Here is a 57,307-nt window from a genome sequence, read left to right on the forward strand (position 1 = left end):
CCCAGGCGGGGCCAGCCACCCGAGGACGAGACAACCCCCGGAGGGCGGGCCAGCCACCGGACGCGGAGACAGCCACCCCAGGCGGGGCCAGCCACCCGAGGACGAGACAACCCCCGGAGGGCGGGCCAGCCACCGGACGCGGAGACAGCCACCCCAGGCGGGGCCAGCCACCCGAGGACGGGACAACCCCCGGAGGGCGGGTCAGCCGCCGGAGGCGTCGAGTTCCGCTTCCTCGCCGACACCCGCGCAGTCGTACCGGTCCTTCAGCCAGCCGTCCGGGAGCACCACCCGGTTGTTCCCGGACGTACGGCCGCGGGGGCCGTCCGCGCCGGTGGGCCAGGGCTGGTCCAGGTCCAGTTCGTCGAGCCCGGCCCGCAGCTCCTCCAGGGACGAGGTGATCGCGAGCCGCCGCCGCATCTCGGAGCCGACGGCGAAGCCCTTCAGGTACCAGGCGACGTGCTTACGGAAGTCGATCACCCCGCGGGACTCGTCACCGATCCACTCGCCGAGCAGGGTGGCGTGCCGGACCATGACGTCGGCCACCTCGCGCAGCGCGGGCCGGACGAAGGCGTCGGTACGCCCCTCGAAGGCCGCGACCAGGTCCGCGAACAGCCAGGGCCGACCGAGGCAGCCCCGGCCCACGACCACTCCGTCACAGCCCGTCTCGCGCACCATCCGCAGCGCGTCCCCGGCCGACCAGATGTCGCCGTTGCCGAGCACCGGGATCTCCGGGACGTGCTCCTTCAGCCGGGCGATGGCGTCCCAGTCGGCGGTGCCGCCGTAGTGCTGGGCGGCGGTACGGCCGTGCAGCGCGATGGCGGTCACACCCTCCTCGACGGCGATCCGGCCGGCGTCCAGGTACGTCAGGTGGTCGTCGTCGATGCCCTTGCGCATCTTCATCGTCACCGGCAGCTCACCGGCGCCGCCGACCGCCTCACGCAGGATGGACCGCAGCAGGTTCCGCTTGTACGGGAGGGCCGAACCGCCGCCCTTGCGGGTCACCTTGGGCACCGGACAGCCGAAGTTGAGGTCGATGTGGTCGGCGAGGTCCTCCTCCGCGATCATGCGGACGGCCTTGCCGACGGTCGCCGGGTCGACGCCGTACAGCTGGATGGAACGCGGCTGCTCGGTCGCGTCGAACCGGATCAGCTGCATGGTCTTCTCGTTGCGCTCGACCAGCGCCCTGGTCGTGATCATCTCGCTGACGAACAGGCCCTTGCCACCGCTGGCTCCGTCCTTTGATTCGCCTCCGGCGAAGGAACGGCACAACGTACGGAACGGCGCGTTGGTGATCCCGGCCATGGGCGCGAGCACAACGGGCGGCCGGACGGCGTACGGGCCGATGGGAAGGACGGTGTTCACCGCGTTCGGGGTCGTGTTCATGGTCGGCGAGGGCATGGGCATTCCCTCATTGTCCCGCATGCCGCGCGGCACTCGGCACGCGTGTCCTCCCGGTGCTGCCCCCGGCACGAACCCCACCGACCCGTACCCATTGATGTCGCTCTTGCTGCACACTCCTTGTCGTCCCCGAACCGGGGCACAAGAACGGCACCACCCACACGCGGACCGCCGGAGGCACCATGCCGCAGATCGACACCAGCAAGGTCAGCCGCTGGGACCTGCACGGTCGGGAGCACACCGTCCGCGTCCTGCGCACCGGGGTACAGCGCACGCTGCGGTGCGGCACCTGCGGCTGGCGCAGAGGCGCCCAGTTCCTGCCGTGGCTCAAGGCGCAGGAGCACCTGGCGGAGGCGCACCAGGCGACGGTGGACCCGACGATGACATGAGCCCACCCACCGGCCGGTCGGCCGGTGGGTGGGCTCGGGCGAGGGTCCAGGGGCAGCGCCCCCGGCAGGGTCCCGGCAGGGTCCCGGCAGGGTCCCGGCAGGGTCCCGGCAGGGTCCCGGCAGGGTCCCGGCAGGGTCCCGGCAGGGTCCCGGCAGCCGGAGGCTAGGCGCCGATCAGCCGCGAGGCCAGGTACCCCTCGATCTGGTCGAGGGACACCCGCTCCTGCTTCATGGTGTCGCGCTCGCGCACCGTCACCGCGTTGTCGTCCAGGGTGTCGAAGTCGACCGTGACGCAGAACGGCGTACCGATCTCGTCCTGGCGGCGGTAGCGGCGGCCGATCGCACCGGCGTCGTCGAACTCGATGTTCCAGTTCTGCCGCAGCGTCTGCGCGAGCCCCTTCGCCTTCGGCGACAGCTCCGGGTTGCGGGACAGCGGGAGCACGGCCACCTTCACCGGGGCGAGGCGGTGGTCGAGCCGCAGCACGGTCCGCTTCTCCATCTTGCCCTTGGCGTTGGGCGCCTCGTCCTCGACGTAGGCGTCGAGCAGGAAGGCGAGCATCGCCCGGCCGACACCGGCCGCCGGCTCGATGACGTACGGCGTCCAGCGCTCGCCGGCCTCCTGGTCGAAGAAGGACAGGTCCTGGCCGGAGGCCTTGGAGTGGGCGCCGAGGTCGTAGTCGGTGCGGTTGGCGACACCCTCCAGCTCACCCCACTCGCTGCCGCCGAAGTGGAAGCGGTACTCGATGTCGGCGGTGCGCTTGGAGTAGTGGGAGAGCTTCTCCTTCGGGTGCTCGTACCACCGCATGTTCTCCTCGCGCAGGCCGAGACCGGTGTACCAGTTCCAGCGCTGCTCCATCCAGTACTCCTGCCACTGCTCGTCCTCGCCCGGCTTGACGAAGAACTCCATCTCCATCTGCTCGAACTCGCGGGTGCGGAAGATGAAGTTGCCGGGCGTGATCTCGTTGCGGAAGGACTTGCCCATCTGGGCGATGCCGAACGGCGGCTTGCGGCGCGAAGTGGTCTGCACCTGGGCGAAGTTGGTGAAGATGCCCTGGGCGGTCTCGGGGCGCAGGTAGGCGACGGAGCCGGAGTCCTGGGTCGGGCCGAGGTGGGTGGAGAGCAGACCCGAGAACTGCTTGGGCTCGGTGAAGGTGCCCTTGTTGCCGCAGTTGGGGCAGTTGAGATCGGTCAGGCCGTTCTCCGGGGCGTGGCCCTTCTTCTCCTCGTACGCCTCCTCCAGGTGGTCCGCGCGGAACCGCTTGTGGCAAGAGGTGCACTCGGTCAGCGGGTCCGTGAAGGTCGCGACGTGACCGGAGGCGACCCACACCTCGGGGGCCAGGATCACGGACGAGTCGATACCGACCACGTCCTCGCGGGAGGTGACCATGTAGCGCCACCACTGGCGCTTCAGGTTCTCCTTGAGCTCGACACCCAGCGGTCCGTAGTCCCAGGCGGCCCTCGTGCCACCGTAGATCTCACTACTGGGGAAAACGAAGCCACGGCGCTTGCTCAGGCTGACGATGGTGTCGATCTTGTCGGCGGCCACGGTGCTCTCTTCATTACGACGACGGGCGACGGAGCGAGATTGCTTCCAGCGAAGCTCTCAGGCTACCGGCGCGGCCTGCCCCGCCACCAATTCGGTGCCCCTTACATGCCCTCACGTGCATTGTTGACAACGGTTTCCATATTAGTTGAAAATGAGTGTCATGAACGTACGACGACACCACATATCCGCGGCCGCCCTGGCCGCGGTCACCGCCCTCGGCCTCGGCACCCTCACCGCCTGCTCCTCCGACAGCGCGGCCGCGGGCGGCACCGGCACGTTCGACGTCGTCGCGTCGTTCTACCCGATGGCCTTCCTCGCCGAGCAGATCGGCGGCGAGCACGTCCAGGTCACCAGTCTCACCGAGCCCGGCCAGGAGCCGCACGACCTGGAGATCAGCGCCAAGCAGACCGCGCAGCTCCAGGAGTCCGACGCGGCCCTCTATCTCAAGGGCCTCCAGCCCACCGTCGACGAGGCCATCGGCCAGTCCGGGGTCGAGACGAAGATCGACGCGGCCACCCTGACGTCCCTGGAGTCCCACGGCACCGAGGCCGACGGCCACGAGGACGAGCACGCGGATGAGCCCAAGGACGAGCACGCCGACGAGCACGCCGGCGAAGACACCCACGAGGACGAAGAGCACGGCCACGAACACGAGGACGGCCAGGACCCCCACATCTGGCTCGACCCGGTCAAGTACGCCGAGGTCGCCGAGGGAGTCGGCAAGGCCTTCGAGAAGGCGGACCCCGACCACGCCGCCGACTACAAGAAGAACACCGCGGCCCTGGTCGGCAAGCTGAACACCCTGGACGAGAAGTTCGAGACCGGCCTCGCCGGCCGGAAGACCGACGTCTTCATCACCACGCACGCCGCCTTCGGCCACCTCGCGGAGCGCTACGGCCTGACCGAGGAGGCCATCAGCGGCCTCAGCCCCGAGTCCGAGCCCAGCGGCGCCCGCGTGAAGGAACTCCAGCAGACCGCGAAGGCCGACGGCGTCACCACCGTCTTCTACGAGACGCTCGTCAGCGACAAGACCGCCAAGACCCTCGCCGCCGACGCCGGACTCGGCACGGACGTCCTGGACCCCCTCGAAGGCATCACGGACGACTCCCGCGGCGACGACTACTTCCAGGTCATGGAAGCCAACCTGAAGGCCCTGCAGACGGCCCTGGGCGCCAAGTGACCGCCCCCTCGGAGGTGGGCAGCATGACCGAGCACGTCATCTCCCTGCGCGGCGTCCGCGCCGAGCTGGGCTCCCGGCCCGTCCTGCGCGGCGTCGACCTCACCGTGCGCCGCGGTGAGGTGGTCGCCCTGCTCGGCGCCAACGGCTCCGGCAAGTCGACGGCCGTGCGCGGGATCATCGGCCAGGTACCGCTCACCGCCGGTGAGATCGAACTGTTCGGCACCCCGCGGCACCGGTTCCGCGACTGGGCACGCGTGGGCTACGTGCCGCAGCGCACCACGGCCGCCGGCGGCGTGCCCGCCACGGTCACCGAGGTCGTCTCCTCCGGCCGCCTCGCCCGCACCCGCTTCGGCCTCTTCCGCAGGGCCGACCGCGAGGCCGTACGCCACGCCCTGGACCTCGTCGGCATGGCGGACCGCGCCAGGGACTCCGTCGACGCGCTCTCCGGCGGCCAGCACCAGCGCGTCCTCATCGCCCGCGCGCTCGCCGCCGCCCCGGAACTGCTGATCATGGACGAGCCGATGGCGGGCGTGGACCTGGCCAGCCAGGAAGTCCTCGCCGAGACCCTGAGGCACCAGGTCGCCGAGGGCGCCACCGTCCTCCTCGTCCTGCACGAACTGGGCCCGCTGGAGCCCCTGATCGACCGGGCGGTCGTCCTGCGTGACGGCTGCGTCGTGCACGACGGCCCGCCCCCGAAGGCCGTCGGCCAGCACGCCCTGCCCGGCCACGACCACGTCCACCCCCACGCCCCCGCGGGCGCCGAACCGATCCGCACAGGACTGCTGAGCTGATGGAGATCCTCGACTACGCCTTCATGCAGCGGGCGCTGCTCGCCGCCGTCCTGGTCGGCATCACCGCCCCCGCCGTCGGCATCTACCTGGTCCAGCGCCGCCAGGCCCTCATGGGCGACGGCATCGGCCATGTCGCCATGACCGGCGTCGGCCTCGGCTTCCTGCTCAGCTGGTCCCCGGTCTGGATGGCGGCCCTGGTCTCCGTCCTCGGCGCCGTCCTCATGGAACTGGTCCGCTGGCACGCCAAGGCCCGCGGCGACATCGCCCTCGCGATGCTCTTCTACGGGGGCATGGCCGGCGGCGTGATGCTCATCAACCTCGCCCCCGGCGGCTCCACCGGCAACCTCTCCTCGTTCCTCTTCGGCTCCCTGTCCACGGTCTCCGAGTCCGACGTCACCGCGATCTGCGTGCTCGCCGCCTTCGTGGTCCTCGTCACCGTCGGCCTGCGCAAGCAGCTCTTCGCGGTCAGCCAGGACGAGGAGTTCGCGCGGGTCACCGGCCTGCCGGTGCGGTTCCTGAACCTGCTCACGGCGGTCACGGCCGCGGTGACGGTCTCCGTCGCGATGCGCGTGGTCGGCCTGCTGCTGGTGAGCGCGCTCATGGTGGTCCCGGTGGCCGCGGCCCAGCAGCTCAGCCGGAGCTTCGCCGCGACCTTCGCCATCGCCGTCGCGATCGGCGTGAGCGTGGCCATCGGCGGCACGGTCACCTCGTACTACCAGGACGTGCCGCCCGGCGCGACGATCGTGCTGCTGACCATCGCCGCGTTCATCGCGCTGACCGCGCTGGCCACCCCGCTCACCCGCCGCCGCGCCCGGGCCCTGGCCGCGGCACAACCCGGCGACGATCCCACGGAGTGCGTGATCCCGGCTGGCCGCACGGCCGGCGACGGGGTCGGCGCCTGACCGTCCTCAGCCCGGGCTGGCACAATGGCCCGGGCAGACGCCGGACGCAAGGAGGCAAACCCGTGACGACCGCAGGACCGCCCGTGAAGGGCCGGGCCACCCGGCAGCGTGCAGCGGTGGCGGCTTGCCTCCAGGAGGTCGACGAGTTCCGCAGCGCGCAGGAACTGCACGACATGCTGAAGCACAAGGGCGACTCGGTCGGCCTCACCACGGTCTACCGCACGCTCCAGTCCCTCGCCGACGCCGGCGAGGTCGACGTCCTGCGCACGGCCGACGGCGAGTCCGTCTACCGCCGCTGCTCCACCGGCGACCACCATCACCACCTGGTCTGCCGCAGCTGCGGCAAGGCGGTCGAGGTGGAGGGCCCGGCGGTGGAGAAGTGGGCCGAGGCCATCGCGGCAGAACACGGCTATGTCAACGTGGCCCACACGGTAGAGATCTTCGGCACCTGCGCGGAGTGCGCCACGGGTTGAGCCGAGCGCGACACCGCCGTGGGGCCGGGGCGCGCCGGCGGCGTCAGATGCGTAGTGGCGGGTCGCGCAGTTCCCCGCGCCCCTGGGGCGCTCCCACCAGCCGCGTGTCAGCCCCCCTGCCCGCAAGCTAGCTGCGGGCAGTCGTGCCTCCCCCAGTGCCCTGAAGGCCTGGGAGGTGCCCCCAGGGCGGCACGGGTGGGCGCTGGGGGTACTCCCTCTGGGGGAGGCACCCCGCACGCGCGGGTGAGCGAAGCCCACCCCCGCCCGGCCCCCACACCGGGCACCGCCTCAGCCCCGCTGCTCCGCCTCCGTGGGCCGCCCCTCCATCGCCAGCAGCTCCTCGTTCGGGATCGCCCCGCCGAACCGCCGGTCCCGCGAGGCGAACTCCAGGCAGGCCCGCCACAGATCGCGCCGGTCGAAGTCCGGCCACAGCACGTCCTGGAAGACCATCTCCGCGTAGGCGCTCTGCCACAGCAGGTAGTTGGACGTGCGCTGCTCGCCGCTCGGCCGCAGGAACAGGTCCACGTCCGGCATGTCCGGGTAGTACATGTACCGCTGCAGCGTCTTCTCGTTCACCTTCGACGGGTCGAGCCGCCCCGCCCTCACATCCTCCGCCAGCGCCTGCGCGGCGTCGGCGATCTCCGCCCGCCCGCCGTAGTTCATGCAGAAGTACAGGGTCAGCCGGTCGTTGTCCTTGGTCTGCTCCTGGGCGATCTGCAGCTCCTTGGCCACCGACTTCCACAGCTTGGGCATCCGCCCGACCCACCGCACGCGGATCCCCAGCTCGTCCAGCTGGTCACGCGTCTTGCGGATGAAGTCCCGGTTGAAGTTCATCAGGAAGCGCACCTCGTCGGGCGACCGCTTCCAGTTCTCGGTGGAGAAGGCGTACAGCGAGATGGCGCCCACACCCATCTCGACCCCGCCCTGGAGCACGTCCAGCACCCGCTCGGCGCCGACCTTGTGCCCCTCCGTACGCGGCAGACCGCGCTCCTTCGCCCAGCGCCCGTTGCCGTCCATGACGATCGCCACATGCTTCGGGACCAGTTCCCCGGGGATCTTCGGGGGCCGCGCGCCGGACGGGTGCGGTTCCGGCGTCCTGTACTCCCGGCGCTGCCGCCCCAGGAACCCGCGTACGGCCATGTGTCTCTCGTCTCCTCGTGCCTACTTCTCGACGTACCTCAGCGAGCGCAGCCCGCGCTCCAGATGCCAGTGCAGGTACGCGGACACCAGCCCGCTCCCCTCCCGGACGTACCGTGCCTCGCACGCGTCCGCGGTCCCCCAGTCTCCCGTAAGCAGCGCTCCGAGGAGTTCCAGGGCCTGCGGCGAGGGTACGACGCTGCCGGGCACCCGGCAGTCGGCACAGATGGAACCGCCCGACGCGACCGAGAAGAACCGGTTCGGCCCGGGCATCCCGCACTTCGCGCAGTCGGTGAAACTGGGCGCGTACCCGTTGACGGCGAGGGAGCGCAGCAGGAACGCGTCCAGCACGAGATGCGGCGCGTGCTCGCCCCGTGCCAGGGTCCGCAGCGCGCCCACCAGCAGCAGGTACTGCTGCACCGCCGGCTCGCCCTCGTGGTCGGTGAAGCGCTCGGCTGTCTCCAGCATGGCCGTCCCGGCGGTGTAGCGCGCGTAGTCCGTCACGATCCCGCTGCCGTACGGTGCGATCGTCTCGCTCTGCGTGCACAGCGGCAGGCCGCGCCCGATCAGCTCGCTGTTCTTGGAGAAGAACTGCACGTCCACGTGCGAGAACGGTTCGAGGCGCGCGCCGAACTTCGACTTCGTCCGGCGCACCCCCCTCGCCACGGCGCGTACCCGTCCGTGACTCCGTGTGAGCAAGGTGATGATCCGGTCCGCCTCACCCAGCTTCTGGGTGCGCAGCACGATGCCGTCGTCGCGGAACAGACTCATGGCATCCATTGTCGCCCACGTTCACGGCACCTCCCCCCGGCTGCGGGCGTTGGCGTACGCCGTCGCCGCACGCAGCCGCTCGGCGGGGGTCGCGTGCCGCAGGACACCGGGATCGGCGTCCCACTCCCGGCCGCCGCCGTACGGTCTCAGCTGGACGTAGGGCCCCTCATGCCCCATGACGATGCCGATCCGCTCGGTCCCGGTGTCCACGACGTACGCGCCGACGGGCGGTTTCACCGCGGCACCGCCGCGATGATCCGCCGCGCGGTCTCCACCGAGCACCGCCCCAGTTCGACCAGCGGACAGGGTGCCTCCCGCGCGAGACTCACCGGGTCCAGCCCCAGTGACGGCAATGAGATTCCTGCCTTCGCGAGTGCCGCCCGCAATTCCCTCACCACTTCCTCCGCTTCCTCGACGCAGTACGCCGCATGCCGTGCCGTCACCCTGATTCCCTTCACCTTCGACTTTCACTCTTCGTATCCCAAGAGTGACGCTGAGTGCCTACACTCGGAAGGGGTTTGCGCTCTACAACTGCGGCGCTGCACAAAGGGGTTAACAATGGCCAACGGTTCGCGCCAGGCGGCATGGGAGTTCTTCGGAGCGGAGCTGAAGCGACGCCGGGAGGACGCGGGGTTCACGCAGGTGGAACTGGGGACGCGGGTCTTCGTCTCGGGCGGCTACATCGGCCAGTTCGAACAGGCCATTCGCAAGCCGCAATTGGACGTGGCCCAGCGGATCGACGAGGCGCTGCAATCCGACGGTATTTTCGAGCGGCTGTGCAGAAAGCTGATCGACGACCGGCGGTACGCGGATTACTTCGCGAAGGCAGCGGAGTTGGAGACGCTGGCGATCAGTATCTGCGAGTTCGCGCACGCGTTGGTGCCGGGCCTCTTGCAGACGCCGGCCTATGCGAGGGCGGTCACCCTGGCTATGAATCCCTTCGCCTCCGATGAGTTCATCGACGAGAAGGTGTCGGGTCGCATGGAACGCGGACGCATCCTCGCGGACGCAACTCGGCCGGAGTACTGGGCGATCCTGCACGAGAACGTCCTACGGATCCCGGTTGGCGGGGAGACCGTGATGGCTGAGCAACTGGAGCACATCGCGACGCTCGCGCGCGAGCGGGCAGTGGCGGTGCAGGTGCTGCCGTACACGGCTGGTGGGTATGCCGTGATGACCGGAGATCTCCGGCTCATGGAGTTCGAGGACGCGCCGCCAACGGCCTATACAGAAGCCGTGTATTCGGGGACTCTGCTGGACGATCCGGCCGTGGTGAAGAGAGCTCAGTCGGCATACGATCTGCTCAGGACGGACGCGCTGCCACGAGAGGCGTCCCGGGTACTGATCGAGTCGGCCGCGGAGGACTTCAGACAATGCGCGAGTACGACCTGAGCGAGGCACTCTGGCGCCGGAGCACTTACAGCGACGGCAACGGCGGCAACTGCGTCGAAGTCGCCCACGACTTCCCCGGCGCCGCCCGCTGGCGCAAGAGCACTCACAGCGGCGGCGACAGCGGCGAGGATTGCCTCGAAGTAGCCGACGGAGTCCCCGGCGTTGTCCCCGTCCGGGACAGCAAGTTGGACACCGGCGGTCCAGTGATCGTCGTCGGGTCGGCCACCTGGACGGAGTTCGTCCGCACCGTGGGGCCCTCATACGAGAACCGTCAGCGCTTCGGACCGAAGCGCTGACGGTTCCCCCTCCCCCCGGGCCGCAGCTACCAGGCAGCCTCACCGCACGCCGAGCTGCCGGTCGTGTAGTTCCACAGGCAGACGCGGGAGCCCGCGTTCGTACCGTTCCAGTGGTACCCGGTCGCCTTCTTGCTGTTCAGGATCCAGTACGCGTTCGAGACGGCCGTCCAGTCGTAGCCGCCGGATCCCACGCGCTTGCGCTGCAACACGAAGAGGCATTCGTGGTTGTTCCACGACTGCCCGAGGGCCTGGACGTATCCGTCGGAGGTCCTCTTGTTCAGCCACCCCTTGCACTGCCCGACCACGACGTCCTTGCCGGGAATGTACCCCTGCACGGACACGTCCGACTGGCCGGCCTGAGCCGGAACCGCCTGGGCCGGAGCAGCCTGTGCCGCGCCGCCGGCGAACAGTGCCGCCGTCGCGGCGACGGCGACGCCAAGCGCCGCTGAACGGGTGCGGGTACGCGGGAAAGGCATGTTTGTCCCCTTCGGTTCATCGACTGCTAAGTCCTCGCGGATGACGCGATGCGGGCGGACGGTGTTGTCCTGCCGTGATGTGACGCTACGGTCCACGCCTTCCCCCCGCGTCCCACAAGGGGTTGAACTCCCCGCCGAACCCCCGGGGCAGCCGCGCGGTTCCTACAACTTCCGTGGTACCGCGAAAGTTTGACGCTCCCGCACCCGACCTCGCCGTACGCTGCTGCGATGCGGATCCGCTCCCTCGCCGTCGACGCGTTGATCGCGGCGGCACTGACCGGTGTGGCCCTGCTGCTGGGGCCGGAGGCCGCGCGTCAGGGTCAGGAACCGCTCGATGCGACCGCCTACGCACTGGTGGTCCTGGTCCACCTGCCGCTGGTGTTCCGCGGCCGGGCGCCTGCCGTGGTCTGCTGCCTCGTACACGCGGCCTGGCTGGTGTACGTCGCCGCCGACTACTGGGCCGTGGTGGGCAGCTTCGGTCCCATGCTCGCCGTCTACACCGTCGCCGCCTCCCGGGCACGACGCTTCTCGGTCCCCTGCGCGGCGCTGATGGGGGGCGTCTGGATCTACGCGGGCGTGGTGAGTCACACGGACGCGTGGCCGTCCGTCGTCGGGCAGGCCGTGGTCTATCCGGCGGTGCTCTGGCGCTTCGGCTTCGACGCCCGCCGCTCGGCCGAGTTGACCCGGCAGCTGCGCCGGGAACAGGCTGAGCGGGCCCGGCGCGAGGTGGCCGAGGAACGCGGCCGGATCGCCCGCGAACTGCACGATGTGGTCGCCCACCACATGTCCGTGATCTCCGTGCAGACCGGTCTCGCCCGGTTCGTCTTCGACACCGACCGCGCCACCGCACGGACCGCGCTCGACACCATCGACGCCACCGGCAAGGAGGCCCTCGACGAGCTGCGGCGCATGCTCATGGTGCTGCGCTCCGACGGTGACGGCGCCCCGGCCGGCCCGATGCCGGGCCTGGCCCGCCTCGACGAGATGGCCGGACGCATCCGGTCCGGCGGAGTGCCGGTCACCGTCACCGTCGAGGGCACGCCGCGCCCGCTCGCCCCCGGTGTGGACCTGTGCGCCTACCGGGTGGTGCAGGAGGCGCTCACCAACGTCGTGAAACACGCGCCCGGCGCGCGTGCGGAGATACGACTGCGGTACGAGCCGCATCAGCTGATCGTTTCGGTCACGGACGACGGGGAGGGGGTGATTTCGGCCAGAGTACGCAGCGACGGCGGTCATGGCTTGCTGGGCATGCGCGAACGGGCCAAGCTCTACGGTGGGCAGATCAGTATCGGCCCGCGGGAGCAAGGTGGCTTCGCCGTGCGGCTGACCCTTCCGACCTCCGCGCGGGCGACAGGACGGGGGGACGACGCCACCAGATGACCAGGGTGCTCGTCGTCGACGACCAGTTCCTGATCCGGGCCGGACTGGTGGGCCTGCTGCGGGCCGCTCCGGGCATCGAGGTGGTGGGCGAGGCCGGGGACGGCGCGGAAGCCGTGGCGCTCGCCGCCGAGACCACGCCCGAGGTGATCCTGATGGACATCCGGATGCCCGGAATGAATGGCATCCAGGCCATCGAACGCATTTTGGCCCAGGCCGCCGATCCCGGGCCCCGGATCCTGGTCCTCACCACCTTCGACCTCGACGAGTACGTGTACGGGGCGCTTCGCGCGGGAGCCTCCGGGTTTCTGCTCAAGGACTCCGGACCGGAACGACTGCTCGCCGCAGTGACCGCCGTCGCCGGGGGTGACGCGCTCTTCGCGCCCAGCGTCACCCGCCGCCTGGTCGAGGCGTACGCCCGCCAGACCACCGGCGAACAACCCGTGGAACTGAACGCGTTGACCTCCCGCGAACTGGAGGTCCTGAAACTGATCGCACGCGGACTGTCCAACCCGGAGATCGCCCACCGTCTCTACATCAGCGAGGCGACCGTCAAGACCCATCTGAACCGCACGATGACGAAACTGGACCTGGACAGCAGGGCACAGGCGGTGGTGGTGGCGTACGAATCGGGCCTGGTCACGCCGGGCGCATAGCAGCGAGGAGCGCGGACCTCGGCCGTGCGGCACCGCCCCCGCTACCCCGTGTGCCGTTCGTCCGACCGGACGATGAACTGCCGATGACGCCGTTGGTGTGACGTTTCGCCCCGGTCGCAACCGGTCCCCCGACCTGCGTACTCCTGTCCTGCAGAACCGACACCCCTTCGGTGAGGAGTCCGCCATGACCGCGACCGCTTTCGAGTACGGCCCGAACCACCACGCCGTCCAGGACGCCCCGAGCGCCGCCTGGTGGCCCCCGGCGGAGGGGCAGTCGGCGGGCGACTACCTGCTGGCCCCGCCGAACCCGGCCACACCGCTCGCCCCGCCGAACCCGGCCGACCGCCTCGGCACCGCCGCCGGCCACACCGCCATCGACCCGCGCGACCGCCGCCGCCTGGAACTGCACGCCGCCCTGACCGCCGCCGGCATCCCGCCGCGTCCCGAGGACCGCGAGGCCATCGAGAGCCTGAGCGCCCTGTCCGGCGGCATCAACAGCACCATCCAGCGCTGGCTCCACCACAGCCTGTGAGCCGCCGGACCGGGCCGGGCCGCTCACCCGCTCACCCGCTCCCCGGCGCCACCAGACCCGACTCGTACGCCACGATGACGAGTTGAGCCCGGTCCCGCACCCCGAGCTTGCCCATGGTCCGGCTCACATGGGTCTTCGCGGTGAGCGGGCTCAACCCCAACGACTCGGCGATCTCGGTGTTGTTGAGGCCGCGCGCGACCAGCGCCAGCACCTCGCGCTCACGATCGGACAGGCACTCGGGACCCCCGGCGACGGGCGCCGACGGAGTGCGCAGGAAACGTTCGATGAGGCGGGCCGTCGGCCCCGGTGACAGGAGCGCGTCGCCGGCCGCCACCGTGCGGATGGCGTCGAGGAGTTCGGCGGGCCTGGTGTCCTTCACCAGGAAGCCGGAGGCGCCGGCGCGCAGCGCGTCCACGATGTTCTCGTCGGTGTCGAAGGTGGTGAGGACGAGGACCCTGACCCCGGCGAGGTCCTCGTCGGCGGCGATCAGACGGGTCGCCTCGATGCCGTCGAGGTCGGGCATGCGGATGTCCATGACGACGAGGTCGGCGCGCTCGGTGCCGGCCAACTCCGCCGCCTGCCTGCCGGTGGCGGCCTGGCCGACGACCTCCATGTCGGGCGCCGACTCGACGAGCATCGCGAACGCCTCCCGTACCAGGGTCTGGTCGTCGGCGAGCAGCACGCGGATGGTCATCCGGTCGCTCCTTCCCGGGTCGCGGCGGTCCTCAGCGGCAGGGTCGCGGTCACCTGGAAGCCCCCGCCCGTCCGGGGTCCGGCGTCGAGCGTGCCCCCCACGCTGCGGGCCCGTTCGCGCATGCCGACGAGACCGAACCCGGGGGTGTTGCCGGGGGTGGGGCCGGTGCCGTCGTCGGTGACGGAGAGATGGAGTGTGCCGTCCTCCTCGCGCAGGTCGAGGCGGACCGCCGGTTCGGGCCCGGCGTGCCGTACGGCGTTGGTCAGCGCCTCCTGGACGAGGCGGTAGGCGGCGGCACCGACGGCGGGCGGAACCGGACCCGACGCCCGGACGGACTGATCCACGCGGGCACCGGCGAGGCGCGCCGCCTCCACCAGGTCGGGCAGGCCGTCGAGGCCGGCCAGCGGGCTCCGGGCGTCCTCGGGACCGCCGTTGTCGCGCAGCACCTCCAGGGTCGTACGGAGTTCACCGCGTGCCGTGCGGCAGGTGCCGGCGATGTCGTCGAGGGCCTTGGCGACGGCTCCCCGGTCCAGGCGTTCGGGATCGGCGGCCAGGACGTGCGCGGCGACGGAGGTCTGCACACCGATGAGGGTGATGCTGTGGGCGAGCAGGTCGTGCAGGTCCCGGGCGATGCGCAGGCGTTCCTCGGCGACCCGGCGCCGGGCCTCCTCCTCGCGTGTGTGTTCGGCGCGCTCGGCGCGCTCGACGATTCCGGCGACGTACTGGCGGTAGAAGCGGACATCGAGGCCCAGGAAGAGCACGGCGACGACCCAGCCGGTGATACGGACCAGTTCCACGAAGCCGTCGGGGTTGGTGAGGGCGTTCATGGTGAGGGTCGTGCCGATGACGACGGTGCCGATGAGCAGGGTGCGGCGCGGTGGGCCGGTCGCGGCGACGGTGTAGAGGGCGACCATGGTCGCGGGGATGGGTGCGCCGTGGATGTTGTCGAGGGCGTGGTAGGGCGCGACCACGGCCAGCACCAGCAGGGGCATGAGCAACGGGCGCCGCCGCCGCCACGCCAGCGGCACGTGGGCGGCGAGCAGCAGCGTCCAGCCGAGCGCGTCCGGGCGGCGGCCGTCGTCGACCAGCAGCGCCAGCACGACGGCCAGTGCGGCGGTGCAGGCGGCGAGGATCGCGTCGTTGCGCACCGCGCGCGGGGCGGTCAGGGGGTCACGGTTGATCGTCGCGATGATCCGCTCACCGGTGCGGGGGCGTTCCACCGCCGTGGGGCTCACTGTCGTCGTCTGCACAGGCTCCATCCTCCGGCAGGAGGGCGCCCCTCCGGGAGGGAGGGGCGCCCAGGGATCGACTCGCGGGTGGCTAGACCGGTTCCGGCTGCCGTTCGCGCGGCGCCGATTCCGGCGCCCGGGACAGCCTGCCGGGCCACCACATCCAGCGGCGCAGCAGCACGCTCGCCGTGGTGACCAGGTAGGTGCGGACGAGGAAGGTGTCCAGGAGGACGCCGACCGCGATGACGAAGCCGAGTTCCACGAGCGCCACCAGCGGCAGGGTGATGAGCACGGCGAACGTCGCGGCGAGCACGATGCCCGCGGAGGCGATCACCCCGCCCGTGGTGCGCAGGGCGGTGAGCGCGGCGGCCTCGGGATCGGCGCCGTTCAGTGACTCCTCCCGCATACGGTGCATGAGGAAGATGCCGTAGTCGACGCCGAGGGCGACCAGGAACACGAAGGACAGCAGCCCGAGTCCGGGGTCGGTACCGGCGAAGCCGAACAGCGGCTCGAAGACCAGTCCGCCGATGCCGAGGGCGGCGCCCCAGACGGCGACCACCGCGCCGAGGAGCAGCAGCGGGGCGACGAGGCTGCGCAGCAGGGCCACAAGGATCACGAACACGGCGGCCAGCACCAGCGGCACGATCACCGAGCGGTCGCGGGCCTCACTGTCGGCGAGGTCGAGCCGCTGGGCGCTGGGGCCGCCGACGTGGGCGCCGTAGTCGTCATCGAGTACGTCGCGCAGGGCCTCGATGGTGCGGGTCTCCCCCGGTGATTCGGGGGCCGCGGTGGCGAACACGGAGATCTCGGTCCAGCCTCCCTCACTGCGTCCGGCGGCGGCCTCGGCGACCCCGTCCGTGCCGCGGGCCTTGGCCAGGACGGCATCGGCCCGATCGGTGGGGGCCATCACGGTGAGCGGCTGGGAACTCCGCTCGGGGTACTCCTCCGCGAGGGTCCGCATCGCGGAGATGGACTCGGGCCGGTCGGTGAACGAGTCCTCCTGTCTGAGGTCGCCGCTGAGGTTGAGCGTGCCGAGGGCGAGCGTGCCGAGGAGTACCGCGCCGCCCGCGAGGACGGCGGCGGGGCGGCGGGCGGCGGACGTCCCCATGGCGGCGAACAGCGACCGGCGTGCCTTCGGCGTGCTGCCGAAGGCGGGAACCAGCGGCCAGAACACACGCCGCCCGAGCAGGACGAGGACGGCCGGGAGCAGGGTCGTCATGGCGACGAGCGCGGAGAGCACCCCGATCATGCCGACCGGGCCCATGCCGCTGCTGCTGTTGAGGTCGGCGGCGAGCAGGCACAGCAGTCCGGCGGCGACGGTGCCGGAGGAGGCGAGGATCGCCGGGCCGCAGCCGCGCAGGGCGGCGTGCATCGCGTCGTACGGCCGCTCGTGGCGGCGCAGTTCCTCGCGGTAGCGGGAGACGAGCAGCAGCGCGTAGTCGGTGCCGGCGCCGAGGACGAGCACGGTCATGATGCCGCCGCTCTGCCCGGTGATGGTGACGTCGAACAGTTCGTGCACCCCGTACCCGGCGGCCATCGCCACCGCTACGGCCACGCCCGCTACGGCGAGCGGGACCAGCCACAGGAACGGGCTGCGGTAGATCAGCACCAGCAGCACGGTGACAACGCCGAGGGTGGCCATGAGCAGGGTGCCGTCGATGCTGTCGAACACCTTGTCCGCGTCGGCGTCGAGGGCGCCCGGCCCGCCGACCTCGACGCTCAGCCCGCCCGAGCCCTCGGTGATCTCGCGCACCCCGTCGACGAACGCGACCATGGCCTCCTCGTCCTGGCCCGGCTGGGTGCTGGAGACCGGGTACATGAGGGTGCTGCCGTCCTCGGAGGGGATCCCCCGCGGATCGTCCGACAGCTTGTAGCCCTTCTCCACCTCGGCGACCTGCCCGGCGGCCACCTCCCGGTCGGCGGCCGTCAGCCCGCCGTCCCGGTGGTAGACCAGCACCAGATCGGTGGACTCCCCGCCGGGCAACTCCTCCTGAATACGCGCTACTTGCGTCGAGTCGGCGCTGTCGGGCAGATAGTCGACCGCCCCGTTCTGCTGCGCCCCGCCGAACTTCCCGGCGAGCGGCCCGACCAGCACGAGCGCGGCCAGCCACAGCCCGACCACCACCCACGGCACCAGGCGCCGTCGCCGTACGTGTGTTCTTGTGTCCCCCATGAGTCGGGGCTCCCCTCCGGTCGCGTCTGGGTCGGTTCCCAGACTCCCGGCGGAAGGGGCACGGATCGTCGGACGTGGGATCGAGTTGCGAGGTACCGCGTGGGGTGGCATGCGGCTGCGACTACTCCCCGGGGAGTACCGGTCCGGACCGCCGGATCACCCCTGGTCGACCATCCAGGTGCCGTCCTCCTCGTCGTCGACCCGTACCTCCAGTTCGCGCACGCCCATGCCGGCCTCCCACAGCTCCCGGAAGCGTTTCATCCGGTCCTGGACGTGGTCCGGTCGGGCGATGAGCCGGGTTCTGATGTTGACGTCGCGCAGGTCCTGGTCGATCTCGTAGGAGACCGCCTCGTCGTAGACGATGAAGTCGTTGGTGGTGCCGCGCAGCAGGTGCGGCGGCAGCTCCGGCAGGACGGCCACGCGCACCTCGATGTGCAGGATCTCCTGTTCCTCGCACAGCCGCAGCAGCCGGTCGTCCAGCTCCCGTGCGCTCTCCAGCAGGAACAGCCGCCGCACCGGGACGCCGTTCTCGATCGCCTCGCGCTGGGCGTGCAGGTAGCGGCTGGCGGGTTCGCTGCTCCAGAACTCGCGGTCGACGGAGGTGCTGGTGGCGCAGATGGCCTCCTGCGCGGCACGCGTGAGGGTCAGCATCCAGTCGTGGTTCTCACCGGGGCACTCGGCGGTCAGGGTGGTGAGGTCCGTCATCTGGCCGATCACCCGCTGCATCTCCATGCGGACGAAGGAGGAAAGGATCGGCAGGCTGGGCGCCAGGACCTCGGCGAAGTTGGTGGCCAGGTCGGGCACCGGTTCGACGCGGACGCGTGCCGGGGCCGGCCGGGGTTCGGCGGGGCGGGCCGACGGAACGAGACGGGTCTCGACGAGTTGCTTCATGTCCTCGGTGTGCCGGGTCAGTCCACTCTGCAGCTCGTCGTAGCGCCGCAGTCCGTCCCGCACGGTGGCGGCGGTCTCGGCCAGCAGGTTCTCCGCCTGCCGTGCCCGTTCCTCCGCCGACCGGTCCGGGCCCGGGAGGACGTACGGGACGACTACCGCGGCGACCGCGACGAGTCCGGCGGCGCCGAGTTGCCGTGCGAGAGGGTCCTCCGGGCTCAATAACGCGGCGACGCCCCAGGCGAGCAGGCCGACGACGAGGCCGGCCAGTAGCCTGCGGGGCCACGGTGCCGGATCGGTCTCCCGGCCGGCGTCCCCCGCCGTGGCGGTGGCCGGTGGCCGGCGCGCGGCGCGGGGCGGAGCGGGCCGGCGGGGTGTCCTCCGGGCTCCCGGGTCGTCTGGTGTGTTCACGGTGGTCGGCGGGCCGGCCGTGTCGTCGGACTGGGGTGGCTGTGCCGTGCTCATCTCGCTTCTCCCCCCGGTTGGGAAACACGTCGGTTCGGGGTGCGGGAAGGTGCGGGGGCCCCGGTCGAGTCCGCTCACGGCTGGTGGGCGTCTCGGTGGGGCCGGATCAGGACGTCGGCTCCACCTCCCGGTACGCAGGGGGGATCGCGTGCAGGGTCAGCTGGTCGCGGACGCGTTGCACCAGGGCCAGCCACTGTCGGGTGAAGCCCGGTCGATCCTCCAACACGGCCCACAGTGGGGTCAGTTCACTGGACACGCGGGCCATGGGCATCCACAGATGCAGCAGATGGTCGACGGCCGGCCGCAAGGCCCCGACCACGGCGGGGAGGGCGTCCGCGGGGCCCGGCCGCGGCCAGGGACGCGGTTCGCCGGGTCCCAGGCGGATGCCGTCGAGGATGCGGACCACGGTCGTCAGCAGCCAGTCGTGCAGCGCGATATCGTCGCAGAGCCCGGCTATGTCGGCACTTCGGGTGCCGTCGGGGACCCGCAGCCGTACGGTGCGCAGGTCGTCCTCCGCGAGGGTGAACCGTTCGAGGGTGGGGCCGTCGCCGTGCCGTGCGGGCAGGGCCACCCAGCGCAGCCGGGTGGGCCGGGACCTGAGCGGCGGCCGATGGTCGAGCAGCGGGTGCCGCAGCAACCGCGTCTGCAGTCCGGCCGCGATCAGCCCGACGTCGAGGTCGCCGTGCCGTCCGCCGCCGAGCAGGCCCTCGGCGACCGCCTCGTGGGGCAGCCTGCCGAAGGGTTCGACCACTCCGGGCCGTACCAGGTACTGGCCCCAGGGCCGGCGGTGGTCGGGGCCGGTGGCGGGGACACGGAAGTGCGCGGAGGTCTGCAGGACGCGCCCCTCGGTGAGCGAGGCCCGGGCGGTGACCGTGCCGACCGCGCGGACTCGGGCACCGTTGGAGCTGGGGAGCGGGCAGTCGACTCCGGTGAGGGTGTCGGGGGACCGTCCGTAGAGGTTGGGGCGTTCGGAGACCAGGACCCGCTCGTCGGCGCGCAGGCGCAGCAGCTGGGCGGCGGCACGGCTGTCGAGTGCCTGTCCGGCGGGCAGCAGACAGGTCCGGACCTCACCGCAGGCGAGCACGGCGCGTGATGTGGTCTCCCCCGGCCTCATGTCAGGGCCCCTCGTGCGACCGGCCGCATGTCATGCCCCCTCGTAGAAGAGGTAGGAGATTCGGTCGGCCACCGGGTCGGGTACGGGCACGGCCTCGCGGGCCGACCGTTCGGCGACCTGGCGCAGCGCTTCCGGGTCCACGTCGGTCCGGTCGAGGATCACCCGGACGGCGTGTTCGACGGGCAGGAAGCGGTTGGGCAGCACGGAGCAGGTCCGGTAGGCGGAGAAGGGGGCCGCCCGGGCGTTGAGCTGGACGAGCGTGGGCAGTTCGTCCCAGTCGTCCGGGAAACCGGCGGCGGTGTGCGGGTGCGGGTCGAGGACGGCGTCGCCCTGGTGGCGCAGCAGCCCCAGACGGGCGAGTTGCCACACGGCGGCCAGGAAGGGGCAGGACCAGACGCGTTGCCCGTCCGGGGTGTCGTTCCAGAGCTCGACGTCCAGGAAGACGGAGTGGCGGCGGGCCGCGGTCTCCGTGGGCGGCTGCCAGGCGGTGGCCTGCCTCATGGCCTGCGGGGCGCGCGCGGCAGGGCTGCGCACCCCGTTGGCCAGCCAGCCGGTCTGTGCGGCCGGAGGGCGGTTGCCGTAGCTCCCGGGCGGCGGTTCCTCGACGATACGGCCGGCCACCGCCTCCGCGATCGGCACCTTGCCGGTGACCGCGCAGCCGGACTCGCGAGCCAGGTAGTCGACCGTCAGGCCGGCCCGGCCGGCCTCCGCCAGCAGGAGGGGGATCAGTTCGGCGGGGCTGGAGAAGCGGGTGAAGTAGTCGTCGATGAGGAAACAGGTGCTGATCCGGGGGCGTTTGCCGCCGGCCCGGTCGGCCGCGGCCGTGCGCGCCGCTTCCACCCAGGGACGTACCCGCTCGAAGTGGCGGCGCAGGTGGTCCGGGCCGGCTTCGAAGTCCTCCATGTAGAAGTGGCCGATTTCCAGGGAGAGATGGGACAGCGGCACCGACTGGGTCCGTGGTTCGGCGGTGGTTTCGCGGAACACCGCGTCCGTCATGGCCGCCCCCAGTGGGAGTCGTCGGTCAGCCGCCTGGCGATCTCCTCGAGCGCTTCCAGTGTCTCCTTGTTGGCGATCTGAGTGGAGAGCACGTCGTCCTCGGTGATCAACTGTTCGCGCCACTGCAGGATGGGTTCCAGCGGTACGGTGCCGAGGACCACGCTGTCGCCGATGCGCTGGTCGGCGGCGAGTCGGCGCAGCACCTTGTTGCAGGACTGCATCCAGGCTTCCTGGGCGTGCGAGACCTGTGACCACAGGGGCGACTCGGGGTCGGGTACGGCGGCCCGTACGAAACGGATGTTGCCCTCCAGGGTCTCCTTCTCGTGTCCGCGGCCGACGCCGCTGTGGAGGATGCCGTTCTCCTTGTGGACGAGACCGGCGGCGGCGATGACGTGCTGGTGGGTCCAGCGGTGGAAGACGAGCCAGCGGTAGGGGACGTGGCGCATCCGGGGGTTGGCCGTCGCCGCCAGGACCAGGTCGACGGCGTAGCTGCGGCCGGCGCTCAGGTCCACCACGACGACGTCGAACTCGCCGTTGAGCCGCAGCAGGAGATCGGTGCACCGTTCCAGGGCGTACTCGCCGGTGGCGAATTCACCGCCGCCTTTGTCTCCGGGGTAGAGGACCAGGCGGCCGGACTGGTTCTGCCGGGCCCGCAGCATGGGGTGTTCGGTGTGCCGCCAGATGTCGATGCCGGCCGGCTCGTCGACCTCGCCGTCGAGGTAGGAGTGCAGGCCCCGCTCCTCGGCGCCTCGCATCGCGCTGGGGACGTCGAAGACCGCGGCGGCGGTCGGCGATCCGAAGTCGAAGTCCAGGTAGGCGACATGGTCGCCGGTCAGGGCGCGCTGGTAGGCCAGATTGGCGCTGGTGACCGAGCGGCCCGTGCCTCCCTTGTCGGAAGCGGCGAAGACGAGCACGGCTCAGCCCTCCTGTGCGGCGGCGTCCCGGGCCTGGGCCAGGGTGTCGAGTTCCTGAAGCACGGGCAGGGCGAGCGCGAAGGCGGTGGCGGGCCGGTCGTCGACCAGACCGCGGGCGTGGTCCAGGCGGCTTTCTATGCTCCGCATGGCCCGGCCCCGGCTCCCGTCGGCGGCGGCGGTGGCCTCCATCTGTTCCTTGCCGAACAGGTGTGTGGCCTCGCTGAGCAGGTCCCGGGCGAGCTCGGCGAGTTCCGGGCTGCGGATGGGCTGCTGCTCGTACATGTTGCGCGCGGCGACCAGGCACTCGGTGACGCGTTCGGTGATGCTCCAGGACAGCCGGCGGGTGATGCCGTGCGCGTCCGGGTAGACGGCCCGGACGTTGTCCCAGAGGCCGGCGCCCTCGCCCTCCGCGATTCTCCGGTTCCACAGGTGCTCGAAGGTCTGCTCGGCGAGGCGCAGCAGCCGGTCCTGGGCGTCGATGCTGCGGGAGAGTTCGGCGAGCTGGACGGTCCGCTTGAGCAACTGGGCGGAGAAGTCGGTCATCCGCCACTGGAGGAGCGACCCGGAGCGTTCGGATCCGGCGAGCGGCATCAGGACGCCCGGGTCGTGCAGCCGGACGACGGGATCGTTCCTCGTCATCCGGCTGGTGACACGGCCGCGGTCGGCGAGGCGTTCCATGATGGCGACGGTGCGGGTGAGGTCGTCGTCGGTCGCTTTCCGGCGGACCAGGTCGTGGACGAGGATGGCCGCGACGGTCAGGGAGAAGTACTCCGACTCCAGGCGCAGTCCGGTGGTCTGCCAGGGCAGGTCCTCCAGGGGCCAGCGCTCGCTGCCGAAGCGGGCGACGGCGGACCAGTACTGCTGACTGAGCTCCCAGCGCAGCCGCAGCGCCTCGGCGAGTTTCTGCTGGTCGGCGTCGAGCAGGCCCAGGGTGAGGGTGCGCTCAGAGAAGAGGTCCTGGATGCCGTCCAGGGCGACCACGGTGAAGTACACGTAGGGCAGCCGGTCGGCGATGCCGTCGGGCTGGCCCGGTACCTGCACGTCCAGGTCGGTGATCCGCGGCGCGTCCTTGACCACGCCCCAGGCCCAGCCGCACTCGAAGAGCTGGGTCTCGTCGCGGATGCTCTCGTCGACCTGGATGCCGCGGCTGAGGCTTTCGATGATGGTGGCGCGCAGCGGACGGAAGCGGCGGGAGAACTGCTGGAGCACCGCCCGGTCGGAGTGTCTGTTCTGGCCGATGACCTGGATCAGCCGCCGGCCCTGTTCGGACTCGGCGTCGAAGACGTTGACGGTGAAGGAGCGCAGCAGGCTGATCATCGCGGCGGTCAGCCGTGTGTTGGTGGCGTCCCGCAGCTCGCCGAGGGCTCTGCGCACTTCGGGGCGGGTGGTGCTGGTCTCGTAGACCTTGAGGAAGCCCAGGGTGGCGAGACAGAGCGTGACGGACATGGAGTAGGAGTCGACGACACCTAACTTGCCCTGTTCGTAGGTGAGTTCCTCTTCGGTGTCGACGGGCTTGAAGTACGGTCCGCCGGCGAAGGTGGGGCTGTCGTCGGGCCCGGTGTAGGTGCGCATGAACTGGGTCAGCGCGGTGATCAGGTTCGGGGGGATCTCCAGCCGGCTGCCGACCCGTTCCAGCGCACGCAGGACGTCCTGCTCGGTGGTGTCCGGCTGGTCCAGGCGGAAAGCGGGGATCTCGGTGGCGGGATACAGCAGGCAGAGCAGCCGCTCCGCGTCCGCGACGCTGCTGAGCCCGTCGGTGTCGCCCCAGAGAAGTTTGCCGTCGTCGAACGAGTGACGTGCCGCCGCCCGCCAGATGTCCAGCAGATGCTGGCGTGGCTTGATCTGCATCCCCCTACCCCTCGCACAGATCCGGTTGCCCGTGTGCAGACATGGTCCCCGTTCCTACGGGGTGGCAATCGCCGTATTCCGCCGTCCCAGGGCGAGGATCATTCCCTCGTGTCCCGGCCGCACCATGTGGTGCAGATCGTGGATGTCCAGCTCGTCGACGTAGCCCTCCAGGTTCTCCCGGACCCGGTCCTCGTTCACCCGGTAGGCCGGATACCGGTGGTCGCCGACCTGGTAACCGACCGACTCCTTCATGAAGGCCGCGGCGAACGGAGCACCCTCGTTCAGGGCGCCCATGAAGCAGGTCACGCCCCGCCGGAACTCGTCGGGGCACTCGGACATGGAGTCGGCGACGAAGAACATCGTCCCGATGTCCCAGCGCCGCTGTCCGTCGAGGTCCAGGAGGTTGCCCCGCTCCACGCGGACGATCTCACTGAACCGGCTCCGCGGCTCGACACCGCGGTAGGCGGCATCGTCGCGCAGGACCTCCCAGAACGGATCCCACACCACGTCGTACCCGGCCGGCGACGCCTGCTTCTCCAGATACTCGACGTTGGGGCGGGCGTATTCGAGCAGGAGGACCTTCTCGCACCAGGGCAGCATGGACAGCGCCGGATAGAGGTTCGCGCCGGCGCCGACGTCGACACCCCGCACCGCGTCCGGTACCCCGTTCGCGTAACAGCCGCTGAAATAGTCACGCATCAGTCGCACGATCAGCAGATCGACCTCGAGCGGAGTGCGGTAATTGAGGTCGACATAGGCCTCTGGATCGAACTTCGACCACGGGGCGTCGGCGTTTCGGTCCATCATCACCCTGCCGCGTTCCATTCAGTGTCGGACAAGACCGTGTGCCCTGTCTGCGCGTCCTGGTGAACGTCGGCAGGCGAAACAGCATCTCCGGTTCCCGCACGGTAGGACGCTGGGGCATGCGGAGACAGCCAGGAACACGCCAGTCCTCACTGAACGGGCGCACACCAGGCGCACGTCAGCACATCTCTGCACACCTGAACTCGCCCTTGCACGCGGTGAATTGGAGGCTCACTCTAGCCAGAAGAAGTCACCGGCCGCCACCGGGAGCCGTGAATCCCCCGGTGTGAACGGCCGGTGCGTCGCGTTGACGTCCGCACGTCCCGACTGGGGGTGGCATGACCGCCGAACCACTGGAGCGCACCCTGGACCACGACGGGCCCCTCGTGGAATCCGCCGGGTTCCCGGGGGCCCGTAGTCCGTCCCTGCGGGCGGCACGGGAGTCCGACCTGCCCGAACTGCGCCGGCTCGACGAGGAGGTCTTCCAGGAGGTCGCCTATCCGGCCTTCCTGCTGCGCCAGCTCTACGACATGTACGCGGAACATCTGCTGGTTCTCGACGAGGGCGAGGGCCGGCTGCGCGGCTATGTACTGGCCGCCACCACGGCGCTCAACCGGGACAGCTGGATTCTCGGTCTGTGCGTGACCCGGAACCGCCGCCGGCACGGACTGGGCCGGGAGCTGATGACGGAGGTCCTGGCCCGGCTGCGCAGGGACGGGATCGAGCAGGTCCGGCTGACCGTGGAGCCCGCCAACCGGCCCGCGATCCGGCTCTACCGTTCCCTGGGTTTTCGCCCCGAACCCCCTGACGACGGGCTGCGCCGCGACTACTTCGGTCCCGGCCAGGACCGCCGGATCATGCATCTACGACTCCCCCGGGACAGCTGAGCCACCGCATCGGCGGGACGGCGAGCCGCGGTCAGGACGGCGTCCGTGCCGCCGTCAGTAGGCGGGTCACGTCGGTCGCGCAGATGGTGAGGGCCGCGCCGACCGTGGCGAGGGCGTCGCGTTCGGCGGGGGTGTAGGGGCCGTCGGCGAGGGCGATGCGGGCGCCCTGGAGGAGGATCGATTCACGGCCGGGGGCGGCGAGGTGGGGGGCGAGGGGGTCCAGGGCCTCGTGGAGTTCGATGGCGAGGCCCGCCGCGCAGGGTTCCCCGGTGAAGCGGCCGGTGTCCGCCTCCAGCGCCTCGACGAGCGCGGCCAGCTGATCCTCGGTGCAGTCGTCGAAGCCGGCCGCGCGCACCCCGGTGGCGGCCGTCTCCAGGGAGGCGCGGGAGCAGATGCCGCCCGCGGTCAGGACCGCGAGGGCGACGGTGTGGACGGCGTCGCGCAGCATGGCGGAGAAGCGGGTGGTGGTGGGGTGGTCCAGGACGTCGGTGCCGTAGTGGCGGCGGCAGGCGGCGCACTCGACGGTCGGCGCGGACTCGCCGCGCGGCAGCAGCGGCACGCCGAGCAGGGTGAAGCGGCGGCGCCCGGTGAGCCTCTGGTAGTTGCGGTCGCCCCCGCAGCCGGGGCAGAAGAACTCCCCGTCACCGACGGCCGTCCACGCGGTGCGGGTGCCCAGCAGACGCGAGAGTCCGGAAGCAGCGGTACGGCCGGTGGGTCCCCGATCTGGCAGCACGTCGCACCTCCGTCAACGCCACAGCACCATCGCCGCGCATGCGTGATGTTAGCCACATCGACGAGGCTGAGTCAGTACCCTGGACGAGACGCTTCCGTGATCTCCACGACTATTGGCCGGTAAACGACGGAGGCCCCGCCCGCCGGCAACGGCGGACGGGGCCCTCGGATCCCGCGAAGCCGCTGTTCAGCGCGCCGCGCGGTTGACGGCCGAGACGACGGCCTTCAGCGAGGCCCGCGTCGTGTTCGCGTCGATTCCGATGCCCCACAGCACCTTGTCGCCGATCGCGCACTCGATGTACGAGGCGGCCTGCGCGGAGGCGCCCTCGCTCATGGTGTGCTCCTGGTAGTCCAGCAGGCGTACGTCGATGCCGACGGCGCCCAGGGCGTCGAAGAAGGCCGAGATCGGACCGTTGCCGGAGCCGCTCAGGGTGGTCCGCTCGCCGTCGACGGTGGCCTCGACGGTGAGGGTGTCCACACCGTCGCGGTCGGTCGTGGACTGGCCGTTGGCGACCTGGATACGGCCCCACGGGTTGTCCGGGTTGGGCAGGTACTCGTCCTGGAAGACGTCCCAGATGGCCGTCGGCGTGATCTCCCCGCCCTCGGCGTCCGTCTTCGCCTGGATGATCTTCGAGAACTCGATCTGCATCCGGCGCGGCAGGTCCAGCTTGTGGTCGTTCTTCAGGACGTACGCGATACCGCCCTTGCCGGACTGCGAGTTGACGCGGATGACCGCCTCGTAGGAGCGGCCGACGTCCTTCGGGTCGATCGGCAGGTACGGGACCGCCCACTCGATGTCGTCGACGGTGACGCCCTTGGCCTTGGCGTCGGCCTCCATCGCGTCGAAGCCCTTCTTGATGGCGTCCTGGTGGGAGCCGGAGAAGGACGTGTAGACCAGGTCGCCCACGTACGGGTGGCGCGGGTGGACCTCCATCTGGTTGCAGTACTCCCACGTACGACGGATCTCGTCGATGTCGGAGAAGTCGATCTGCGGGTCGACGCCCTGCGAGAACAGGTTCATGCCCAGGGTGACCAGGTCGACGTTCCCGGTGCGCTCGCCCTGGCCGAACAGGCAGCCCTCGACGCGGTCGGCGCCGGCCATCAGGGCCAGCTCGGCGGCGGCGACGGCCGTACCGCGGTCGTTGTGCGGGTGGACCGACAGGCAGACGTGCTCGCGGCGGGACAGGTTGCGGCCCATCCACTCGAAGCGGTCGGCGTGCGTGGACGGCGTGGAACGCTCCACGGTGGCGGGCAGGTTGAGGATGATCTCGCGGCCCGGTCCCGGCTGATAGGTGTCCATCACCGCCTCGCAGACCTCCAGCGCGAAGTCCAGCTCGGTGTCGGTGAAGATCTCGGGGCTGTACTGGTAGCCGAACTCCGTCTCGTCGCCCAGCAGTTTCCCGGCGTACTCCATCACCAGGCGGGTGCCGTCGACCGCGATCTGCTTGATGTCGTCCTTGGAGCCGCGGAAGACCACCCGGCGGAAGACGGGCGCGGTGGCGTTGTACAGGTGGACGGTGGCGCGCTTGGCGCCCTTCAGGGACTCCACCGTGCGCTCGATCAGGTCCTCACGGGCCTGGGTCAGTACGGAGATGGTGACGTCGTCCGGAATGGCGTCCGGGTCCTCGATGATCGAGCGTACGAAGTCGAAGTCGGTCTGGCCGGAGGCGGGGAAGCCGACCTCGATCTCCTTGTAGCCCATCTTCACCAGCAGGTCGAACATGGCGCGCTTGCGGGCGGGCGACATGGGGTCGATCAGGGCCTGGTTGCCGTCGCGCAGGTCCGTGGAGAGCCAGCGGGGGGCGGTGGTGATCCGCTGCTGCGGCCAGGTGCGGTCGGGGATGTCGACCTGGTCGTAGCGGCCGTACTTGTGGATCGGCATGGACGTGGGCTGCTGGCGGTTGGCCATGATGCGTGGGCTCCTCGGGGGTCCGCGGGGTGTCCTGGGGACGGCCGACGGCGCAACGCCAAACTCCGCGGGGAGGGGGTCGGCCTAGTACAGGCCCTCGCCGCGGCAGCTAAGGAGGAGCAGCCCGAAACGCATGATGCTTCGCAGCTTAACCGAGTCGCCCACCGTGCGAGGTCTTGTATCAGTATGCGGGACCACGGGGATGAAATGGACAAAAAGTGCCGTATACCACTCCACCGGGCCGGCGGAGACGGAGTGGCGGAGGATTTCATCAATCATGGTTGCGGGGGGTGACAGGTTCGTGACGCAGTGCGAAGGTTCCGGACATGACCAGCCACGGGGGCTTCGAGCCCGTCTTCTGCACGATCATCCCGCCACATGTCCTCGACCGGCTCGCACAGGCCGACGACCCCGCGCTCTCCGGACCCGCGCGCCGCACCATCCAGCGCGACGCCATCGAGCGCACCCGGCGCCATCTGACCACGGTGGCCGGCGCCCCGGCCGTCGCGCTGCTCGCCGACGCCGAGCCCGGCAAGCCGCACCGCACCGTGTACGACGCCCGGCACGGCACCGAACTGCCGGGGACGAGGGTGCGCGGCGAGGGGGACGAGCCCGGCCAGGACGCCACCGTCAACCGCGCCTACGCCGGTCTCGGCGCCACGTTCGAGCTGCTGCTGACGGCGTACGGGCGCGACTCCATCGACGGCGACGGGCTGCCGCTGGACGCGACGGTGCACTACGACGAGGACTACAACAACGCCTTCTGGAACGGCGAGCAGATGGTCTTCGGCGACGGGGACGGGGAGATCTTCCTCGACTTCACCCACGCCGTCGACGTCATCGGCCACGAACTCGCCCACGGCGTCACGCAGTACACCGCGAACCTGACCTACTACGGGCAGCCGGGCGCGCTCAACGAGTCGGTGTCGGACGTCATCGGCGCGCTCATCAAGCAGTACACGCTCGGCCAGACCGCCGACGAGGCCGACTGGCTGATCGGGGCCGGACTGCTCGCCCCGCGCGTCACGGGCAAGGCGCTGCGCTCCATGAAGGAGCCGGGCACGGCGTACGACGACGACGTGCTCGGCAAGGACCCGCAGCCCGCGACGATGGACGACTACGTCCGCACCGGCCGGGACAACGGCGGCGTGCACATCAACTCCGGCATCCCCAACCATGCCTTCTACCTGACGGCCACCACCCTCGGCGGGCACGCCTGGGAGCGGGCCGGGCAGGTCTGGTACGACGTACTGACCGGCGGCGACCTCAAGCAGGACGCGCTGTTCGTGGACTTCGCGACCCTGACGGTGAAGGCGGCCCGCGCCCGCTACGGCGACGGCGACGAACTTCAGGCGGTGACCAAGGCATGGGAGCGGGTGGGGGTGCGGACGCTGTAGTTCCGTACTAGACACGGAGCATGCGTATTCAGGTACGGCGCACAGGCGGCTTCGCGGGCATCGAGCGCCAGGCGGAGGTGGACACGGCGGGCCGCCCCGACGCGCCCGAATGGCACGCCCTGGCCGAACACGCCCTCTCCACCGCCCGACACACCCCACCCCCCGGCGTCCCGGACGGCTTCACCTACCGCATCACGGTGGACAACAGAACGGTGTACTGCGCCGACCCCGTCCTCACGGAGGCCCAGCGCACACTGATCAGAAGGGTGCTGAAGGAAGGCGCTTGAGGCTGTCCCGGGCCTGAAGCGCCCTCTCACCGTCACCCCGGCCTCCGGCTTGGAGGCCGGGGCCGGCTTGCCGCCGTCGCGTCAGGTTGCGTGCCAGGCGTACGCAGACTTCCGCGTCACCCGTAACCTGCGGGCACCTCCATCGGCCGCACACTCTGCTCGAACATCGCCGCGGCCCCAAAGCGCACTGCTTCACGATTTGCCCGCCCGCAGCGGTCAGACCGCCGTGATCCGCGTACCTCATGACGAGGATGGACAGACTTGTCAAGACCCAGTCAAAAGATGAGCAGCACCGCCAACGCCCGCTGTCACCCAACCCTTTCAACCTCAGCGTCAAACACCTCGGAGGCCCCGCTGGAAGTTTCAGCCGGGCCTCTGACGCAGTATCCAGGATCATTACGCTACCGGAGCACGAGCAGGATCGAAGCGATCCCACGCCAGGTTCCAAAGCGCATCAAATCCATGCGAGTAGGCAAACTCCCGCTCCGATGAATGAATCGGATAGGCGCCGACAATATCGACCAGATCCAGCACTTTTGTGCCACCCTCAATGCCGCCCAGATCGAGCGGCCCCGATCCAAGCTCAACGGCGGGTTCAGCCAAGACAATGCTGTTCATGGAAGAACCTCCAACATACGGTTCTTTGTAACCGAGAACCTGCCCCGGATTAAAGGGGCAGATGCCCCGCAACGCGGCAACCACCCTTGCAGGAACCTGGGACCATTCGACGTCACCAGAGCGGACGGTGACGCATAGTTCACGCCCCCTTTTCCCCCAATCCGGATGACTGGACAGGGAGAGTCCGTAGGTGAAACCCGTAACGTATCCGGGCTCCGGTGTTCCGACGTATGAGATGGCCCGAACCGGCCCATCCCCCCTCACCCGCGGTTCAACATCGCTGATGACAGGCTCCACACCGGTGAGCGCAGAGAGCAGCTCGCAGTATCGACCGAACCGGTCAGGCGTGTCACGGCCAGCCATCATGCCCCCTGAGTCTGCACTGATCCCGAAACGGGTGGGTGCCGCCGGAATCATACACGGCAGCACCCACCCCCACTACATTCTCTTACCTATCCGGACGGTGGATAGAAGTGCCCCAAGGCGGCATCCCACCACTGGGTCTTACTGTGGTCGATGTACGAGTTGAACTCCTCAATCCTACCGGCCGGAATTCTCCATTCGGTTAGACCGGTAACACCGTTCGAGTTCGGCAACTCGAATTCAAGATCACCGAAGGCTTCTCGGAATCCCGGCTTCATCACAAACCGATGGAATCCCATGTCATGCCCGTTTCCAGCATACTGTGCGGCACCCTCCGGCTTGTTGGAGAGGTAGGCAGTGGGGTGAGGACCTGAATGATTATCCGCATTGAGACCCAGCGCCTCACTCGCTCGCTTTCCTTCGGCTGGCGAGCGGTAGAGAACCGTCTCTCCACAGTTATGGACGAGGACCGGCGTGGCCCCCGCCAGCGCGTAGTACGTGTGGGTGTTGCCGACGGTGAGGTTGTGGACGGTGGTGCCGGGGGTGGTCCAGCGTTTGACTGCGGTGATCTGGACGTGGGTGCCGGCGCTGGTGCGGAGCCACTGCCCGGAGTGGAGGTCGGTGGCGTCGATCCATGCGTCGAGTTCGGGGACCCAGAAGGGGTGGCCGTCGGTCGCGGTGACCGATGCCGTCTTGGTGCCCTTGTCGCCGTCGGTGTCGATGGTGACCTTGACCAGGTGCTTCAGGCCTTCGCCCTTGATCTCGGCGGTGACCGTCTCGATGCGCCGTTCGCCGGTCTTGGGGTCGGTGGCGATGACCTTGTCTCCGGCCTTGACCTTCTCGATGGGCTTGGTGGTGCCGTCGGCCATCAGGACGCGGGTGCCGGGGACGAAGCTGTTGCCGACCGGGCAGGAGCCCCCGCCGTCGGCCTTGCCGGAGTCGCCGCTGCCGCTGCTGCCGCCCTTGCTGCGGGAGGAGCCGCCGGAGTCGCCGCCCGGCTTGGAGCCTCCGCCCTTGCCGCCAGAGCCCTTGCTCACCGAGGACGCCTTCGGGGCGGATTTCGCCTGGGCCTGTTTCTGGACGGGGTTGCCGGTCTTCTTGGTCTGGGCGACCGCCTTGTCGGAGGTTCTCTTGGCCTGTTCCGCCGCCTTCTTCTTGGCGCGTTGCGCGGCTTCCTTCTTCGCCTTCTCGATCGCCGCCTTCTTCGCCTTCAAGGCCGCCGCTTCGGCGGCCTTGGCGGCCTTCAGCACCGCCTCGGCTGCCTTCTTGGCCTTGCGGAAGGCCTGGATGGCGTCGATGGTGCGGTCGATGGCCTTCAGGACACCGGGGATCTTGCCGGCCTTGAACCAGGGGATCGCCCCGAGGACCATGCCCGCGCAGGACCACATGTCCCCGCCGAAACAGGCCATCGCATCGTTGATGCCGATGAAGTCCTTCAGCGTGCTCCACGCCGCATCGAGGATCACCGAGCTCAGCGACTTGCCCATCATCGACTGCGCCTGCGCGACCGCCGCCGCGGACAGACCCGCACCCGCCAGAGCCGCCGCCCGCTCCGAGGCGGTCAGGGTGATGGCCAGACCCGTCGGGTCGGACATCGTCACCGGGTTGTTGTGCGCGTAGGCGTAACCGTTGGACTGGAGCAGGTCGTTCAGGTCCAGGACCGGGTCCGCGGACAGGAAGCGTCCCACCACCGGGTCGTACAGGCGGGCGCCCAGCGGCTGGTAGCCGGAGGAGTCGTCACGCGTCGCGCCCAGGAAACCGGTGTGGCTCTGCTGGCCGACGCCGACCGTACCCCCGCCGCGCTGGTTGCCGAACGGGTCCTGCTTGCGGATCCGCACCGACATCTCGTCCCGGAGGGCCACCTCCGCGTACGTGCTGCCCTGGTGGTCACCCGCGAGCGCGACCAACTGCTCCGTGCCGTTGCCGTAGGCGTAGCGCATCACCGCGCCACCGGGCGCCGAGTAGGTCCGCTGGGTGTTGACCAGGACACCGCCCTGCTGCACGGTCACCTCGGCCTCGCCCAGGTGAAGCGTGGCCTGCTTGCCCTTGATCGTCAGCAACTGCGCGCCGTCGGGGCCGTAGACGTACCGCGTGTCCTTCTGCGGCGCCCACTGCTGTTCGGACTTCGCGGCGTCGCAGGCGGCGAGCACGACCGGTGTCGAACTCGCCGAGTTGGCGTCCTTGACGGCGAGGCAGAGACCCGAGGCGATGTGCGTGAGCTGACCGGAGGTGTTCCGCCTCAGCTCCTGGCCCGCCGAGCCGTCGCACTTGCGCACCTGGACCGCCGAACCGGCGGTGTTCGCGGCCGGTGCCAGGCACCACTCGTCGTGGACGGCCAGCGTGCCTCGGTCGGCGTCGGCCTGCTCCGTCCCCGGAGTGGGGGTGAAGCGCCAGCTCTGCGCCGGTGACGTGTTGCAGGCGTACAGCTGGACCGGCTGCCCCGCGGCCGCCAGACCGCTCTTCAGGTCGAGGCACTTGTCGGCCAGGCCCACGTACGGGGTCTTGCCGCCGGCGCCCTGGCCCTTGATGCGGTCGATCTTGCCGTCGTAGGTCCAGCTCAGCTCCTGCTTGTCGCCGTTCTGGAGGGAGGTGACGGACGTGGTCTCGCCGGTCAGCGCGTACAGCCGCTCGGCCTCGGCCTTGACCTGGGCACCCTGCGGGGTGGTGTAGGTCTTCGACACCTTGGTCAGCGTGTGCGGCTGGGTGCCGTCGGCCTTGCCGTAGGAGTACGTGGTGGTGGCGTCCTTGGCGGCGTCGCCGCCGAGGTCCTTCTCGGTCAGCTTGGTGCGGTTGCCGGCCAGGTCGTACTCGTACTCCTGCCAGTAGCCGGTGTTGTCCGTGCCGGCCGCCACGTTCGGCGTGCCGGTGCCGCCGCCGTCCGGCGCGGCGCAGGCGGTCTGGTCCTTGGCGGTCCAGGCCGTCTTCAGCTGGCCGAGCGGGTCGTAGGCGAAGCACTGCCGCTCGGCTATGCCGTCCGCGTGCTCGCGGATGGCGGTGATGTTGCCGGCCGGGTCGTAGGTGTACGACCGGTTGGAGACGAGGTGACCGCCGACGACGGCCTTGTCCCCGGTCTGCTCGCGGTAGACCGAGTGGTCCTTGAGCTCACCGCTGCCCTCGTCGTACGACGCCTGCGTCCAGACGCGGTACGGCTGCGCGCCCAGGGTCGAGCGCAGCACCTGGCCGTAGGAGTCGTAGACCGTCTCGGCGCCGTACCAGTCCTTGCCGGAGACGGAGAGGGGCTTGCCGTCCTTGTTGTAGCGGACGACGAGCTTCTCGGCGTCGAACCGGCCGACCGCCGGCAGCGAGGCCTCCTTGAGCGCGCCGGTGTCGGTGTAGGTGTAGCCGTAGGTGTAGGAGGTCTTGAGGCCCCAGGTGTCGGCCAGCGCCTGCGGCAGGGTCAGGGTGGTCGAGGTCGGCTGGTAGTCCTCGGTGTAGCCGTCGACCTGCTGGGTGTACGCCGCGCCGTCCGTGTAGCGGGTGGCGGTGGCGGGCATGCCCTTGCCGCCGGGGGCGGAGTCGTAGCCGAAGGAGGCCAGCAGCTTGCCGGCGGCACTGTCCAGGCGCTGCTCGATCGGGCGCGACAGGGCATCGTAGCCGTTCCAGACGGTGACGCCGCGGGCGTTCTCCGTGGTCAGCGGCCGGTCGCGGTGGTCGTAGGTGGTGCTTGTGGTGCCCGTGTCCGGGTCGGTGGAGGTCACCTGCCGGCCACGGTGGTCGTATGTCCAGGTCCACGGGTGCGCGGGGTCGACGGAGTTGACCGCCTTCACCAGCTGGCCGTGACGGTCGTAGCTGTAGCGCATCGACGTGTGGCCGCCGGGCGCGTCCGGGGTGAACGTGTCCACGCGGGAGGTGCGGCCCAGCGCGTCGGTGTAGACGCGGTAGGACGAGGCCCCGGTCGGGTGGATCACCTTCGACCAGTCCTGGCCGTACTCGTAGCGGGTGGCGCGTTCCGGTACCGGCTCCGAGGTCGCTTCCTTGGTCTCCGGGTCGACGACCTTGAGGACCGGCATCTCCGTCACCACGCGGCCGAGGCCGTCATAGGTGTACCGGGTGATGTTGGGGACCGCGGTGTCGGCGAGCGGGGTGAACAGCTCGCCCGACTCGGCCTCGTGGGTGAGGTAGGCGTTGTTGGTCTGCCAGACCTCGCCCGAACTGTTGTACAGCGTGTCGGTGATCAGGTGACCGCCGCCATCGGCCTCCTCCTGCGTCTGCCGCTCGCGGCCGAGGCCGTCGTAGAGGACGACGGAGGTCTCCACGCGGTCGTTGTGGCCGCGGGTGTGGGTGGTGACGAACGGGGGCTTGCGGTCCGGGTTGTCCGGGTCGTACTGCGGGACGGTGTAGACGGCCTTGAAGTCCGGGACGGCGGAGGCGGACGGAGTGCGGCCGGGACCCCACGCCTCGACGAGGCGGCCCAGCGGGTCGTACGTGGCCTCACTGACGCGGCCGTTGGCGTCCGTGGTCTTCACGGCCGTGGAGCGGCCCGGCTCCACTTCCTGCTTCTGGGTGTGGCCGGCGGCGTTGGTCTCGATGATCTCGAAGACCTGGCCGGTGGGCGGGTTGTACTCGATCGTGCCGAAGTTGCCGTCGGGGTCGGTCTGCCTGACGACGCGGCCGACGGCGTCGAACTTGCTGGTGCCGTTGTCCTGGAAGCCGGTGCCGGTGCCGTTCAGGGACCAGGTTTGGGTGGCCAGGCCGCGGGTGGTGTCGGCGAGCGCGGTGCCGTAGGCCGTGTTGTCGTAGGCGGTGCGGGTGGCGCCGCTCAGCGTGGACAGATCGGTGAAGTCGGCGTTCGCGCAGGTGGTGGGTGAGACCAGGGCCTGCTTGGTGAGGCCGATGAGGTTCTTGCCGGTGTGGTGCAGGTACTCCAGCTTCGTGCAGGACTCGTCGCCGGACTTGCCGGTGTCGCCGAGCGACTCGACCTGGGTCGGCAGTCCGTGTGTCGGCTCGAACGTCGTCTTCGAGCGGACCACGCGCTCGGTGCGGGTGTCGTCACCGGTGCCGGAAGACTTGGTGTACGCGAACTCCTCGGGCTCCGTGACGCGCCAGGCGCGCAGCGGGCTCAGTCCGTCGTCGCGGTCCCGCTTGCCCAGTTCGGTGGCGGCGGGGACGGTGACGCTGCGGGAGAGCCAGTCGGTGTCGGCGTCCGAGGCGCTGGTGTAGGTCAGTTCCTCGGCGATGCGGCCGGCGAACGGCTCCAGGTCCTTGGCGATCTCGGCGCCGGTGATGTCCTTCACCGGGACGTCGTCGCCCATGCCCCGGAAGTAGCGGGTGACGGCCTTGGACTTCTTGCTGCCGACGGACGGCTCGTCCGTGCCCGTGATGACGGTGGTCTGCTCGAAGCCCGCGAACTGGGAGTAGGTCCGGGTGGACTTCTTGGTGAACTCCGACTCGGCGAGCCGCCAGCCGGCGTTCTTGTAGGCGTAGGCGGTCTGCGTGGCGAACGCGCCGTCGACGTTGGGGAGTTCCTCGATGGATTCCACGACGTACTTGTGGAACCAGTCGATGTCCTCGACCTCCGGGTCGGGGTGCCAGAACTGCGGGTAGCACAGGCGGGTGTTGGACTTCAGCGCGGCGGTGTCCTTCTTGCCGGGCAGTCCGGTGCCGGTGGCGCAGTCGCCCGTGGCCGGCTTGTAGGTGACGACGGTCTCGCCGCCGTACTCGTTGATGACGCGCGCGATGCGCAGCCGGGAGAAGCCGGGCCGGGGGTCGTCGGGCCGCATCACCCGGTTGGGCATGTCGTCCGCGTTGGACTCGAAGCGCACCGCGTTGAGGGTGACGCTCTCGTCGGTGGAGCCCTCGCGGGCGAAGCCGGTCCGCTGGATGGACTCCAGCCACAGTGCGGTGTTGGGGCCGGTCCTCAGGACCGGGAAGCTCTGGGTGAGGGCGTACCGGTCGACCACCTGGCGGGCGTCGGTGTCGGTGCGCCGCTGGGCGGAGGTCTGGATCTCGGTGAGGCGCTTGCGGGTCCAGAACGTCGGTCCCGCGTTCCAGCACTTCGTCTTGTAGGTGCTGGTGACCTTCTTGCAGTTGAGGTCGGCCGGGGTGTCGTACCAGATGCGGTACTTGCCCGGGTCCTTGTCCTCGAAGTTTTCGTCGGAGCAGGTGAGCGATCCCTCGGCCAGGCAGCGTTCCTCGACCTTGAAGGTGACGCGGGCGGGGGCGGGCGTGGAGAAGATGCTCTCCTTGCGCTGCCCGTAGTCGATGCGGCTCAGGTAGCCGCCGCGGTCGTAGACGACCGGGGCCTTGAAGTTGAAGTTCCGTGCGTAGTAGTTCTGTTCGGTCTTCCACCACAGGGACATGGCGTTGCCGTGGACGTCCTCGACGTAGTCGAGGTTCCAGCGCCAGCCCTGGGTGCACCAGGAGCCGGGCCAGTCCCCGGACTTGTAGCAGTCCTCGCCCAGGTGGTTGCCGTACACCGGCACGGTGAGCACGGAGTCGGTGACCGGCTGTCCCTCGGTCCAGCCCGGGAGCTTGTGCTTGCCGAAGTGGTAGCGGGTGCCGTCGCGGGTGGTGACGACCCAGTACTCGCCGTCCTTGGCGCCGTTGCCGCTCTTGTCGTCCCTGATCCGCTCGATCCTGGAGCCGTCACCGTTGGCGGTGAACCATTCCTTCTGGGTCTCGTCCCACACCAGTTCGGTGGTCATGCCGCCGAGCGAGAGGGTGGCGTTGTCCGAGCCCCAGCACTGGTCCGCGGTGCGGTGCTTGGCGTTGTTCGAGCCGGACTTCTTGGAGTCCTCGCGGCAGTTGGCGTACGTGCGGGTGATGGAGCCGGGGTTGTAGTCCCAGCCGTCGCCGATCCACGAGGCCTGGTTGTTGGTGGCCGACGTGCGTCCGTCGACGCTCTGCGAGGAGTAGCTCAGCGCGATCTTCGGCATCGGGCCGCCGGCGGTCTCGGGGACCTGGACCTGGTAGCCGTAGGTGAAGGCGCCCGAGGAGGCACCCGCCGACCAGGAGCCGGCGGACAGCAGCGGCGTCGCGGTGAAGTCGCCGCCGGCCGAGGCGCCGGTGTCCATGGCGCCGATGACCTGCGGGCCGGAGGCGTCGACGGCCTGGAGCGCGTCGGTGTGCGCGGAGACGGTACGGGCCGAGGCGGTACGGGCCGAGGCGCCGGAGGGTTCCGGGGAGTTCGGGGAGGGGGTGCCGCCGGACCCGGAGGAGGAGTCGGTGTCCGCCGCCGCGCCGCCGAGCAGGTCGGCGACCGGCACGGAGCCCGTCAGGATCTTGTGGGTGGTGGCGTTCTTCGGTGCCTTCGCCTTGGTCGGCGCCTCCTTCGCCGGCACCACCTCGACCGTGCTGCGCAGGAGTTCGGCGGTGTCGTTGTCCGCCGTGCCCAACATGGTCTGCACCCCGCCCTCGGCGGCGCAGTCACCGCTGTCGGGGGAGGTCAGGACGCATTCGGGCAGCAGCACAAGGCCGAAGCGGTCGGCGGCCTGGGGGCCGTAGAGGTCGGCGAAGGAAGTGGTGTCGACCGTGAGCGCGACCTGTGCGGCCGGGTCCGCCGTGGCCGGCGGGGTGACCTGCATGATGAGGCCGGACACGCCGGCTTCCTGGGACGCCGCCGGCGCGGCCAGGTCGACCTGCCACTCACCGGCGAGCGCGGCCGGGTCGGTGCCCTCGGGGGCGCCGAGAGCGACGGGCAGGCCGTTGGACACCGGAACCGTGGTGCCGGCCGCGGTGTCCGGAGACAGGGTCGCGGTGCCGCTGTTCTCGGTCCAGGGGGTGACGGCCGTCGGCGCGTACGGGTCGACGGGGACCTCGGGCGCGGTCGTGAGGTTCTTCTCGGCCTCTTCGTCGCCGTCGACCGGAGTGTTCTTCGGCAGGTCGGGGAGCTCGACCTCCTCGCGGGTCATGCCGGGACCGGGAACCGCCCAGGCCTGCGCGTTGAGGCTCGTGACCATCAGCGTCGAGGACAGCAGAAGGACGGTCGCCACGCGGCCGTGCCGGCGACGCCGTCGTTGTGACTCCGTCGAAGCCGGGCGTCTGCGCCGCGGCCAGGACAGTGGACCTTGAGCACGCATGCGCGTCGACTCCCACCCAGGCGATACGAATGTGTCCGCAACCCTCTGTCACGGGTGGCCCACGCAGCAAGATCGACCTCGTGGAGTTCCGCACAACTGCTGTGATTAGTAGCACAGTTGATGTCATGTCAGACATTGACGTCTCGTGATCAGCGAGTCATACGTCAAGGGGGCGGACACACCGGCACACAAGCGGTGACCAAAAGCCGCACTCACGGCGCACGTATGCACCACTCCACATGCTCACTGAAAGGTCATCACAAAGTCATAACTTTCAAATGCATGGACGTTCTCTGAAGATCGTGTGATCGTTTGCGCGCCCCTGCCCCGTGACCCGCGTCCCGGGGCCGTCCGTGCTGCCCCGTCCGCCTGGTCCACACGGGAGTGACTGCCGCCGTGCCCGCGCCGCCTCGCCTTCTCAGTCCGTTCGTCCGCACGCGCACCAGGCTGAGCCTCACCCTCGGTCTCGTCCTGGCCGCCCTGACCGCCGCCCTGCTGCCCTGGTGGCTCCCCGACGACGCGACGGCGCCCCGGGCCGGCAGCGGGACCGACGCGAAGCCGGCGGCGACCGGCCCCCGCGACGAGACCGCCGCCGCGGCCGAGGCCCGGCGCACCCGCAAGCCGGTCCTCGTCGACACGGAGACCACCGCCACCTCGCGGACCTGGGCACAGCCCGACGGGAAGATGCGCACCGAGATGACCGCCCTCCCACGGCGGGCGAAGAACGCCACGGGGGCGTGGGCGCCGATCGACAACCGGCTCCGGCGGACCGGCAAGGCCGGTGACGGCCTGGGCATCCGTCCGGTCAACCCCGCGACCCCGGTGCGGTTCGCCAGCGGCACGCCCGGCGGGAAGAGCCGTGCCGACCGCTCCTACGCCCGTCTCCCCCTGGCCGGCGCGTCCGCCGCCACGGACACGGTGCTGGCCGAGATGGACCTCGACGGGCACACCCTCACCTACACCTGGCCGGGCGAGCTGCCCGAGCCGGTGCTCGACGGCCCCCGGGCGCTCTACCCGGACGTGCTGCCGGGCGTCGACCTGCTGCTGGTCGCCCGCGAGGAGGGCGGCTTCGCACAGCTGCTGATCGTCAAGGACCGTGAGGCCGCGCGGAGCAAGGCGCTGGCGGAGGTCTCCTACGGGCTGCGTTCCGAGACGGCCGTGTTCCGGTACGACGAGGCCGGCAGCCGTGTCATGGTCCTCGACCGGTCCGGCAAGGAGATCGGCTCCGTCCCGACGCCCTTCGCCTGGGACTCCGACGGCCGCGACCCCGAACTGCGCGAGGACGAACCCCGCACCTCCGTCGCCACCCCGGCCGACGTACTGAAGCTGTCCGGCCTGAGCGGCATCGAGCCGGGCGCGCGGCAGGCCCGGTTGCCGATACGCCTCCAGGGTGACGGGACCCAGCGGACCCGGATCGACCTGGGGCTCGGCAAAACCGCTCTGCTGACCGACCCGGACACCCGCTTCCCGGTGTTCGTCGACCCGACCATCAACCCGGGCTCGGCGGCCTGGACGGTGGCGTACAAGCCGTATCCGAACAGCAGCTTCTGGAACGGCACCAACTTCAGCTCCGGCACCTCCGACGCCCGCGTCGGCCACGAGGACGACACGAACGGCACCGCCCGCTCCTTCTGGCGCATGAAGTACAGCAGCAGCCTGAAGGGCGCGACGATCACCGACGCGAAGTTCAAGGTGCTCAACAACCACTCGTGGTCCTGCACCAAGCGCGAGTTCCAGTTCTGGCTGACCGGGGCGATCTCCTCGGGCACGACGTGGAACAAGCAGCCGAGCTGGACCACCAAGGTCGACGCGCAGTCCTTCGCACACGGCTGGTCCTCCAGCTCCTGCCCCGACGCCTACGAGTCGTTCGACGTGGACGCCGCCGCCCAGAAGGGCGCGGACGGCGGCTGGTCGACCATCACCTTCGGTATGCGTGCCACCAGCGAGTCCGACACCCAGACCTGGCGCAAGTTCAAGGCGAGCTCGGCGTCGCTGACCGTGACCTACAACCGCAAGCCCAGCGAGCCCACCGGCGGCAAGTCCGCGCCCGGCGGGGCCTGCGTGCCCGGCCCGGGCGCCGGCGTGACCATCGGCAAGACCAAGATCACCCTGTCGGCGAACGCCAAGGACGCCGACGGCAACCTCCGCGAGCTGCAGTTCCGCTTCTGGAAGACCGGCGGGACCGTCCCGGCCGCGAAGATCGCCACGCCGGACTCCAGCGGCACCGCCCGGGTGGAGATCCCCACCACCTTCCCCCTGGAGGACAAGACCACCTACTCGTGGGACGTGCGCGCCGTGGACACCGAGGGCGCGGCCTCCACGTACTTCCCGCCGGGCACCGAACCCTGCCGGATCACCGTCGACGCCACCGCTCCGCCCCAGCCCGAGATCGAGAGCGAGGACTTCCCGCGGGCCACCTCCGACGGCCAGACCTGGGCGAAGGTCAAGTTCGGCACGACCGGCTCCGTGACGCTCCTCTCCTCGGGCGCGACCAGGTTCCGGTACACCATCGAGGGCCTGAAGTGGCTGGAGACACCGGCCACCGGCGGCCAGGCGACCATCTCCCTGGCGCCGGCGCACGCGGGCCCCAACTGGCTGCTCGTGTACGCGTACGACGCGTACGGCAACCAGAGCGCCCGCACCGACTACGCCTTCTACGTCCCGCCCCGGGACAAGGCCGACGCGCCCTGGGACACCGGGGGCGACGGCATCCCCGACCTGCTGATCGTGAACTCCTCCGGCACCCTGCAGAACTGCGTCGGTGCCGAGGGCGGCGAGTTGTACGGCTGCCTGGGCGCCGCGTACTCCACGGACGAGCGGACCGCGGAGACGACACTGAATCCGAAGGACCACTGGTTCGACCCGGCCACCGGCAAGGCCGCGCTGATCACCCACTACGCGGACGCCTACCCCGGCGACGGCTCCACCGACCTGTTCGCCGTGACCCCCGACGGCAGGGCCTGGCTCTACCCCGGGGACGGCTACGGCAGCTTCGACATCGGTGAGCGGCTCGCCATCCGGCTGCCCGCGAACGCCCCGGCCCCCTCCACCTGGACCCAGATCAAGGCGGTCGGCGACATCACCGGCGACCGGCACCCCGATCTGGTCCTGCGGGCCGGCGCCGAGTTCTGGACGCTCTCCGGCTACACCGGCGGCACCTTCCGGGAGGCCACGCTCATGAACTCGAACGCCTGGGCCCGCCGCGAGATCGTCAACGTGGCCGACATCAACGGCGACACGACGCCCGACCTGCTGTGGCGCAACCTGGACAACGGCAACATGTACGTCCGGCACGGCAAGCCCGGTCCCGTCAGCGGCAGCGTCGACCTGGTCTCACTGAAGCTGGCCTCCGGCTCGCTCAACGGTGACGTGGCCTACGGCACCAGCTGGAGCGAGGCCAACGTCCCGACGGCCCTCGGCATCCCCGACGTCAGCGGCGACGGCATCCCCGACATCTGGGCACGCCTGAGCTCCGACGGGGCGACCCGGATCTACAACCCGTCCAGAACCAACACGAACCCTCCCGTGAAGGTCGTCCTGAGCGTGGACTGGAACACGGTCAAGGCCTTCGGCTGACGCCGGACGCGTCCACGTGCCCACCGGGCCCCTGCCACCCCCTCGCGGGGCGGCCGGGGCCCGGCGCCGTCGGCGGGTTCGTACCGTGGAGGTCCGGACGCCCGTCCGACGTGGTTCGTACCGTGGCGGTCCGGCGCCACCGCTGGTTCGACCGGGTTCGTGGATCAGGGAGAATGGGCGGCATGAGTGTTCGTACCCAGTCATCCGAGCAGCCGGCCGAGGCCGTCCACCGGGCCGGTTTCGCCTGCTTCGTGGGCCGCCCCAACGCGGGCAAGTCCACCCTCACGAACGCTCTGGTCGGGCAGAAGGTGGCGATCACCTCGAACCGGCCGCAGACCACCCGGCACACCGTGCGCGGCATCGTGCACCGCCCGGACGCGCAGCTGATCCTGGTGGACACCCCCGGCCTGCACAAGCCGCGCACCCTGCTCGGCGAGCGGCTGAACGACGTGGTGCGTACCACGTGGGCCGAGGTCGACGCGATCGGCTTCTGCATCCCCGCCGACCAGAAGCTCGGCCCCGGCGACCGCTTCATCGCCAAGGAACTCGCCGGGATCAAGAAGACCCCGAAGATCGCGATCGTCACCAAGACCGACCTGGTGGACGGCAAGGCGCTGGCCGAGCAGCTGATCGCCGTGGACCAGCTCGGCAAGGAGCTGGGCATCACCTGGGCGGAGATCGTCCCGGTGTCGGCGACCGCGAACCAGCAGGTCGACCTGCTGGCCGACCTCCTCATCCCGCTGATGCCGGAAGGCCCCGCCCTCTACCCCGAGGGCGACCTCACCGACGAGCCCGAGCAGGTCATGGTCGCGGAACTGATCCGTGAGGCGGCCCTGGAGGGCGTCCGCGACGAGCTCCCGCACTCCATCGCCGTGGTCGTCGAGGAGATGCTCCCGCGCGAGGACCGCCCGGCCGACAAGCCCCTCCTCGACATCCACGCCAACCTGTTCATCGAGCGCCCCAGCCAGAAGGGCATCGTCATCGGCCCCAAGGGCAAGCGCCTGAAGGACGTCGGCATCAAGTCCCGCAAGCAGATCGAGGCGCTGCTGGGCACCCCGGTGTTCCTGGACCTGCACGTCAAGGTCGCCAAGGACTGGCAGCGGGACCCGAAGCAGTTGCGGCGGCTGGGTTTCTGACCGGGATCAGCGGCCGCGCTGCGCGCGCAGCAGCTCCCTGAACCAGCCGTACGACTCCTTCGGGGTCCGCTCCAGCGTGTCGAAGTCGACATGGACCAGCCCGAAACGGCGGGCGTAGCCCTCCGCCCACTCGAAGTTGTCCAGCAGCGACCACACGAAGTAGCCGCGCACGTCCACCCCCGCCTCCACCGCCCGGTGCAGCGCGCGCACGTGCCCGTCGAGGTAGGCGATACGGTCCCGGTCGTCCAGGCCCTCGTACGCGCAGCCGTTCTCGGTGACGACCACCGGCGGGAGGCGGTCGCCGTAGCGGGTCCGGAAGGTGGTGAGGACCTCCGTCAGCGCCTCCGGGACCACCGGCCAGCCGAAGTCCGTCACCGGTCGGCCCTCGATCTCCCGCACGGAGAAGGGCAGTTCGGCCGGCATGCGCACCCCGCCGAAGTCGATCTCCGTGCCCTGCGGCGCACCCACGCTCGTCGGCGCGTAGTAGTTGATCCCGTACCAGTCCAGCGGCTCCGCGATGATCCGCAGGTCGGCCTCCACATCACCCGGCATCAGCTCGCCGATGCCCTCCGGGTAGCGGCCGAGGAGCAGCGGGTCAGCGAACATCCGGTTCAGCAGGGTGTCGTAGAAGCCGGCCGCCGCCACATCCGCCTCGTCCTCGGAGGCCGGCCAGGTCGGCGCGTGCGAGTTCGCGATGCCGATGTCGTCCGCCCCCGCCGCCCGCAGCGCCCGCAGCGCGAGTCCGTGCGCCAGCAGTTGGTGATGGGCCACCGGAAGCGCGTCGAAGAGCAGCCTCCGGCCGGGCGCGTGCACCCCCAGCGCATGCCCCAGCAGGGTGTGTTCGGCGGGCTCGTTGAGCGTGATCCACTTCGCCACCCGGTCACCCAGCCGCCCGGCGACCTCCGACACGTACTCCGCGAACCGCTCGGCGGTGTCCCGCTCCAGCCAGTCGAGCCCCGCCGGCAGATCCCAGTGGAACAACGTCACCACCGGCCGTACGCCCGCCGCGCACAGATCGTCGACCAGCCGGTCGTAGAAGTCCGGGCCGCCCTTGGCCAGCATCCTCGGCCAGGACACGGAGAAGCGGTACGCGTCCACGCCGAGGCCGGCCAGCAGCGCCACGTCCTCGGCGTGACGGTGCACGTGGTCGCAGGCCACCGCCGCTGTCGAGCCGTCGCGGATCCGCCCCGGCTCCGCCGAGAACACATCCCACACGGACGGCTCGCGCTCGTCCGCGGCCCCCTCGATCTGGTGCGCCGAGGTCGACACACCCCACAGGAAACCGTCCGGGAATCGGGGCATCGGGTTCGTCGTCACCATGGCCCGGATCATCGACACCGACGACGGTCCACGTCAACGCCCATGCGCCGAAAGGACGTTAACCGGCACCCTGCACGTCCCGGCGGCGGTGCGACCGCTGAACCGCCCGGCAGCGGGCCCGACGCGCTCGACCCCGGTCGTGCTCCATGCCGGTGCGTATCCGGAAGCAGGACCCGTTCGGGCGACCCGCACGGTCCGGGTACGGTCGGTGTGGGCCGGCGAGGCGATGGAGGGTGACAAGGTGATTCCACAGGTCGGCGATGAAGTGGTCGTCTCCTGCGAGCCCGCAAGCGCCGAGGTCGTCCGTGTCGATTCGCGGTACATCACTTTGAAGTGGCCGTGGGGAGTGATCGACGATTCCTCGAGTTTCCGGTGGAACGGAATGAACGCCCTGCCGTACGGCGATTCGCACCAGGAATGGGTTCCCTACCGAATTGAGCCCGCGGCATCCGAACTCCGGGCGGGAGACAGGTGCACGGTGTCCATTCCGCCGAAGCGTCTCCACGTCGGGCATTACGAGGAGTACAACCCTCCGCGCAATCTCGGCTGGTCCCCCGCGCCCACGGCGGGAATCTACGTGCTGCCACCGGAGAAGTCCGACGACGAGGAGGCGGGGTGCATGCTGTATCTCGGCGGTGCCGAACCTGTTCGCCTGGAGCCGGTCGAGGACTGACCTCGCTTCGTCAGCGCCCATGACCGCCTGACCACCGTCGGTGACACCCACACGATTCCGTTGGATCACTCGGTCACCGCTGTGGAGGGTTACCTGGGCCGGAACAGCAGCAGTCGCGGGAGTTCCCGGGCCGGACACCCATGGGGCGTCCGGCCCGGTCGTCCGCCCGCGGATCAGTCGAAGACGAACGGGCCCGGGGCCTGCGGGGCCGTCGCCGTGCAGGTGATGGTGATGAAGCCGAAGGCCGTCACCTTCAGGGTGCCGCCGAAGGCTTCCAGGGTGTCGCCGGGGGCTACCGTGCCGCTGAGCGGGCCGACCTCGAGGGCGTCGCCGGTCGACATGGCCGGGTTCTTGGTGCCCTTGAAGACGGTGGTGCCGCCGCCGGCCTTCACCATCGTCAGCTCCGATACCAGGGAGTCCTTGGCGAGGGCGAGGGGCGCCGTGACCGCGGAGGTGTTGATGGTGATGGTGGCGGAGGTGCCGTTCTGGGTCGCTGTCAGGGTGGCGTCGCCGCCGCCCCAGGTCCCGCAGTCGGCGTTGACGGTCGCCGAACCGGGGGCGACGGCGGCCGCCGCCGGGGCGAAGGCGAGTCCACAGACCGCGAGTGCGCCTGCCGCCAGGGACAGACCCGTTCCGAATCGCTTGCCTCTCATGGGATTCCGGCTCCCTTTCCGTGTGGGGAGGAGCCCCTGGGGAGGGGACTCCGTCGGGGGAACTGTTCGGGGAACTGATCGGCAGTTGGGGTCCGGACCCGCTGCATCACACCGGCCGACGACGTCTCGTCGGAACCGGCGGTTCTATTGATGCGCGGGAGGCAGTGCGCGACAAGGTTGAAATCTGGCCTATTTACCGGCGGTAACACCACGGGGGGCAACCATCCGCGTCACCCCGCCGTGAGGGTCTCCCGTACTGTGCCGTCGGGGCCCGCCACCAGCACCGGAGTGCCGGGGCCGCCGAGGTCCCGTACCGCCGCGCGATCCTCGGCCGACGCCGACGCCGCCCCCGTCACCACGGCCGCCGCCTCCAGCGACGTCGCGCCGGACGCCACCGCCATCGCCACCGCCGTCTGCAGGGCGCTCAGCTTCAGGGAGTCCAGGGCCACGGTCCCGGCGGCGTACGTCCGCCCGGTCTCGTCCCGCACGGCGGCCCCCTCGGGCACACCGTTGCGGGCCCGCACGGAACGGGCCAGGGTGACGATCTTGCGGTCCTCGGGGTCGAGGGCGGTGGTGTCGGTGTCGGTGTCGGTCATGATCCGAGCATAAGCATGATCCGAGCACAGGAGGGCTCAGGGGCGGTCGAGGCGGAGGCGGTCGGCACGCGGGAGGCCCGCCACGACCAGGTCGTAGGAGTCCTCGACCAGCTCCCGGACCAACCGGTCGGGGAGGGCCCCGTCGACCGTCACCGTGTTCCAGTGGCGCTTGTTCATGTGCCAGCCGGGGACGATCAGGTCCGGGTGGTCGGCGCGGAGCCGGATCGCGTCCTCCGGGGCGCACTTGAGGTTGACCTTGAGGGGGTCCGCGTCCAGGTTCGCCAGGGCGAACAGCTTGCCGCACACCTTGAAGACCGAGGTCTCCGGGTTGAAGGGGAAGTCCTCCTCCGCCGCGTTGAAGGACAGGCACAGGGCGCGCAGCTCTCGCGGGGTCACTCCGGCCCGTCCTCCTCCTCGTCGCGGGGCGGGGCCACGGGGTCCACCGGCTCCACCAGCACCGTGACCACCTTGTTGCGGCGGCCGGCCGACGCCTCCGCGGTCAGCCGCAGCCCGCGGGCGTCGGGGAGTTCCACCACGGACGACGCGCCCGCGATCGGGACCCGGCCCAGGTGTTTGGCGAGCAGCCCGCCGACGGTCTCCACGTCCTCGTCGTCGTACTCCTCCAGCCCGTACAGCTCACCGAGGTCGGTGATGTCGAGGCGGGCGGTGACCCGGTAGCGGCCCTCGCCCAGCTCCTCGACCGGCGGGATCTCACGGTCGTACTCGTCGGTGATCTCGCCGACGATCTCCTCGAGGATGTCCTCGATGGTGACGATGCCCGCGGTGCCGCCGTACTCGTCGACGGCGACGGCGACGTGGTTGCGCTGCTTCTGCATCTCGCGCAGCAGGTCACCGGCGTTCTTGGTGTCGGGCACGAAGAACGCCGGGCGCATCGCCGTGGACACCAGCTCGTTCTCGGCGTCCCTGCTGATGTGGGTCTTGCGGGCCAGGTCCTTGAGGTAGACGATCCCGACGATGTCGTCCTCGCTCTCGCCGGTCACCGGAATCCGGGAGAAGCCGGAGCGCAGGGCGAGGGTGAGGGCCTGCCGGATGGTCTTGTAGCGCTCGATCACCACCAGGTCGGTGCGCGGCACCATCACCTCGCGCACGAGCGTGTCGCCCAGTTCGAAGACCGAGTGCACCATGCGGCGCTCCTCGTCCTCGATCAGCGACTCCTTCTCCGCGAGGTCCACCATCGCGCGCAGCTCCGCCTCGGAGGCGAAGGGACCGCGCCGGAACCCCTTGCCGGGGGTCAGCGCGTTGCCGATGAGGATGAGGAGCGACGGGATCGGGCCCATGATCCGCGCGAGCGGCACCAGGACGTACGCGGCTGCCGTGGCCGTGTTCAGCGGGTGCTGGCGGCCGATGGTGCGCGGGGAGACCCCGACGGCGACGTACGACACGAGGACCATGATCGCGATGGCGATCAGCAGCGCCTCGGCCGTCCCGTCGAACTCCCGCAGGCAGCCGTAGGTGATCAGCGAGGCCGCGGCCATCTCGCAGGCGACCCGGACCAGCAACGCCACATTGAGGTAGCGGGTGGGGTCGGCGGCGATCTGCGCGAGCTTGGCGCTGCCCCGGCGGCCGGAACGTACGGCTTCCTCGGCGCGGAAGCTGGAGACGCGCGCGATACCGGCCTCCGCGGAGGCGGCCAGCCAGGCGACGACGACCAGGGCGATCGCGCCGAGTACGAGGGTCGGACTCATGACACGGTCGGGGCCGGGGACGGGCCGGTCAGGCCCCTCTCCGCGCGCCAGCCGTCCACGATGGCCGCCTGGAGGCCGAACATCTCGGCCTTCTCGTCCGGCTCCTCGTGGTCGTAGCCCAGCAGGTGCAGCACACCGTGGACGGTGAGCAGGTGCAGCTCCTCGTCCATGGTGTGCCGTGTCGGTGCGTCCTGACCCTGCTTGGCGGCGACCTCGGGGCACAGCACGATGTCGCCGAGCAGCCCCTGCGGCGGCTCCACATCGTCCTTGGACGGGGGCCGCAGCTCGTCCATGGGGAACGACATGACGTCCGTCGGCCCGGGGAGGTCCATCCACTGGATGTGCAACTGCTCCATGGCGGCGGCGTCCACGACGATCACCGAGAGTTCGGAGAGCGGGTGGATGCGCATCCGCGCGAGCGCGTAGCGGGCGATGTCGAGGATCGCCTGCTCGTCGACCTCGGTTCCGGACTCGTTGTTGACGTCGATCGACATCTGGTGCTCGGTCTACTTCCCCTTGGGCCCGGACCTGCCCCGGCCGCCCTTGTGCGTGCCGTTCTCGGTGCCGTGCGTGCTGTCGTACTGCTCGTACGCGTCGACGATACGGCCCACCAGCTTGTGCCGGACGACATCCTGGGACGACAGCCGGGAGAAGTGGACGTCGTCCAGGCCCTCCAGGATGTCCTGCACCTGCCGCAGTCCCGACTTGGTGCCGCTCGGCAGGTCGACCTGCGTCACATCACCCGTGATCACGATCTTCGAGTCGAAGCCGAGGCGGGTGAGGAACATCTTCATCTGCTCGGGGCTGGTGTTCTGGGCCTCGTCGAGAATGATGAAGGCGTCGTTGAGCGTGTTGTGCGTCAGCAGGTAGTTCTGGGTGACGTACAGCGAGTCCTCGGCCGCGACCTGGATACAGACCGTCTCCTCGCGGCCTGCGGGTTCGATGCTGTCGATGAAGCGCATCGGACGCCCGCCCCCTCCGGCGGCGTGGTACTTGTCCCGCTTGCGGGACAGGCGGAACGGCTCGATGCCTTCGGGCAGACGGATGTCGACGACATGGGCATCACAGCGATACTCGACGTCCCTGCCGCGGACCAGCCCGGGCTTCCGTCCCTCTGCCGGCCGACGACGCGTGTACGCCACTCCGCCCAGTGACTGAACGAGCGCGATCACGTCGTCCCGGAGCAGGATCGACGTGGTCGTGTACTGGACACGGCAGGTGCGGTCCCGTTGTGTGACCGGACCACCGTCGGAATCCAGCAGCCCTTGGAGTACGGCCAGACGGACACCGGCGGAGTTGTACAGGTAGTCGTCCGGAACGAACTTGGTGTTCGACCGTGTGCGCAACAGGTCGAGTTCGCGCAGAACTCCGGTCACCGGGTTTTCCAGGGTGACCACATCGCCGGGTGACTTGACCCTGTTGAGTACGTAGTCGGGACCGCCCCGATGTCGCAGCTCGACGCCGGGCAGGACGGATGCCAGCGCCACCGCCAACTCCGGGTCCTCTGTCGCGTAGGACGGTGTGGTGGAGCCCGTCAAGCACCCATCGCCGAGGAGCAGGCCAAGAGCATACGGATCCATGGGGATCTCCCGCGCAGGAAACTGCACCGGCGCGGTGAGCAGCGGCAACTCGTACCGGCGGGCATGGGTGGCACGGAGGTTCCCGATCATCTCCTGGGTCTCCAGCACACGCCATGGCTTGTTGCGGCGCTTGTCCGCCGCCGTACGCACGGTCCACAGATGCTCGCCGCAGCACAGTGTCCAGGAACCGTCCTGGGCGGTGACACGATAAACATCCTTCTGACCCTGCGGGTACACGCCGAGGACGGGCGTCGGTTCGCCGTTGGAGCCGACGACCAGGTCCCCGACCTGAAGATCTCCGATGGGACGCCAGCCGTCCGGAGTAAGGACATTGGTGAAGACCGGCTGGGCGCGGCCCCGCATGTACGCCAGCGGCGCGACCTCGATGGTGCCCGCCGCCATCAGACGGGGGATCGAGTCGGGGTCGAGCATGTCGTGCAGGGCGTCGTAGAGCGGGCGCAGATAGGGGTCGATCTTCTCGTAGAGCGTGCCCGGGAGGAATCCGAGCCGCTCCCCCGCCTCGACCGCCGGCCGGGTCAGGATGATGCGGTTGACCTGCTTGGACTGCAGGGCCTGGACCGCCTTGGCCATGGCCAGATAGGTCTTGCCGGTGCCCGCGGGGCCGATACCGAAGACGACGGTGTGCTTGTCGATCGCGTCGACGTAGCGCTTCTGGTTGAGCGTCTTGGGGCGGATGGTGCGACCGCGCGAGGACAGGATGTTCTGTGTGAGTACCTGGGCCGGGGTCTCCTGGCCGTCGCTCTTCCCGTCCTCGCTCGCCTTGAGCATGGCGATCGAGCGTTCCACTGCGTCCTCCGTCATCGGCTGCCCGGTGCGGAGCACCAGCATCATCTCGTCGAACACGCGCGAGATCAGGGCGACCTCGGCCGCGTCGCCGGCCGCGCTGATCTCATTGCCCCGGACATGTATGTCGGCCGCCGGGAAGGCCTTCTCGATCACACGCAGGAGGGAGTCTCCGGACCCCAGCACGGTCACCATGGCGTGCTGGGCGGGAACGGTGAACTGCACTTTCGCCTGTCCCTGCGCGGGGGTGCGATCTGTCGGTGTCTGAGTCATGGGCCGGCTCTGAAGGCCTGCGGATCCTCCTCGTCACGGCCGCGCAGCTGTGGGCGGCCTCGCGATTCCCAGGGTACGACGCAGGGGTGACAAGCCCGTAGGGCTTTTCACCCGGCCTCGCCGGCGGGGGCGGCAACGGGCCGGGGGAGGCTGGGTACGCGCGCCGATCCCGCGGGCCTTTCCGGGCCCCCGAGCCACCCGCACCCCAGCCCGCCTCCCGCCCCCCGAGCCGCTACGCCGTGGGCCGCCTTTCAGGGCACCGAGTCGGGTGGTGGGTGGGCATGGGCCGGGGGTCCAGGGGGCGGAGCCCCCTGGCGGGGGCGCGGGGGCGGAGCCCCCGAAACGGGCGGAGCCCCGTTCGTCAGGCCGACCGGCCGAAGCCGATCGTCGGCACCGCCCGCCGCCGCGGCCACGGCCGCCCCGCCTCCTCCGGCACCAGCTCCGCCAGGAACCCGTACCGCCGCAGCGCCGACTGTTCCTGCCCCTCCACCGACTGCACCTTCCGCCACCACGCCGCCACCTCGGTCCACCCGGGCGCCGACAGGGATCCCCCGAACTCCTGGACGGACAGCGCCGCCGTGAGCCCCGCGAAGGCGAGCCGGTCGGCCAGCGGCCACCCCGCGAGGCTGCCCGTGACGAACCCGGCGACGAACACGTCCCCCGCCCCCGTCGGATCCAGCGCCTCGACCTCGATCGCCGGCACCGACGCCGTCTCCCCCGTACGCCGGTCCACCGCGTACGCGCCCTCCGCGCCCAGGGTCACCACCACCACCGGCACGTGCTCGGCCAGCACGTGCGCTGCCGCGCGCGGGCAGTTCCTGCCGGTGTACCGCATCGCCTCCGCCGCGTTCGGCAGGAAGCCCTCGCAGTGCGCCAGGTCCGGCAGCCGGGCCAGGTCCCACTCCCCGCTGTCGTCCCAGCCGACGTCACCGAAGATCCTCGTCCCCTTCCGCGCGGCCTGCGCGATCCAGGGCGCGCCACGGCCGGGGGTGAGGGAGGCGACGGCGGCCCGCGCACGCGGCGGGCAGTCGGGCGCGGGCTCCTCCGGGGGAGGTTCGTGGCCGTGGGAGACCATCGTGCGCTCGCCCTCGTACGCCATGGAGACGGTGACCGGGGAGTGCCAGCCGGGCACGGTGCGCGACAGGGAGAGGTCGATGCCCTCGCCCCGTTCCAGCGTGTCCCAGCAGTACTCGCCGTAGTGGTCGTCGCCGAAGGCCGCCGCGAGGGAGGTGCGCAGACCGAGCCGGGCCAGGGCGGTGGCCATGTTGGCGACACCGCCGGGGCTCGACCCCATCCCCCGCGCCCAGGACTCGGTCCCGCGCACCGGTGCGGAGTCGAGCCCGGTGAAGACGATGTCGAGGAAGACCGTGCCGGTGAGATAGACGTCCCAGGGCGGGTCGCCCGGTGCGCGCAGGGCGGCGAGGGGATCGAGCGGGACGGCCGGGCGGCGGTCCGGGGCCCCGGTTCGTCCCTCGGTCCGTCGCTCGGTTCGTCCCCCGTTGCGTGCCTTCCCGGTGGCGGCCATCACGGTGCGCTCCCTGACGTGGTGCGGATCAGGCCAGTGTGCACCACACCACCGACAGTGTGACGACGGTCACTCCATGTCGGTCCCGGAGAGGTCCGGGATCACCGCCGGGGCGTCCCCGGGGCGCTCACCAGCGCGGCACCGAGGGCGTGACCCAGTCCGGGTCGGCGATGCGCATGGCCGCCGCGTCGTCGCGGTCCCGCAGCGAGCCGTCGTCGTCGAGCCATCGTCGGTGGAGGAACGCCAGCCGGTCCCGGTCGAGTTCCACGCCGAGGCCGGGTGCGTCGGAGACCCGCACGGCGCCGCCCTCGAAGGCGGGCGGCTCGGTGAGGACGTCCTCCGACTGCCAGGGGTAGTGCGAGTCGCAGGCGTGGTGCAGGTTGGGCACGGTCGCCGCCACCTGGGTCATCGCGGCGAGGCTGATCCCCAGGTGGGTGTTGGAGTGCATGGACACCCCGACGCCGAAGGTGCGGCAGATGGCGGCGAGCTGCTGGGTGTTGCGCAGTCCGCCCCAGTAGTGGTGGTCGGAGAGGACGACCTGGACGGCGTCGCGGGTGAACGCCTCCTTGATCTCGGCGAAGGTCGTCACGCACATGTTGGTGGCCAGCGGCACCCCGGTGCGGGCGGCGACCTCGGCCATGCCGGGGGTGCCGAGGGTCGGGTCCTCCAGGTATTCGAGGACGTCCCCGAGCTCGGCGGCCACCTTCAGGGAGGTCTCGACGGACCAGGCGCCGTTGGGGTCGAGGCGCAGGGGGTGCCCGGGGAAGGCGGCGGCGAGGGCGTGTACGGCCGCGATCTCCTCGTCGGGCGCGAAGACGCCGCCCTTGAGCTTGAACGACGTGAACCCGTACCGCTCCTTGAACCGGCGGGCCTGCTCGACGATGCCGACCGGGTCGACAGCGGCGCCCCAGTCGTCCTTCTCGGCCGGGATGCCGTCCGGGTGGTCGGCCCACTTGTAGAAGAGGTACGCGCTGAAGTCGACGGTGTCGCGCACCTTGCCGCCGAGCAGCGTGTGCACGGGCAGTCCGAGGCTCTTGCCGACGGCGTCGAGACAGGCGACCTCGAAGGCGGAGAGCACGGACAGGCGCAGTTTGTCGGCGGTCTGCACGCCGCGCAGTCCGCCCACGTCGACCTGGCCGGAGACCCGGGAGTCGTCGACGGCCACCGCGTCGGCCTCGGTGAACAGCCGGTTCAGGTCGTCGGCCCGGCGGCCGACCAGCCGGTCGGCGAGGGGTCCGGCCAGTTCCAGGTACTTGGAGTCGCCGTAGGTCTCGCCCAGCCCGGTGGTCCCGTCGGCGGTCACCACCTCGACGATCAGGCGGGGGGTGTACGGCTGATGGACGCCCTGGGTGTTGAGCAGCGGCGGGTCGGCGACCAGGATCGGCGTGAGACGGACCACGGTCACGGTCAGGTCGCGGGAGCGGGAAGCCGGCGTGGGCGGCGTGGGCGGCGTGGGTGTCGCGGGTGTCGCGGGTGTCGTGCTCGGCGTGGTCACAGGGCGGCTCCTACGAGGTCGAGTCCGGTGGCGAGCAGGGTCCTGAGGTCGGCGAGGTCGCGGGCGGTGGGGTCGGTGAGCGGGGCGCGTACGGGTCCCACGGAGTGGCCGCGCAACCGGGCCGCGGCCTTCACCAGCGCCACCGCGTATCCGGGTGCGCGGTCGCGCAGTTCGACGAAGGGGACGTAGAAGCCGCGCAGCAGCTTGTCGAGGGTGCCCTCGTCGCCGTCGCGCAGGGCGGCGAAGAAGGCGTTCGCGATCTCGGGGGCGAAGGCGTGGACGGCGGAGGAGTAGGCGGGGACGCCGACGGTGGCGTAGGCGCGGGCCTGGATCTCGGCGGTGGCGGCGCCGTTGAAGAAGAGGAAGTCCTCGGGGACGGCGAGGGTGAGGCGTTGCAGCCGGTCGAGGTCGCTGTGGCCGTCCTTGAGGCCGATGACGCCCGGCAGGGCGGCGATCCGCCTGAGCGAGTCGGCGGTGTAGGCGACCTGGCCGCGCTGGTAGGTGACGAGCGGCAGCCGGGTGCGGGCGGCGATCGCCTCCAGCTGGGCGACGAGTCCGTCCTGCGGGGCGGTGACGAGGTAGTGCGGCAGGACGAGGAGCGCGTCGGCTCCGGCGTCCTCGGCGATGCGGGCGAACCGGGTGGCCTGGGCCCAGCCGTAGCCGACGCCGGCGACGACGGGGATCCGGCCGGCGCTCTCCTCGACGGTGAGGGTGACGACCCGGCGGTACTCGTCCTCGTCCAGGGAGAAGAACTCGCCGGTGCCGCAGGCGGGGAAGACGGCACCGGGGGCGGTGGCGATCCGGTCGGCGACGTAGGCGCGGAAGCCGTCCGGGTCGAGGGAGCCGTCGTCGTGGAAGGAGGTGAGGGGGAAGGACAGGACCCCGTTCACCATCCCGTCCTCCAGGCGTCTCGCCACGGTGGCCCTACCGCTGGTGTCCGTATCGGGACTCACCCTCGCTCATCTCCCTATGTAGATGCCATCCACGTATACAAATGCAGGTTAGATACGCGAACAGGAGGGCGTCAATGGTCCGGCACGCGCCCCTCACTTCCGGACACCTCCGGACTACGATCGGCCGCATGCCGGAGACAGGGGGCGTGCGCGAGGTGAAGTCCGCGGCGCGCACGGTGGAGCTGCTGGAACTGCTCGCCGCGCGCGGCGACCGCCCGGCCCGCCTCCAGGAGCTGGCGGACGCGCTGGAGGTGCCGCGCAGTTCGATGTACGCGCTGCTGCAGACGCTGGTCGCGCGCGGCTGGGTCCGCACCGATGTCACCGGCTCGCTCTACGGCATCGGCATCCACGCCCTGCTCACCGGCACCGGCTACCTCGACTCCGATCCGCGCGTGCGCGCCGTGCGCCCGTATCTCGACGAGGCGTCCACGACCCTGGGCGAGACGATCCACCTGGGCCGGCTGGACGGGTACGACGTGGCGTATCTCGCGACGCGCGAGTCGCACGAGTACCTGCGGACCATCAGCCGGGTGGGGAGGCGGCTCCCGGCACACATGGGCGCCCTGGGCAAGGCACTGCTGGCCGAACGGCCGGACGACGGACTGCCCGAGGGCCCCTACGAGGCGGCGACACCGCGCACCCACACCTCGCGGGAGGCACTGGCCGCCGATCTGGCCCGGGTGCGCGGGCGCGGCTACTCCATCGACCGCGAGGAGGGCGTGCCGGGGATCGTCGGCTTCGGCTTCGCGCTGCGCTACGACTCACCCGCGCAGGACGCCATCAGCTGCTCGGTGCCGGTGGCCCGGCTGACGCCGGAGCGGGAGGAGCGGATCGTCGCCGTGATGCGGGAGATCCGGACGAAGGTGGAGGCCATCGTTCCCGCAGGTGGCGGGGCTGTTCACTGGCGGTAGCGGAAGCGGTTACCCAGCCTTTCGGAGCGCCAAACCCATAAGTGACATAGATCACATCTGACGCCCTCCCGTTGCCGTCCTCCGGCTTGATACAAATTGCCCGCGCGCTCCTGTCAGTCGACGGTCGTCGCTCCCCCTTTTCCTCGCATTTCGCACCGTCCCTTTCGCATGCCCCGGGAACGCCCGTGTTCGCCCCCCGCACCACTCCCTGGCCCCTCGTCGCCCTTTTCACGGCCGGGTACCTCGCCCCCTATCTGCTGCCGACCACCGTCGGCCGGCTGGAACGTGGGCTCGACCTCTCCGCCACCCAGGCCGGAGCCGTCGGCAGCGCGCTGCTGTTGAGCTCCGCCACCGCCGGTTTCCTGCTGGCGTCCCGGGTGGAACGGGTCGGAGCCCGGTCGCTGGCCCGGCTGGGTCTGGTCCTGGCCGTCATCGGCTATGGCGGGGCCGCCCTGACCAGCGCCCTGCCTGCCGTCGTCGCCGGTGCGATCGTCGGCGGCTTCGGCTCCGGTACGGCCACGACGGTCGCCGCCACCCTGATCGCCGCCATGGGGGCCCCCTCGCGCGAGGACGTTCGAGCGTGGGGGAGGGATCCGCACCGTGCCTCCACCCTCGGACTGCTCGGCGTCTCCGCGCTCGCGGGCGTGGTGTACCTGACGGTGCCCCATCTGCCCGGCCACGGAGTCACCCTCGCCGCGATCGCCCTCACCGCGCTGGCCGTGTGGCCGCTGACGGCACAGCTGCCCGCCGGCTCGCACGGTCCCCGCCCCGCCGGCCCGGACCCGGCCGTCACCCGCCTGCCGTACCGGCGTTCCGGGTTCGTCCTGGCCGGCTGCATGCTGCTGTGGTCGCTCGCGCAGAACGCGCTGTGGGGGGTGAGCGGACGCATCGGGGTGAGCCAGGCGCACCTGCCGGAGGCGACCGTGGGTGTCGTCTTCGCGGTGGCGCTGGGCGCCGGGCTGCTGGGCATCCTCGGCGCGGGTGCGCTGGGCTCCCGGCTGGGGCGGGCGCTGCCCATCGGCGGCGGCACGGTCGTCATCGCCGGCTGCATCGCGCTCAGCGCCTCGACGACCGGGTTGGGCAGCTTCGCCGCGGGTGAGATCGCCTGGAACACGATCTACCCGGTGGTGCTGTCGTACCTGATCGGGCTGGCCGCCTCGCTGGATCCCCGGGGGCGGTGGGCCGCGCTGGTCGGCTCGGCCTCCGCGCTCGGCACGGCGGCGGGGCCGCTCACCGGGAGCGTGCTGTCCTCGCAGGCCGGGTTCCCGGTGATGGGCGCGGTGCTCGGCGCCGGTCTGCTGCTGGTCGCGCTGCCGATGACGGCGGTCGCCCTGCACGCCGGCGGACGTCCGCTGCTGCCGGGCGCGGTCCGCCGCCGCGGCGGCCACCCGGCGGCCCTGGTCGCCGCGGCCACGGTCACCCCCGCGGGCGCGGTGCCCGAGGTCGGCGCGCCG

The 57,307-nt window shown here is 70.5% G+C and carries 48 protein-coding genes (1 of these 48 cut by a window edge); 18 read left to right on the top strand and 30 right to left on the bottom strand.

The window, feature by feature from the left end:
* Positions 1-201 precede the first annotated feature (201 nt).
* Entirely contained in the window at positions 202-1,404 is a 1,203-nt protein-coding gene (gene dusB / locus ACIF9R_RS26305; protein ID WP_399984759.1) for a tRNA dihydrouridine synthase DusB, read from the bottom strand.
* A gap of 176 nt (positions 1,405-1,580) precedes the next feature.
* Here dusB and ACIF9R_RS26310 point away from each other — a divergent pair, with 176 nt between their 5' ends.
* Entirely contained in the window at positions 1,581-1,787 is a 207-nt protein-coding gene (locus ACIF9R_RS26310; protein ID WP_399984761.1) for a hypothetical protein, read from the top strand.
* Positions 1,788-1,950: 163 nt separating this feature from the next.
* Here the strand turns inward: ACIF9R_RS26310 and ACIF9R_RS26315 are convergent, their stop codons facing one another.
* Positions 1,951-3,333, bottom strand: a complete 1,383-nt coding sequence (locus ACIF9R_RS26315) for a glycine--tRNA ligase (protein ID WP_399984764.1) — start codon at positions 3,331-3,333, stop codon at positions 1,951-1,953.
* A 160-nt stretch (positions 3,334-3,493) separates the two neighbouring features.
* Between ACIF9R_RS26315 and ACIF9R_RS26320 the strand changes: the two genes are divergently transcribed.
* From ACIF9R_RS26320 to ACIF9R_RS26335, 4 genes are all read left to right on the top strand, one after another.
* Positions 3,494-4,513: a metal ABC transporter substrate-binding protein gene (locus ACIF9R_RS26320; protein ID WP_399984767.1), complete on the top strand. Its 1,020-nt coding sequence runs from the start codon at positions 3,494-3,496 to the stop codon at positions 4,511-4,513.
* Positions 4,514-4,536: 23 nt separating this feature from the next.
* A complete protein-coding gene (locus tag ACIF9R_RS26325) occupies positions 4,537-5,304 on the top strand; it encodes a metal ABC transporter ATP-binding protein (RefSeq protein ID WP_399984770.1) in 768 nt (255 codons plus the stop codon).
* Entirely contained in the window at positions 5,304-6,206 is a 903-nt protein-coding gene (locus ACIF9R_RS26330; protein WP_399984773.1) for a metal ABC transporter permease, read from the top strand. Before ACIF9R_RS26325 ends, ACIF9R_RS26330 begins: the two co-directional genes overlap by 1 nt.
* A gap of 62 nt (positions 6,207-6,268) precedes the next feature.
* Complete coding sequence (locus ACIF9R_RS26335) at positions 6,269-6,679, top strand: Fur family transcriptional regulator (protein WP_399984775.1); 411 nt, start codon at positions 6,269-6,271, stop codon at positions 6,677-6,679.
* 288 nt (positions 6,680-6,967) lie between these two features.
* Here the strand turns inward: ACIF9R_RS26335 and ACIF9R_RS26340 are convergent, their stop codons facing one another.
* The 4 genes from ACIF9R_RS26340 to ACIF9R_RS26355 are packed head-to-tail and all read right to left on the bottom strand — an operon-like array spanning position 6,968 to position 9,030.
* Complete coding sequence (locus ACIF9R_RS26340) at positions 6,968-7,819, bottom strand: isoprenyl transferase (protein ID WP_399984777.1); 852 nt, start codon at positions 7,817-7,819, stop codon at positions 6,968-6,970.
* A gap of 21 nt (positions 7,820-7,840) precedes the next feature.
* Entirely contained in the window at positions 7,841-8,587 is a 747-nt protein-coding gene (gene recO / locus ACIF9R_RS26345; protein WP_399984779.1) for a DNA repair protein RecO, read from the bottom strand.
* Positions 8,588-8,608: 21 nt separating this feature from the next.
* The gene (locus ACIF9R_RS26350; protein WP_399984782.1) at positions 8,609-8,824 is read right to left on the bottom strand and encodes a hypothetical protein; all 216 of its coding nucleotides are present in this window, start codon (positions 8,822-8,824) and stop codon (positions 8,609-8,611) included.
* Positions 8,821-9,030: a hypothetical protein gene (locus ACIF9R_RS26355; RefSeq protein WP_399984785.1), complete on the bottom strand. Its 210-nt coding sequence runs from the start codon at positions 9,028-9,030 to the stop codon at positions 8,821-8,823. The genes ACIF9R_RS26350 and ACIF9R_RS26355 overlap by 4 nt, the downstream gene beginning before the upstream one ends.
* 115 nt (positions 9,031-9,145) lie before the next feature.
* On the opposite strand from ACIF9R_RS26355, the gene ACIF9R_RS26360 reads away from it, so the two are divergent.
* Positions 9,146-9,979 carry a helix-turn-helix domain-containing protein gene (locus ACIF9R_RS26360; RefSeq protein WP_399984788.1) on the top strand — a complete coding sequence of 278 codons (834 nt, stop codon included), beginning with the start codon at positions 9,146-9,148 and terminating at the stop codon, positions 9,977-9,979.
* Positions 9,961-10,275, top strand: coding sequence for a DUF397 domain-containing protein (locus ACIF9R_RS26365; protein ID WP_399984790.1), 315 nt, complete (start codon positions 9,961-9,963; stop codon positions 10,273-10,275). The genes ACIF9R_RS26360 and ACIF9R_RS26365 overlap by 19 nt, the downstream gene beginning before the upstream one ends.
* A gap of 26 nt (positions 10,276-10,301) precedes the next feature.
* On the opposite strand, the gene ACIF9R_RS26370 is transcribed toward ACIF9R_RS26365, so the two are convergent.
* Positions 10,302-10,751 (bottom strand): hypothetical protein, encoded by a 450-nt coding sequence (locus tag ACIF9R_RS26370; RefSeq protein WP_399984792.1) that lies wholly within the window; start codon positions 10,749-10,751, stop codon positions 10,302-10,304.
* 228 nt (positions 10,752-10,979) lie between these two features.
* Here ACIF9R_RS26370 and ACIF9R_RS26375 point away from each other — a divergent pair, with 228 nt between their 5' ends.
* The 3 genes from ACIF9R_RS26375 to ACIF9R_RS26385 all read left to right on the top strand — a co-directional run bounded on the left by ACIF9R_RS26375 (position 10,980) and on the right by ACIF9R_RS26385 (position 13,316).
* Positions 10,980-12,131 carry a sensor histidine kinase gene (locus tag ACIF9R_RS26375; RefSeq protein ID WP_399984795.1) on the top strand — a complete coding sequence of 384 codons (1,152 nt, stop codon included), beginning with the start codon at positions 10,980-10,982 and terminating at the stop codon, positions 12,129-12,131.
* Positions 12,128-12,784 (top strand): response regulator, encoded by a 657-nt coding sequence (locus tag ACIF9R_RS26380; protein ID WP_399984797.1) that lies wholly within the window; start codon positions 12,128-12,130, stop codon positions 12,782-12,784. The genes ACIF9R_RS26375 and ACIF9R_RS26380 overlap by 4 nt, the downstream gene beginning before the upstream one ends.
* A 184-nt stretch (positions 12,785-12,968) precedes the next feature.
* Positions 12,969-13,316, top strand: a complete 348-nt coding sequence (locus ACIF9R_RS26385; RefSeq protein ID WP_399984800.1) for a hypothetical protein — start codon at positions 12,969-12,971, stop codon at positions 13,314-13,316.
* Between the two features lie 31 nt (positions 13,317-13,347).
* Here ACIF9R_RS26385 and ACIF9R_RS26390 read toward each other — a convergent pair whose 3' ends face one another.
* From ACIF9R_RS26390 to ACIF9R_RS26430, 9 genes are all read right to left on the bottom strand, one after another.
* Positions 13,348-14,010 carry a response regulator gene (locus ACIF9R_RS26390; protein WP_399984802.1) on the bottom strand — a complete coding sequence of 221 codons (663 nt, stop codon included), beginning with the start codon at positions 14,008-14,010 and terminating at the stop codon, positions 13,348-13,350.
* A complete protein-coding gene (locus tag ACIF9R_RS26395; protein WP_399984805.1) occupies positions 14,007-15,269 on the bottom strand; it encodes a sensor histidine kinase in 1,263 nt (420 codons plus the stop codon). The genes ACIF9R_RS26390 and ACIF9R_RS26395 overlap by 4 nt, the downstream gene beginning before the upstream one ends.
* A 61-nt stretch (positions 15,270-15,330) precedes the next feature.
* Complete coding sequence (locus ACIF9R_RS26400) at positions 15,331-17,412, bottom strand: MMPL family transporter (protein ID WP_399984807.1); 2,082 nt, start codon at positions 17,410-17,412, stop codon at positions 15,331-15,333.
* Between the two features lie 156 nt (positions 17,413-17,568).
* Positions 17,569-18,765: a hypothetical protein gene (locus ACIF9R_RS26405; RefSeq protein WP_399984810.1), complete on the bottom strand. Its 1,197-nt coding sequence runs from the start codon at positions 18,763-18,765 to the stop codon at positions 17,569-17,571.
* Positions 18,766-18,871: 106 nt separating this feature from the next.
* Positions 18,872-19,879, bottom strand: coding sequence for an SCO2521 family protein (locus ACIF9R_RS26410; protein WP_399984812.1), 1,008 nt, complete (start codon positions 19,877-19,879; stop codon positions 18,872-18,874).
* Positions 19,880-19,909: 30 nt separating this feature from the next.
* Complete coding sequence (locus ACIF9R_RS26415) at positions 19,910-20,875, bottom strand: SCO2522 family protein (protein ID WP_399984814.1); 966 nt, start codon at positions 20,873-20,875, stop codon at positions 19,910-19,912.
* Positions 20,872-21,789 (bottom strand): SCO2523 family variant P-loop protein, encoded by a 918-nt coding sequence (locus ACIF9R_RS26420; RefSeq protein WP_399984815.1) that lies wholly within the window; start codon positions 21,787-21,789, stop codon positions 20,872-20,874. The genes ACIF9R_RS26415 and ACIF9R_RS26420 overlap by 4 nt, the downstream gene beginning before the upstream one ends.
* Positions 21,790-21,792: 3 nt before the next feature.
* Positions 21,793-23,637 carry an SCO2524 family protein gene (locus ACIF9R_RS26425; protein WP_399984816.1) on the bottom strand — a complete coding sequence of 615 codons (1,845 nt, stop codon included), beginning with the start codon at positions 23,635-23,637 and terminating at the stop codon, positions 21,793-21,795.
* A gap of 54 nt (positions 23,638-23,691) precedes the next feature.
* Entirely contained in the window at positions 23,692-24,444 is a 753-nt protein-coding gene (locus tag ACIF9R_RS26430) for an SCO2525 family SAM-dependent methyltransferase (protein WP_399984817.1), read from the bottom strand.
* Between the two features lie 335 nt (positions 24,445-24,779).
* Between ACIF9R_RS26430 and ACIF9R_RS26435 the strand changes: the two genes are divergently transcribed.
* On the top strand, positions 24,780-25,328 hold the full coding sequence (locus tag ACIF9R_RS26435) for a GNAT family N-acetyltransferase (protein WP_399984819.1): 549 nt from the start codon (positions 24,780-24,782) through the stop codon (positions 25,326-25,328).
* 31 nt (positions 25,329-25,359) lie between these two features.
* On the opposite strand, the gene ACIF9R_RS26440 is transcribed toward ACIF9R_RS26435, so the two are convergent.
* On the bottom strand, positions 25,360-26,061 hold the full coding sequence (locus ACIF9R_RS26440) for a TerB family tellurite resistance protein (RefSeq protein WP_399984820.1): 702 nt from the start codon (positions 26,059-26,061) through the stop codon (positions 25,360-25,362).
* A 186-nt stretch (positions 26,062-26,247) separates the two neighbouring features.
* Positions 26,248-27,969, bottom strand: a complete 1,722-nt coding sequence (leuA, locus tag ACIF9R_RS26445; protein WP_399984822.1) for a 2-isopropylmalate synthase — start codon at positions 27,967-27,969, stop codon at positions 26,248-26,250.
* A gap of 326 nt (positions 27,970-28,295) precedes the next feature.
* Between leuA and ACIF9R_RS26450 the strand changes: the two genes are divergently transcribed.
* Positions 28,296-29,366, top strand: coding sequence for a M4 family metallopeptidase (locus ACIF9R_RS26450; protein ID WP_399984824.1), 1,071 nt, complete (start codon positions 28,296-28,298; stop codon positions 29,364-29,366).
* Between the two features lie 20 nt (positions 29,367-29,386).
* Entirely contained in the window at positions 29,387-29,653 is a 267-nt protein-coding gene (locus ACIF9R_RS26455; protein ID WP_399984825.1) for a protealysin inhibitor emfourin, read from the top strand.
* A gap of 396 nt (positions 29,654-30,049) precedes the next feature.
* Here the strand turns inward: ACIF9R_RS26455 and ACIF9R_RS26460 are convergent, their stop codons facing one another.
* Positions 30,050-30,688: a suppressor of fused domain protein gene (locus ACIF9R_RS26460; RefSeq protein ID WP_399984826.1), complete on the bottom strand. Its 639-nt coding sequence runs from the start codon at positions 30,686-30,688 to the stop codon at positions 30,050-30,052.
* A 35-nt stretch (positions 30,689-30,723) separates the two neighbouring features.
* Positions 30,724-38,565, bottom strand: coding sequence for a ricin-type beta-trefoil lectin domain protein (locus ACIF9R_RS26465; protein ID WP_399984827.1), 7,842 nt, complete (start codon positions 38,563-38,565; stop codon positions 30,724-30,726).
* Between the two features lie 483 nt (positions 38,566-39,048).
* Here ACIF9R_RS26465 and ACIF9R_RS26470 point away from each other — a divergent pair, with 483 nt between their 5' ends.
* Together ACIF9R_RS26470 and era are read left to right on the top strand one after the other, a co-directional pair.
* Positions 39,049-42,228: a DNRLRE domain-containing protein gene (locus ACIF9R_RS26470; RefSeq protein ID WP_399984828.1), complete on the top strand. Its 3,180-nt coding sequence runs from the start codon at positions 39,049-39,051 to the stop codon at positions 42,226-42,228.
* A 182-nt stretch (positions 42,229-42,410) separates the two neighbouring features.
* The gene (gene era, locus ACIF9R_RS26475) at positions 42,411-43,364 is read left to right on the top strand and encodes a GTPase Era (protein WP_399984829.1); all 954 of its coding nucleotides are present in this window, start codon (positions 42,411-42,413) and stop codon (positions 43,362-43,364) included.
* Between the two features lie 6 nt (positions 43,365-43,370).
* Here era and ACIF9R_RS26480 read toward each other — a convergent pair whose 3' ends face one another.
* Entirely contained in the window at positions 43,371-44,684 is a 1,314-nt protein-coding gene (locus ACIF9R_RS26480; protein ID WP_399984831.1) for a GH1 family beta-glucosidase, read from the bottom strand.
* On the opposite strand from ACIF9R_RS26480, the gene ACIF9R_RS26485 reads away from it, so the two are divergent.
* On the top strand, positions 44,683-45,357 hold the full coding sequence (locus ACIF9R_RS26485; RefSeq protein WP_399984832.1) for a hypothetical protein: 675 nt from the start codon (positions 44,683-44,685) through the stop codon (positions 45,355-45,357). The two genes, ACIF9R_RS26480 and ACIF9R_RS26485, sit on opposite strands and share 2 nt — an antisense overlap.
* A 173-nt stretch (positions 45,358-45,530) precedes the next feature.
* Here the strand turns inward: ACIF9R_RS26485 and ACIF9R_RS26490 are convergent, their stop codons facing one another.
* From ACIF9R_RS26490 to ACIF9R_RS26530, 9 genes are all read right to left on the bottom strand, one after another.
* Positions 45,531-46,010 carry a hypothetical protein gene (locus tag ACIF9R_RS26490; RefSeq protein ID WP_399984834.1) on the bottom strand — a complete coding sequence of 160 codons (480 nt, stop codon included), beginning with the start codon at positions 46,008-46,010 and terminating at the stop codon, positions 45,531-45,533.
* A gap of 230 nt (positions 46,011-46,240) precedes the next feature.
* The gene (locus tag ACIF9R_RS26495; protein ID WP_399984835.1) at positions 46,241-46,606 is read right to left on the bottom strand and encodes a cytidine deaminase; all 366 of its coding nucleotides are present in this window, start codon (positions 46,604-46,606) and stop codon (positions 46,241-46,243) included.
* Positions 46,607-46,642: 36 nt separating this feature from the next.
* Positions 46,643-47,002 carry an MmcQ/YjbR family DNA-binding protein gene (locus ACIF9R_RS26500; RefSeq protein WP_399984837.1) on the bottom strand — a complete coding sequence of 120 codons (360 nt, stop codon included), beginning with the start codon at positions 47,000-47,002 and terminating at the stop codon, positions 46,643-46,645.
* Positions 46,999-48,312, bottom strand: coding sequence for a hemolysin family protein (locus ACIF9R_RS26505; protein WP_399984838.1), 1,314 nt, complete (start codon positions 48,310-48,312; stop codon positions 46,999-47,001). The genes ACIF9R_RS26500 and ACIF9R_RS26505 overlap by 4 nt, the downstream gene beginning before the upstream one ends.
* Positions 48,309-48,806, bottom strand: a complete 498-nt coding sequence (gene ybeY / locus ACIF9R_RS26510; RefSeq protein ID WP_399984840.1) for an rRNA maturation RNase YbeY — start codon at positions 48,804-48,806, stop codon at positions 48,309-48,311. Before ybeY ends, ACIF9R_RS26505 begins: the two co-directional genes overlap by 4 nt.
* Positions 48,807-48,818: 12 nt before the next feature.
* Positions 48,819-50,891: a PhoH family protein gene (locus tag ACIF9R_RS26515; protein ID WP_399984875.1), complete on the bottom strand. Its 2,073-nt coding sequence runs from the start codon at positions 50,889-50,891 to the stop codon at positions 48,819-48,821.
* A 439-nt stretch (positions 50,892-51,330) separates the two neighbouring features.
* Positions 51,331-52,494, bottom strand: coding sequence for a carbohydrate kinase family protein (locus ACIF9R_RS26520; protein ID WP_399984841.1), 1,164 nt, complete (start codon positions 52,492-52,494; stop codon positions 51,331-51,333).
* A gap of 127 nt (positions 52,495-52,621) precedes the next feature.
* Positions 52,622-53,905, bottom strand: coding sequence for a glucarate dehydratase family protein (locus ACIF9R_RS26525; RefSeq protein ID WP_399984877.1), 1,284 nt, complete (start codon positions 53,903-53,905; stop codon positions 52,622-52,624).
* Between the two features lie 80 nt (positions 53,906-53,985).
* A complete protein-coding gene (locus ACIF9R_RS26530; RefSeq protein WP_399984843.1) occupies positions 53,986-54,882 on the bottom strand; it encodes a 5-dehydro-4-deoxyglucarate dehydratase in 897 nt (298 codons plus the stop codon).
* A gap of 188 nt (positions 54,883-55,070) precedes the next feature.
* Between ACIF9R_RS26530 and ACIF9R_RS26535 the strand changes: the two genes are divergently transcribed.
* On the top strand, positions 55,071-55,853 hold the full coding sequence (locus ACIF9R_RS26535) for an IclR family transcriptional regulator (protein WP_399984845.1): 783 nt from the start codon (positions 55,071-55,073) through the stop codon (positions 55,851-55,853).
* Between the two features lie 185 nt (positions 55,854-56,038).
* Positions 56,039-57,307: the 5' portion of an MFS transporter gene (locus ACIF9R_RS26540; RefSeq protein WP_399984847.1), read on the top strand. 99 nt of this gene lie beyond the right edge of the window; 1,269 of the gene's 1,368 nt are visible here — the first part of the coding sequence; the start codon lies at positions 56,039-56,041; its stop codon lies beyond the right edge, outside the window.

This window comes from Streptomyces sp. NPDC086080 (genome assembly GCF_044540255.1).
Classification (GTDB): domain Bacteria; phylum Actinomycetota; class Actinomycetes; order Streptomycetales; family Streptomycetaceae; genus Streptomyces.

Excerpts from the sequence above, each read along its gene's own strand:
- dusB (WP_399984759.1), bottom strand. The coding sequence starts at position 1,404 with ATGCCCATGCCCTCGCCGACCATGAACACGACCCCGAACGCGGTGAAC.
- ACIF9R_RS26310 (WP_399984761.1), top strand. The coding sequence starts at position 1,581 with ATGCCGCAGATCGACACCAGCAAGGTCAGCCGCTGGGACCTGCACGGT.
- ACIF9R_RS26320 (WP_399984767.1), top strand. The coding sequence starts at position 3,494 with ATGAACGTACGACGACACCACATATCCGCGGCCGCCCTGGCCGCGGTC.
- ACIF9R_RS26325 (WP_399984770.1), top strand. The coding sequence starts at position 4,537 with ATGACCGAGCACGTCATCTCCCTGCGCGGCGTCCGCGCCGAGCTGGGC.
- ACIF9R_RS26330 (WP_399984773.1), top strand. The coding sequence starts at position 5,304 with ATGGAGATCCTCGACTACGCCTTCATGCAGCGGGCGCTGCTCGCCGCC.
- ACIF9R_RS26340 (WP_399984777.1), bottom strand. The coding sequence starts at position 7,819 with ATGGCCGTACGCGGGTTCCTGGGGCGGCAGCGCCGGGAGTACAGGACG.
- recO (WP_399984779.1), bottom strand. The coding sequence starts at position 8,587 with ATGAGTCTGTTCCGCGACGACGGCATCGTGCTGCGCACCCAGAAGCTG.
- ACIF9R_RS26360 (WP_399984788.1), top strand. The coding sequence starts at position 9,146 with ATGGCCAACGGTTCGCGCCAGGCGGCATGGGAGTTCTTCGGAGCGGAG.
- ACIF9R_RS26365 (WP_399984790.1), top strand. The coding sequence starts at position 9,961 with ATGCGCGAGTACGACCTGAGCGAGGCACTCTGGCGCCGGAGCACTTAC.
- ACIF9R_RS26370 (WP_399984792.1), bottom strand. The coding sequence starts at position 10,751 with ATGCCTTTCCCGCGTACCCGCACCCGTTCAGCGGCGCTTGGCGTCGCC.
- ACIF9R_RS26375 (WP_399984795.1), top strand. The coding sequence starts at position 10,980 with ATGCGGATCCGCTCCCTCGCCGTCGACGCGTTGATCGCGGCGGCACTG.
- ACIF9R_RS26380 (WP_399984797.1), top strand. The coding sequence starts at position 12,128 with ATGACCAGGGTGCTCGTCGTCGACGACCAGTTCCTGATCCGGGCCGGA.
- ACIF9R_RS26385 (WP_399984800.1), top strand. The coding sequence starts at position 12,969 with ATGACCGCGACCGCTTTCGAGTACGGCCCGAACCACCACGCCGTCCAG.
- ACIF9R_RS26390 (WP_399984802.1), bottom strand. The coding sequence starts at position 14,010 with ATGACCATCCGCGTGCTGCTCGCCGACGACCAGACCCTGGTACGGGAG.
- ACIF9R_RS26395 (WP_399984805.1), bottom strand. The coding sequence starts at position 15,269 with ATGGAGCCTGTGCAGACGACGACAGTGAGCCCCACGGCGGTGGAACGC.
- ACIF9R_RS26400 (WP_399984807.1), bottom strand. The coding sequence starts at position 17,412 with ATGGGGGACACAAGAACACACGTACGGCGACGGCGCCTGGTGCCGTGG.
- ACIF9R_RS26405 (WP_399984810.1), bottom strand. The coding sequence starts at position 18,765 with ATGAGCACGGCACAGCCACCCCAGTCCGACGACACGGCCGGCCCGCCG.
- ACIF9R_RS26410 (WP_399984812.1), bottom strand. The coding sequence starts at position 19,879 with ATGAGGCCGGGGGAGACCACATCACGCGCCGTGCTCGCCTGCGGTGAG.
- ACIF9R_RS26415 (WP_399984814.1), bottom strand. The coding sequence starts at position 20,875 with ATGACGGACGCGGTGTTCCGCGAAACCACCGCCGAACCACGGACCCAG.
- ACIF9R_RS26425 (WP_399984816.1), bottom strand. The coding sequence starts at position 23,637 with ATGCAGATCAAGCCACGCCAGCATCTGCTGGACATCTGGCGGGCGGCG.
- ACIF9R_RS26430 (WP_399984817.1), bottom strand. The coding sequence starts at position 24,444 with ATGATGGACCGAAACGCCGACGCCCCGTGGTCGAAGTTCGATCCAGAG.
- ACIF9R_RS26435 (WP_399984819.1), top strand. The coding sequence starts at position 24,780 with ATGACCGCCGAACCACTGGAGCGCACCCTGGACCACGACGGGCCCCTC.
- leuA (WP_399984822.1), bottom strand. The coding sequence starts at position 27,969 with ATGGCCAACCGCCAGCAGCCCACGTCCATGCCGATCCACAAGTACGGC.
- ACIF9R_RS26450 (WP_399984824.1), top strand. The coding sequence starts at position 28,296 with ATGACCAGCCACGGGGGCTTCGAGCCCGTCTTCTGCACGATCATCCCG.
- ACIF9R_RS26455 (WP_399984825.1), top strand. The coding sequence starts at position 29,387 with ATGCGTATTCAGGTACGGCGCACAGGCGGCTTCGCGGGCATCGAGCGC.
- ACIF9R_RS26460 (WP_399984826.1), bottom strand. The coding sequence starts at position 30,688 with ATGATTCCGGCGGCACCCACCCGTTTCGGGATCAGTGCAGACTCAGGG.
- era (WP_399984829.1), top strand. The coding sequence starts at position 42,411 with ATGAGTGTTCGTACCCAGTCATCCGAGCAGCCGGCCGAGGCCGTCCAC.
- ACIF9R_RS26485 (WP_399984832.1), top strand. The coding sequence starts at position 44,683 with ATGGCCCGGATCATCGACACCGACGACGGTCCACGTCAACGCCCATGC.
- ACIF9R_RS26480 (WP_399984831.1), bottom strand. The coding sequence starts at position 44,684 with ATGGTGACGACGAACCCGATGCCCCGATTCCCGGACGGTTTCCTGTGG.
- ACIF9R_RS26490 (WP_399984834.1), bottom strand. The coding sequence starts at position 46,010 with ATGAGAGGCAAGCGATTCGGAACGGGTCTGTCCCTGGCGGCAGGCGCA.
- ACIF9R_RS26495 (WP_399984835.1), bottom strand. The coding sequence starts at position 46,606 with ATGACCGACACCGACACCGACACCACCGCCCTCGACCCCGAGGACCGC.
- ACIF9R_RS26505 (WP_399984838.1), bottom strand. The coding sequence starts at position 48,312 with ATGAGTCCGACCCTCGTACTCGGCGCGATCGCCCTGGTCGTCGTCGCC.
- ybeY (WP_399984840.1), bottom strand. The coding sequence starts at position 48,806 with ATGTCGATCGACGTCAACAACGAGTCCGGAACCGAGGTCGACGAGCAG.
- ACIF9R_RS26515 (WP_399984875.1), bottom strand. The coding sequence starts at position 50,891 with ATGGTGACCGTGCTGGGGTCCGGAGACTCCCTCCTGCGTGTGATCGAG.
- ACIF9R_RS26520 (WP_399984841.1), bottom strand. The coding sequence starts at position 52,494 with ATGGCCGCCACCGGGAAGGCACGCAACGGGGGACGAACCGAGCGACGG.
- ACIF9R_RS26530 (WP_399984843.1), bottom strand. The coding sequence starts at position 54,882 with ATGGTGAACGGGGTCCTGTCCTTCCCCCTCACCTCCTTCCACGACGAC.
- ACIF9R_RS26535 (WP_399984845.1), top strand. The coding sequence starts at position 55,071 with ATGCCGGAGACAGGGGGCGTGCGCGAGGTGAAGTCCGCGGCGCGCACG.